Here is a 56,452-nt window from a genome sequence, read left to right as displayed (position 1 = left end):
CGTCGGCCGTCAGCAGCACGACGCACGAGAGCGGCGTGCCCCGCTCCTCGAGGAGCTCCGCCAGCGCGTCCACCTGGGCGAGCGTGCGCGGGTAGCCGTCGAGGATGAACCCGTCCCGGGCGTCCTCCTCGGCGATGCGCTCGGCGACCAGGGCGTTCGTCAGCTCGTCCGGCACGTACTCGCCGGCCTCCACGAGCGCCCGCAGACGCCGTCCGAGGTCGGTGCCGTCGGCGATGTGCGCGCGGAACAGATCGCCGGTGGAGATCGCCGGCACCCCCAGCTCGCGCGACAGCACGGCCGCCTGGGTGCCCTTGCCCACGCCGGGCGGGCCCATCATGATGACGCGCATCGCTCGTCCTCCTCGGTGTCGTCAGGCGATGCTAGCGGTGCGGAGCGGCGTGGCCGGTGCACACCGCGCCCGTAGGCTGGCGGGACGAGCCGAGGAGGAGCGATGCCCGCAGCACCCGGGGCCGAGCAGGCCGCCGCCGATCTGGCCGCGCTCCTGCGCCAGGTCTCCGCCGAGCTCGACGCCCGCGGCATCGCCGACCAGGCCGTCGCCGAGCTGCGGACGCCGCGCGCGATCCTCGGCTTCCGCCGCAAGCCGGTGATGGCGCCGGTGACCCGCGCGTGGCGCCTCGGCGTGGTGCTCCTCGGACGCGAGGGCGAGCTCCTCGCGACGGGCTCGGTCACGCGTGCCGTCGCTCCGCTGCACGCCAACAACCAGTCCGAGTCGCAGGAGGCGCGCCGCGAGATCCGGCGCGCCGCCTTCGACGGTCCGTTCCAGGAGGGCGAGATCGTCAACTACGGCTGGCGGCGCCTCGCACTGGACGCCGCAGCGCTCGAGTCGGGCCAGGAGCCGCTGGCACTGCGCGGCTCCGAGGTGCTCGTGCGCTGGGCGCCCGGTCTGGGCGAGCAGGGACTGATGCCGCTGCGCAGGTACCTGGCCGACCGCCTCGACCTCCTCGAGGCCGACTAGCGCCGGGTCACTCCTCCTCGGCCACCGGGTGGAACCACGGCGGGTAGACGGCGACGCGGGGAGAGGCGTCGATGCCCTCGAAGAGAGCCTTGACGCGGTTGCGGGCGGCGACCGACGCCACGCCGACCGTCGCGACGCCCTCGAGCGGGAAGCGCTCGGGCACGAGCGCCTCGGCGCTGCGCAGGGCCGGCTCGTCGACCAGGAGGCGCGCGAAGGTGCGCACGAGCGCGTCGCCCTCGGTGAAGCGCGTGAGGACGTGGGAGGCATCGCCGTCGCTCAGCACCGGGGCGGAGGCGAGCGAGCCCACCAGGACGACGTACTGCGAGGCGGTGGTCTCGTGGGCGCTCGGCGACCAGTGCGGAGCGACCCGCTCGCCGCGGAGGTCGGCCCAGAGGGCGGCGTCGGGGGAGAGGAAGAAGGGCACGAAGCCGGCAACGCTCACGCCGTCCTTCACCTGCACGGCACGGCGGTGCTCGCGGGTGGTCTCGGCGCTGACGTCGATCGCGGGGCGCTCCTGGAGCTGCTGGTCCGCCAGGATCGCGCCGGCGGCGACGATCGCCTCGAGGTTGTCGAGGTGGGTGACGTGGTAGATCCGCTGCGCGGCGATGTCGACCTTCGGCAGGGGCTTCTCGCGCGCCGTGCCGCGGGCGGCGGCGCGGGCGGTGGCCGCACGGGAGGTCCCGGGCACGCGCGCGGGGGCGCGGGTGGCACGGCCGACCTGCTCGGGGAGCTTCTTCGGGGTGCAGACGTCGCAGAGCGCGATGTCGAGGCCGTGGATGCATTCGGTGGGCACTCTGGATTCCTTCTGCGCGCGGGCTCGGGGTTCCGCCGCAGGGACGACGTTACGCGACCGGGGCCCCCGCGCGTCCCGGCGGCGGGGATCTGCGGAGCCGCGGCGTCCGCCCGGGCATCCTCTGGGAGGCGCCGGAGCACCGCTCCCCGCCGCGTAGCGTGAGCGGGATGAAGCGCGTGCCGCCCGCCGAGGGCCAGGAATCCGTCTGGGACTACCCGCGACCCCCGAGGGTCGAGACCACCACCGAGCACGTGGTCGTGCGGCTGGGCGGCGTCGTCGTCGCCGAGTCCCGCGACGCTCTCCGCGTCCTCGAGACGAGCCACCCTCCCGTCTACTACCTCCCCGTGTCCTCGTTCGCGCCCGGGGCGCTCGAGCCCGCGCCCGGCCGCAGCATCTGCGAGTTCAAGGGCGCGGCCTCCTACCTCACCGTGCGCGGGGGAGGAGGAGCGGTCGCGGAGGCGGCGGGCTGGACGTACCCCGAGCCGATGGCCGGCTTCGAGGCCCTCGTCGACACCGTCGCCCTCTACCCCGGCCGGATGGACTCCTGCACGGTCGACGGCGAGACGGTCCAGCCGCAGCCGGGCGACTTCTACGGCGGCTGGATCACCTCGCGTGTGGTCGGTCCGTTCAAGGGCTCGCCGGGCACGATGTTCTGGTGAATCAGACAGGGGAGGGCGGACCGAGCGGGTCCTGGACGAGGACCGCTCGTGCGGCGTCGATCCCCGAGGCCTCCAGCGTCCATTCCGGCCGCACCAAAGTCTCCGGCGTGACGCGGAACCGCAGCTCCTCGACCGGCGCACCGTCCGGACCGACGATCCGGTGCGTCCCGTTCGGCCGGTAGCCGAGGGCCTCCGAGACGCGGATCGAGCGGGTGTTCCAGGCGAGAGCGGCGCTCTCGGCGACCTCGGCTCCGAGGTGGTCGAAGGCGAGGAGGAGGACGGCGGCGCGCATCTCCTGCCCGAGGCCGCGGCCCTGCGCCGAGCGGGTGAGCCACGAGCCCGAGGTCAGGGTGCGGGTGGCGGCGAAGGACTCGGCGACCACGTCCTGGCAGCCGACGACCCGGCCGTCCTCGACCACGGCGAACGCGACGCGCCACGACTCCCGCGTCGTCTGCGCGCGCTGCGACCAGTGGAAGCGGGCGAGCTCGCCGGGCAGGCGCTCCGCCGGCGCCTCGGCCCAGGGGGAGGGGAACGGCGAGCGGCCGATCTCGTGCACGCCCGCGAGGGCTGCCTCGGCGAGAGGGCCGAGGTCGGCGTCGCGGACCGGATGCAGCTCGAGCCGCGGCGTGCGCAGCTCCAGCGAGAACAGGGGCCAGGGGTCGGTGCTCATCCGACGACGCTATCGAGCGGAGGCGCGCACCGCGCGACCAGGCGGGTACCGGTGGTGGGACTCGAACCCACAAGCCCTCTCGGACAGAGCATTTTGAGTGCCCCGCGTCTGCCATTCCGCCACACCGGCTCATCACCAGCCCGTCGAGAATACCGTAGGCTCATCGGCGTGACTGACCAGGAACCCTCGTCGACCGCACCCCGTCGGGTCGTCGTCGCCGAAGACGAATCCCTCATCCGCCTCGACATCGTGGAGATCCTCCGCGACAACGGCTTCGAGGTCGTCGGCGAGGCCGGCGACGGAGAGACCGCTGTGGCCCTCGCCACCGAGCTGCGCCCCGATCTCGTCATCATGGACGTCAAGATGCCCCAGCTCGACGGCATCTCGGCGGCCGAGCGCCTCTCGAAGGCGCACATCGCGCCCGTCGTCCTGCTCACCGCCTTCAGCCAGAAGGAGCTCGTCGAGCGCGCCAGCGAGGCCGGAGCGCTCGCCTACGTCGTGAAGCCCTTCACGCCCAACGACCTGCTGCCCGCGATCGAGATCGCCCTCTCGCGGTACGCCCAGATCCTCACCCTCGAGGCCGAGGTCGCCGACATGGTCGAGCGCTTCGAGACCCGCAAGCTCGTCGACCGCGCCAAGGGCCTGCTCAACGAGAAGATGGGGCTCACCGAGCCCGAGGCGTTCCGCTGGATCCAGAAGGCCTCCATGGACCGCCGGCTCACCATGCACGACGTCGCGCAGGCGATCATCGAGCAGCTGAGCACGAAGAAGGCGTAGCGCGAGGCCGGGCCCGAGGGCCCACGGCCTCAGGGCCAGAGGCGGGTGCGCTCCCACGGGGAGCCGCCCGCCTCCGTCGTTCCCGGGCGGTACTCGAGACGGGTGTGATCCTGCTCCGGCGCGGTCGAGCCCTGCCAGAACTCGATGCGCTCGGGCACGACGCGGTAGACGGCCCACTCGCGGTCGAGCGTCGCGGGCGAGCAGCCCACGGCGACGCTCGTCTGGAGCGTGACGAGGCCGAAGTCCTGCGCGCTGCGCATCGGCTCGCTCTGGCGTCCGACGAGCAGGGCGGTGCGAGCGGCCTCGGAGCGGCGGCGGAAGTCGTCGGCCGACTCCTGCGCGGAGGCGCGCTCGACCCGGCCCTCGACCCGGACCTGACGGCCCTGGACCGGCCAGAAGAAGGTCAGCGCGGCGTGCGGGTTCTCCTCCATCGCGCGTCCCTTGGGGCTGGTGGCATGGGTGGAGAACGCCCAGCCCGCCTCGTCGATCTCGCGCAGCACGAGCACGCGCGCCGAGACGGTGCCGTCGTCGGAGGCGGTGGAGAGCGTGGCGCCGTGGGGGAGGAGCTGGCCCGCGTCCTTCGCCTCCTCGAGCCACTGCGCGAACAGCTCGAGAGGATCGGCCGGAGCCGCCTCCGCATCGAACGAGGACAGCTCGGAGGGCATGGACGGGAGGCTCTTGAGGAGATGGCGAAGGCTCATCCGCTCAGTGTCGCCCTTCGGGCACCACCGGGCACAGTCGCGCGCCGTCGCTTGACAGTGCCGCTCGCCGCGGTGCCGGGTCCCCGAGCGGCGCGGCCGACCGGTCGATCCCCCGTCGCTCGCAGGCACGGGCGGTCCCGACGGCGGTCGCGGTCCTGGGCGTGGTCGTCGCCCTCCGCTCCCGCGAGGGGGACCCGTCCGCTCCCGTCAGCGGGCGTCGCGCATGATGTTGGTGATCCGCACGGTGGAGAGGCGGCGCCCCTCCTGGTCGCGCACGACGATCTCGTGGGTGGTGAGGGTGGAGCCCAGGTGGATCGCGTCGCAGGTGGCGATCACGAAGCCCGAGTGGACCGACCGGCTGTGGCTCGCGTTCAGCTCGATGCCCATCGCCAGGCGGCCCGCGCCGGCGTGCACGTTCGCCGCGATCGAGCCCATCGACTCGGCGAGCACGACGTGTGCGCCGCCGTGCAGGATGCCGACCGGCTGCCGGTTGCCCTCGACGGGCATCGAGGCCACCGAGTGCTGCGGGGTGAGCTCGTGCCAGAGGATCCCCATCCGCTCGGCGAGCTCGCCCATGCCGCGGCCGATCCCGGCGACCAGGTCGAGCGCGGGCGGGCGGATCCAGGCGGTCGTGGTGGGGGTCGGCTCGGTCACGTCGCTCCTCGCGCTGGAGCCTCGGAGCGGCCCTGACCGGCGGGCGCGAGCGGGCCGATCCGGTGTCGGAGGCGCTGTGTAGTCTGGCCCTGTGTCAGATCCGGAACAGCCTACCCTCCTGCTCGTCGACGGCCATTCCCTGGCGTTCCGGGCGTTCTACGCGCTCCCGGTCGACAGCTTCCAGACCCGCGAGGGCCAGCACACGAACGCCATCCACGGCTTCCTCTCGATGCTGATCCTGCTGCTGAAGAACGAGAAGCCGACCCACCTCGGCGTCGCGTTCGACATCTCCCGCTACTCGTTCCGCACCCGCGAGTACCCGGAGTACAAGGGCACCCGCGGCGAGACGCCGCCCGAGTTCAAGGGCCAGGTCCCCCTCCTCGAGGAGGCGCTGCACGCCATGAACATCCGGACCGTGTCGAAGGAGGACTTCGAGGCCGACGACATCCTCGCGACGCTCGCGCGCCAGGGGGCCGAGGCCGGCTTCCGCGTGCTGGTCGTCTCGGGCGACCGCGACACCATCCAGCTGGTGACCCCGGACGTGACCCTGCTCTACCCCTCCACCCAGGGCGTCTCGCAGCTCACCCGCTACGACCGCGACAAGGTGTTCGAGAAGTACGGCGTCGAGCCGCACCAGTACCCCGAGATCGCCGCCCTCGTCGGCGAGACCAGTGACAACCTGCCCGGCGTCGACAAGGTCGGCCCCAAGACGGCCGCGAAGTGGGTCAACCAGTACGGCACGGTCGCCGACATCATCGCCCACGCCGACGAGATCAAGGGCGTGGTCGGCGAGAAGCTGCGCGAGCAGAAGGAGAACGCGCTCCGCAACCGCCGCCTCAACCGGCTGGTGACGGACGTCGAGCTCCCCCTCGGGCCGCACGATCTGATGCGCCGTCCGATCGATCCCGACGCGGTCCGCGAGATCTTCAGCCGCCTCGAGTTCAAGACCCTGCAGGAGCGGGTCCTCACGATCGCCGCGGAGGAGGGCGTCGACGGCGCTGCCGCGGCCCTGGCGGGCGACGTGGTCACGACCTCCGCACCCGCCGTCCGCACCCTGGTCGACGAGGAGCTCGCGCACTGGCTCGACCGCGTGTCGGCGAAGGGCACCGCGCCCGTCGCCGTGCAGGTCCTGCTCGGAGCCGGCGGGCTCGAGGGTGTGGGCCTCGCGGTCGAGAAGGAGACGGCGTTCGTCCCGTGGGCCGCCGAGCGGCCCGACTACACCGCGCTCGAGCAGTGGCTGGCCGGGCCCGCCCCCAAGTACTTCGCCGACGCGAAGCCCCAGATCAAGGCGCTGCGGAGGGCCGGACTCCCCGTCGCGGGGCTCGCGTTCGACACCCGCGTCGCCTCCTGGCTGGTGCAGCCCACCGGGCACCCGGCCACGCTCGCGGCGCAGGTCGCGCAGCACCTCGACGAGACCATGGCGCAGGGCGACCCGAACCAGCTGGTCCCCACCGTCGAGCCGATGGGGCCTGCCACCGAGGCCTGGTACGCGTACCGGCTCGTCGCTCCGCTGCGCGAGCGGCTGGGCGAGGGGATGCTCTCGGTGCTCGTCGACATCGAGCTGCCGATCGTCCAGGTCCTCGCGACGATGGAGCTCACCGGCGTCGCGATCGACGCCGACGTGCTGGCGCGCCTCCGCGCCGAGCTGACCGTCTCGGCCGCCGACCTCGCGAGCCGCGCGTTCGCCGAGATCGGCCACGAGATGAACCTCGGCTCGCCCAAGCAGCTGCAGCAGGTCCTCTTCGAGGAGCTCGACATGCCGCGCACCCGGGCCACGAAGACGGGCTACACCACCGACGCCTCCGCCCTCGCAGACCTGCAGGAGTCCCACCCGCACCCGTTCCTCGGGCTGCTCCTCGAGCACCGCGACGCGACCAAGCTCAAGCAGATCATCGAGACGCTCGAGAAGTCGGTCACCGCCGACGGCCGGATCCACACCAGCTACGACCAGACCGGCACGGCCACCGGCCGGATCTCCTCCAACGACCCGAACCTGCAGAACATCCCCGTCCGCAGCGAGGTGGGCCGCCGCATCCGCACCGCCTTCGTCCACGGAGCGGACGCGAGCACCCTCCTCACCGCCGACTACTCGCAGATCGAGATGCGGATCATGGCGCACCTCTCCGGGGACGCCGGGCTGATCGAGGCCTTCCACTCCGGCGAGGACCTGCACCGCTTCGTCGGATCGCGGATCTTCGGCGTCGATCCGGGCGACGTCACCTCGGCCATGCGCAACAAGGTCAAGGCGATGTCGTACGGTCTCGCCTACGGCCTGAGCGCCTTCGGCCTGTCGAAGCAGCTGCGCATCTCGAGCGCCGAGGCCAAGCAGCTGATGACCGACTACTTCGTCCGCTTCGGCGCGGTGCGCGACTACCTCCGCAGCGTCGTCGAGCAGGCCCGCGAGACCGGCTACACCGAGACGATCTTCGGACGCCGGCGTCCGTTCCCCGACCTGCAGAGCGCGAACCGCGTCCTCCGCGACAACGCCGAGAGGGCGGCACTCAACTCGCCGATCCAGGGCTCGGCCGCCGACATCATGAAGCGCGCGATGATCGGCGTGCAGGCCGACCTCGACGAGCAGGGGCTCGGCTCGCGGATGCTCCTCCAGGTGCACGACGAGCTGATCTTCGACGTCGCCCCCGGCGAGGAGGAGCCGCTCGAGGCGGTCGTACGCGGCCGGATGGCGGGTGCCGCCGACCTGAGCGTCCCGCTCGAGGTGCAGGTGGGCCACGGGTCCGACTGGGACGTCGCCGCGCACTGAGCCGGCCGCAGGGCCTGGCTAGGCTCGGAGGCATGAGCACCGACACCCCCCGCGAGCCCACCGCCGTCGACGCCGTCGCCGAGCGCTGGGTCGACACGCTCGTCGACCTCGACCCCACCCTCGGCACCTCGATCGGACGCAGCGGCGCGAACGGCCGTCTGGGCGACTACTCGCCGGCCGGTCTCGAGCAGGCCCGGGCGGCGACCGCCTCGGCCCTCGCCGAGCTCGAGGCCGCCGACCCCGTGGACGACGTCGACCGCGTCACGGCCGCCGACCTCGGCGCCGAGCTCCGGCTCTCCCTGGAGGGGCACGACGCCGGTCTGCCGCTGCGGGACCTCAACGTGATCGCGTCTCCGGCGCAGGAGCTGCGCGACGTCTTCGACCTGATGCCGACGGACGAGGTCGCCGACTGGGAGGCGGTCGCCGAGCGGCTGCTGGCCGTGCCGGCCGCCCTCGAGGGCTACGCGGAGACCCTGCGCGAGGGGATCCGCACCGGCGTGGTCCCCGCCCGCCGCCAGGTCGAGCTCGTCGCCGAGCAGGCGCGGAAGATCGCCGCTCCCCGCGGGTTCTTCGCCGAGCTGGCCGCGGAGGCCGCTCCCGCCGCCGGATCCCTGCCCGCGTCGCTCGCTCAGCGACTGGAGGACGGCGCCCGCCGTTCCTCGGCCGCCTACGGGTCGCTCGCGCAGTTCCTCCGGGGCGAGCTCGCCCCCGCCGCGACCGAGCAGGACGCCGTCGGCCGGGAGCTGTACGCGCTGCACTCCCGCCGCTTCCTCGGCGCTGTCGTCGACCTCGACGAGACCTACGAGTGGGGGATCGAGGAGCTGGCCCGCATGACGTCCGAGCAGGAGGCGATCGCGCGCGAGATCCTGCCCGGCGCCTCCGTCGCCGAGGCGATCGCCCACCTCGAGGCGGACCCGGCCCGCACTCTGCACGGCGTCGACGCTCTGCAGGCCTGGATGCAGGAGACCAGCGACCGCTCCGTCCGCGAGCTCGCCGGCACCGCCTTCGACATCCCGGAGGAGGTGCGCCGCCTCGAGTGCAGGATCGCGCCGACCCAGGAGGGCGGCATCTACTACACCGGTCCGAGCGACGACTTCTCGCGCCCGGGGCGGATGTGGTGGTCGGTCCCGGCCGGAGTCACCGAGTTCGCCACCTGGCGGGAGCTGACCACGGTCTACCACGAGGGCGTCCCGGGCCACCACCTGCAGATCGGCCAGGCCGTCCACAACCGCGCCCGCCTCAACACCTGGCGCCGTCAGCTCGCCGGGACCTCCGGCCACGCCGAGGGCTGGGCGCTCTACGCGGAGCGGCTGATGGAGCGCTTCGGCTACCTCGACGACCCGGCCGACCGCCTGGGCATGCTCGACGGCCAGCGGATGCGCGCGGCGCGCGTCGTGCTGGACATCGGCGTGCACCTCCAGAAGCCGATGCCGGGCTCCGACACCGTCTGGACCGCCGACTCGGCCCTCGACTTCATGCGGGCCAACGTGAACATGGACGACGCGTTCGTGCGCTTCGAGGTGAACCGGTACCTCGGCTGGCCGGGGCAGGCTCCGTCCTACAAGATCGGGCAGCGGATCTGGGAGCAGCTGCGCGACGAGGCGGAGGCGCGCGAGGGCGCCGCGTTCTCGCTCGCGGCCTTCCACCGGAGGGCGCTCGACCTCGGCGGCGTCGGTCTCGACACCCTCCGCTCCTCCCTCGCCGGCTGACTCCGGAACCCGCGCCTGGACGGGCGCGGCGAGATTGCCGTGCGCCTCCCGGGGCGTCTAAGCTGGGGTGTCACATCTGTGGCGCCGCCGTGCCCGCGGCGCGCGAGGAAGGCCGGTCCTCCGGCCGGCCGAGCGCGGCTCCCGGGCCGGAGGCACATCCCTCACCACCGCAGTGGTCACCACTCCGCCGAGCCGCGAGGCCCGCAGGCGGCCGCCGCCCGAGACCCATCCATCCTGGAGCATCCCTTAATGACAACCGCAACGACCGACAAGGCAACCAAGCAGGTCGCGATCAACGACATCGGGTCTGCTGAAGACTTTCTTGCCGCGGTCGAAAAGACTCTGAAGTTCTTCAACGACGGAGACCTCATCGAAGGCACCGTCGTGAAGATCGACCGCGACGAGGTCCTCCTCGACGTCGGCTACAAGACCGAGGGCGTCATCCCCTCGCGCGAGCTCTCCATCAAGCACGACGTCGACCCCTCCGAGGTCGTCAACGTGGGCGACAGCGTCGAGGCCCTCGTCCTCCAGAAGGAGGACAAGGAGGGTCGCCTGATCCTGTCCAAGAAGCGTGCGCAGTACGAGCGCGCGTGGGGCGACGTCGAGAAGATCAAGGAGTCGGACGGCGTCGTCACCGGCTCGGTCATCGAGGTCGTCAAGGGCGGTCTCATCGTCGACATCGGCCTCCGCGGCTTCCTCCCGGCCTCGCTCATCGAGCTGCGCCGCGTCCGCGACCTCACGCCGTACCTCGGCCAGGAGATCGAGGCGAAGATCCTCGAGCTCGACAAGAACCGCAACAACGTGGTCCTGTCGCGTCGCGCGCTCCTCGAGCAGACCCAGTCCGAGAGCCGCACCACATTCCTGAACAACCTGCACAAGGGTCAGGTCCGCAAGGGCGTCGTGTCGTCGATCGTCAACTTCGGTGCGTTCGTCGACCTCGGCGGCGTCGACGGTCTCGTCCACGTCTCCGAGCTCTCCTGGAAGCACATCGAGCACGCCTCCGAGGTCGTCGAGGTGGGCCAGGAGGTCACCGTCGAGATCCTCGAGGTCGACCTCGACCGCGAGCGCGTGTCGCTCTCGCTCAAGGCGACCCAGGAGGACCCGTGGCAGGTCTTCGCCCGCACCCACGCGATCGGACAGGTCGCGCCGGGCAAGGTCACGAAGCTGGTCCCGTTCGGTGCCTTCGTCCGCGTCGCGGACGGCATCGAGGGCCTCGTCCACATCTCCGAGCTGTCGGGCAAGCACGTCGAGCTCGCCGAGCAGGTCGTGTCGGTCGGCGAAGAGGTGTTCGTCAAGGTCATCGACATCGACCTCGACCGTCGCCGCATCTCCCTCTCGCTCAAGCAGGCGAACGAGAACGTCGACCCCGAGGGCACCGAGTTCGACCCGGCGCTCTACGGCATGGCCACGGAGTACGACGACCAGGGGAACTACAAGTACCCCGAGGGCTTCGACCCCGAGACCAACGAGTGGCGCGAGGGCTTCGAGTCGCAGCGCGAGGCCTGGGAGCAGGAGTACGCCGCTGCTCAGGCGCGCTGGGAGGCCCACAAGGCCCAGGTGGCCAAGTCGCAGGAGGAGGCGGCCACCGTCTCCGAGGGCGTCTCGGTCGGCGCCGGCTTCACCAGCGAGTCGACCACCGGCGGCACCCTCGCCGACGACGAGTCGCTCGCCGCGCTCCGCGAGAAGCTGTCCTCGAACAACTGATCGCGAGCACATCGCATCGAACGGCCGGTCCCCTCGGGGGCCGGCCGTTCGGCGTTCCGGGCGACGGCGCTGGGTAGGGTGGCCGGGTGCATCTCGTCGCCCTCACCGGAGGCATCGCCTCGGGCAAGTCCACCGTCGCCCGCCGTCTCGCCGAGCACGGAGCGGTGGTGGTCGACGCCGACGTCCTCGCGCGCGAGGTCGTCGAGCCGGGGGAGCCGGCGCTGGCGGCGATCGCCGAGCGCTTCGGCCCGTCCGTGATCCGCGCGGACGGCGCGCTGGACCGCCCGGCGCTCGGCGCGATCGTCTTCTCGGACGCGGCGGCCCGCGCCGACCTCAATGCGATCACCCATCCGGCGGTGACGCTCCGCTCGCAGCGGCTGTTCGCGGAGGCCGCCGAGGCGGACCCGGCCGCGGTGGTCGTCTACGACGTCCCCCTCCTCGCCGAGGGCCGTGGAGCGGGGGAGTTCGACGAGGTGGTCGTCGTGCACGCGCCGCAGCACCTCCGCATCGAACGTCTCGTCGCCCTCCGGGGACTGACCGAGGAGGAGGCTCGTGCGCGGGTCTCGTCGCAGGCGAGCGACGAGGAGCGCCTCGCCCTCGCCGACGTCGTGATCGACTCCTCCGGCACGCTGGAGGAGACGCTCGCTCGGACCGACGCGCTGTGGGAGCGTCTCGCCCGCTGACGGTCCGTCCCGGACACCCGCCCTCGTGGCCGAGCGGCCCGGTCGGGGAGCGCACCCCCGTTCGCCGCCAGCGCACGCGCCGTCCGGTGTCGGTGGTCGCGGCTACGCTTCGAACCATGGAGCCAACCCGTGCCGTGCACCCGTTCGAGGTCATCAGCGAGTACAAGCCGAGCGGTGACCAGCCCGGCGCGATCGCCGATCTGAGCGCCCGCATCAACGCCGGCGAGACCGATGTCGTCCTGCTGGGCGCCACCGGAACCGGCAAGTCCGCGACCACGGCCTGGCTCGTCGAGGCCGTGCAGCGCCCCACGCTCGTGCTCGCGCACAACAAGACCCTCGCCGCGCAGCTCGCCAACGAGTTCCGCGAGCTGTTCCCCAACAACGCCGTCGAGTACTTCGTCTCGTACTACGACTACTACCAGCCCGAGGCCTACGTCCCGCAGACGGACACCTTCATCGAGAAGGACAGCTCGGTCAACGCCGAGGTCGAGCGGCTGCGCCACTCCACCACGAACTCGCTCCTGAGCCGCCGCGACGTGATCGTGGTGTCGACCGTCTCGTGCATCTACGGCCTCGGCCAGCCCGAGCAGTACCTCGAGGCGATGGTGGCGCTCCAGGTCGGCCAGCGGGTCGACCGGGACCGCCTCATCCGCAAGTTCGTGTCCATGCAGTACGCGCGCAACGACGTCGACTTCGCCCGCGGCACCTTCCGGGTGCGGGGCGACACGATCGAGATCATCCCGATGTACGAGGAGCTCGCGATCCGGATCGAGATGTTCGGCGACGAGATCGAGGCGCTCTACACGCTCCACCCGCTCACCGGCGACATCGTCCGGAAGCTCGACTCCGTGTCGGTCTTCCCCGGCTCGCACTACGTCGCCAGCCAGGACGTCATGCACCGTGCGATCGACACCATCCAGCAGGAGCTCGAGGTGCGCCTGGCCGACCTCGAGAAGCAGAACAAGCTCCTCGAGGCGCAGCGCCTGCGGATGCGCACGACCTTCGATCTCGAGATGATGCAGCAGATCGGATTCTGCTCCGGCATCGAGAACTACTCCCGCCACATCGACGGCCGCGAGTCGGGCGAGGCCCCGCACTGCCTGCTCGACTACTTCCCGGACGACTTCCTCGTCGTGATCGACGAGTCGCACGTGACGGTGCCGCAGATCGGTGCGATGTACGAGGGCGACGCGTCCCGCAAGCGCACGCTGGTCGAGCACGGCTTCCGCCTGCCCTCGGCGATGGACAACCGGCCCCTGAAGTGGGAGGAGTTCAAGTCTCGCGTCGGTCAGACCGTCTACCTCTCGGCGACCCCGGGCCGCTACGAGATGGGCATCGCCGACGGCATCGTCGAGCAGATCATCCGCCCGACCGGCCTGATCGACCCCGAGATCGTCGTCAAGCCGACGAAGGGCCAGATCGACGACCTGCTCGAGGAGATCAAGCGCCGCACCGAGCGCGACGAGCGCGTGCTCGTCACGACGCTGACGAAGCGCATGGCCGAGGAGCTCACCGACTTCCTCACGGAGGCGGGCGTCCGCGTCCGCTACCTGCACTCCGATGTCGACACCCTGCGCCGCGTCGAGCTCCTCTCGGAGCTGCGGGCGGGCGTCTACGACGTCCTGGTCGGCATCAACCTGCTGCGCGAGGGGCTCGACCTGCCCGAGGTCTCGCTCGTGGCGATCCTCGACGCCGACAAGGAGGGCTTCCTCCGCTCGTCCACGTCGCTCATCCAGACGATCGGCCGTGCGGCGCGCAACGTCTCGGGCGAGGTCCACATGTACGCCGACAAGGTGACGGACTCGATGCGGCTCGCGATCGACGAGACCGACCGCCGACGCGAGAAGCAGGTCGCCTACAACCTCGACCACGGCATCGACCCGACGCCGCTGCGGAAGAAGATCGCCGACATCACCGACGCCCTCGCCCGCGAGGGGGCCGACACCGCCAAGCTGCTCGCCGGGCGCGACGCCAAGAAGAAGAGCCCGACGCCGAACCTGCGCCGTCAGGGTCTCGCCGCGAACGGCGGCAACGACCTCGAGGCGATCATCTCCGACCTCAACGGGCAGATGCTCCAGGCGGCGGGCGAGCTCAAGTTCGAGCTCGCGGCCCGGCTGCGGGACGAGGTCCAGGAGCTCAAGCGCGAGCTCCGCCAGATGGAGAAGGCCGGGCACCTGTCCTGATCGGAGGCGCTGATCCGCAAGGGGAGGGGCCCGCGGATCAGCGCCCAGCGAACGCCACGGGCGATGTCGGTGGCTCCGCATACACTTTCGGAGTGTCGATCCTGAACGCCGTTACGGACCCCTCCTCCACCCCCTCTCCCTCCTTCCACCGCTTCGTCTCCTCGCTCGACGAGTCGTCCTCGAAGCTGGTGGTGAGCGGCGCGCGGGTGCACAACCTGCAGAACGTCGACCTCGAGATCCCGCGCGACTCGATGGTGGTGTTCACCGGTCTCTCGGGCTCGGGAAAGTCCTCCCTGGCCTTCGACACGATCTTCGCGGAGGGCCAGCGGCGCTACGTCGAGTCCCTCTCCGCGTACGCCCGCCAGTTCCTCGGGCAGGTGGACCGGCCGGACGTCGACTTCATCGAGGGCCTCAGCCCCGCGGTCTCGATCGACCAGAAGTCGACGAACCGCAACCCGCGCTCCACCGTCGGCACGATCACCGAGATCTTCGACTACATGCGTCTGCTGTGGGCGCGCATCGGCGTCCCGCACTGCCCCATCTGCAGCGAGCGGATCTCCGCGCAGACCGTGCAGCAGATCGCCGACCAGCTGATGGAGCTCGAGACCGGTACCCGCTACCAGATCCTCAGCCCCGTCGTCTCGCAGAAGAAGGGCGAGTTCGTCGACCTCTTCAAGGAGCTGACCGCGGGCGGCTACTCCCGCGCCATGGTGGACGGGAAGCTCGTCCAGCTGAGCGAGCCGCCGGTGCTCAAGAAGCAGTACAAGCACGACATCTCCGTCGTGGTCGACCGGCTCGTGGCCGGCCCCGACATCCTCGGGCGCCTCACCGACTCGCTCGAGACGGCCCTGCGGCTCACCGACGGCATCGTGCAGATCAACTACGTCGACGGCGAGGGCGACGGCGCCTGGACCACCTACTCCGAGAAGCTGTCCTGCCCCAACAACCACCCGATCTCGCTGACCGAGATCGAGCCGCGGACCTTCTCCTTCAACGCGCCCTTCGGCGCCTGCCCGGAGTGCTCGGGCCTCGGCACGCGCATGTCGGTCGACGACGAGCTGCTGCTCGGCGACCCCGACCTGAGCATCGCCGAGGGCGTCATCATCCCCTGGACCACCCAGGGCAAGGGCCTGTTCCAGTACTACGAAAAGCTGCTCGACGGCCTCTCCCGCGACCTCGGCTTCACGCTCACCACCCCGTGGAAGCGCCTCAGCACCGAGGTGCAGCAGGCCGTCCTCCACGGCGACAACTTCGAGGTCAAGGTCAAGTGGAAGAACCGCTACGGCCGCGAGATGAGCTACACCTCGGGCTTCGAGGGCGTCGTGCCCTACATCGAGCGCCAGTTCGTCCAGGCCGAGACCGACGTCCAGCGCACCCGCTGGTCCGAGTTCCTTCGCGAGGTGCCCTGCCCCGTGTGCAAGGGCTCCCGCCTGAAGCCCGAGGTGCTCGCCGTGCTCGTGCACGGGGCGAGCATCGCGGACGTGGCCGACCTCAGCCTCGGCGACGCCCAGGACTTCATGAGCCGGCTCGAGCTGACCGACCGCGAGGCGCACATCGCCGCGCAGGTGCTGCGCGAGATCCGCGCGCGCATCGACTTCCTCATCGAGGTCGGGCTCAACTACCTCAACCTCTCGCGCGCCGCCGCCTCCCTGTCGGGCGGCGAGGCGCAGCGCATCCGCCTGGCGACCCAGATCGGCTCCGGGCTGACCGGCGTGCTCTACGTGCTCGACGAGCCGAGCATCGGCCTGCACCAGCGCGACAACCGCCGCCTGATCGACACCCTCATCAAGCTGCGCGACCTGGGCAACACGCTGATCGTGGTCGAGCACGACGAGGACACCATCCGCACCGCCGACTGGATCGTCGACATCGGCCCGGGCGCCGGGGTCAACGGCGGCAAGGTCGTGCACTCCGGCTCCTACGAGTCGCTGCTCGAGAACACCCACTCGCTCACCGGCGACTACGTCTCGGGCCGCAAGGCGATCGAGGTCCCGAAGAAGCGGCGGAAGATCGACCGCAAGCGGATGATCAAGGTCGTCGGGGCGAACGCCAACAACCTCCGCAAGGTCGACGCGGAGTTCCCGCTCGGCACGTTCGTCGCGGTCACCGGGGTCTCCGGCTCCGGCAAGAGCACCCTCGTGAACGACATCCTCTACCGCGTGCTCGCCAACCAGCTCAACGGCGCCCGCAAGGTGCCGGGCAAGCACACGCGCGTCACCGGCCTCGAGAACCTCGACAAGGTCGTGCACGTCGACCAGAATCCGATCGGCCGCACGCCGCGCTCGAACCCCGCCACCTACACGGGCGTGTTCGACCGCATCCGCAACCTCTTCGCCGAGACCACCGAGGCGAAGGCGCGGGGGTACCTGCCCGGCCGCTTCAGCTTCAACGTCAAGGGCGGCCGCTGCGAGGCCTGCTCGGGCGACGGCACCATCAAGATCGAGATGAACTTCCTGCCCGACGTCTACGTGGCGTGCGAGGTCTGCGGGGGAGCGCGCTACAACCGCGACACCCTGACCGTGCACTACAAGGGCAAGAACATCGCCGAGGTGCTCGACATGCCGATCGCCGAGGCGGCCGACTTCTTCGAGCCCATCACGGCGATCCACCGCTTCCTCCGCACGCTGGTGGAGGTGGGCCTCGGCTACGTCCGCCTCGGCCAGAGCGCGACCACGCTCTCCGGCGGCGAGGCGCAGCGCGTCAAGCTGGCCACCGAGCTCCAGCGCCGCTCCAACGGCCGCAGCGTCTACGTGCTCGACGAGCCGACGACGGGCCTGCACTTCGAGGACGTCCGCAAGCTCCTCCTCGTCCTCAACGGCCTGGTCGACAAGGGCAACACGGTGATCACCATCGAGCACAACCTCGACGTCATCAAGTCCGCCGACTGGCTGATCGACATGGGTCCCGAGGGCGGCGCCGGCGGCGGACAGGTGGTCGCGGTGGGCACCCCCGAGCACGTGGCGAAGGTCGAGGGCAGCCACACCGGCATGTTCCTCGCCGAGATCCTCGGCTGACGCGAGCGAGAGGCATGGCGCAGACAGTCGACTTCCGGCCGAAGCCGGGTGAGATCCCGACCCTCCCGGGCGTGTACCGCTTCACGGACGCCCGGGGGCGGGTGCTCTACGTGGGCAAGGCCAAGAACCTCCGCGCGCGGCTGAGCAACTACTTCGCCCCGCTGCCGAGCCTGCACGAGCGCACCCGGCGGATGGTCACCTCGGCCTCCGGCGTCGAGTGGACCGTCGTCGGCACCGACGTCGAGGCCCTGCAGCTCGAGTTCACCTGGATCAACGAGTTCGATCCCCCCTTCAACGTCAAGTTCCGCGACGACAAGTCCTACCCCTACATGGCGGTGACGCTCGGCGACGAGGCCCCGCGGGTGATGGTCACGCGGAACGCCAAGATCAGGAAGGCCCGCTACTTCGGGCCCTACCCGAAGATCTGGGCGATCCACGAGACGATCGACCTGATGATCAAGGCGTTCCCGATCAGGACCTGCAACGACTCCAACTACAAGCGCGCCATGCAGAGCGGCAAGCCCTGCTTCGCGTCGCAGATCGGCCGCTGCGGCGGGCCCTGCTCCCACCGCGTCACCTTCGCCGAGCACCGCGAGATGGTCGACCGCTTCGTCGCCTTCATGGGCAGCCACGACCGCCGGATGATCGGCGAGCTCGAGAAGGAGATGCGCGAGGCCGCCGCCGCGATGGAGTACGAGCGCGCGGGGAAGCTGCGCGATCAGGCCGCCGCTCTCGACGCGGTCCTCGCCAAGAGCGCGGTCGTGCTCAAGGACAATGTGGACGTCGACCTCTACGCGATCGTCCACGACGAGCTCGCCGCCTCCGTGCAGCAGTTCCGGGTCCGCGGCGGGCGCATCCGCGGCGAGCGGGGCTGGGTCGTCGACAAGGAGCTCGACATGAGCACGGCGGAGCTCGTCGACACGGCCCTCCAGGCCGCCTACGAGACCGGCGACGTCCCGCCCCGGGAGGTCGTCGTGCCGGAGCTGCCCGAGGACACCGAGGCGCTCGAGGAGTGGCTGAGCGGACTGCGTGGCACGAACGTGCGCCTCCGAGCGGCCCAGCGCGGAGACAAGGCCGCCCTCCTCGAGACGGCGACGCAGAACGCGAAGCACTCGCTGATGCTCTACAAGACCCGCCGCTCCGCCGACTTCACCGCTCGGACGCAGGCTCTGGAGGACATCCGCGACGCCCTCGGCATGAGCGAGGCGCCGCTCCGGATGGAGTGCTACGACGTCTCCCACCTCAGCGGCACCAACATCGTCGCCTCGATGGTGGTCTTCGAGGACGGGCTCGCGCGGAAGGACCAGTACCGGCGGTTCTCCATCGCGGAGTCGACGGACGACACCGAGTCGCTGCACCAGGTGCTCACCCGCCGCCTCGCCTATCTCCGCGAGCCGGTCGAGCCCGCGGCGGTCGACCCCGAGACCGGCGAGGCCAAGCGGCGCAAGTTCTCGTACCCCCCGCAACTGCTGATCGTCGACGGCGGCCAGCCGCAGGTCGCGGCGGCGCAGCGCGCGCTCGACGAGTCCGGGGTGACCGGCATCACCCTCTGCGGGATCGCCAAGCGCCTCGAGGAGATCTGGCTGCCGGACTCCGACTTCCCCGTCATCCTGCCGCGCAACAGCGATGCGCTCTTCCTCTTCCAGCGCATCCGCGACGAGGCGCACCGCTTCGCGATCACCCACCAGAGGACGCGTCGCAAGCGCGACATCTCGTCGCAGCTGGCCGAGGTGCCCGGGCTCGGAGGCACGCGAGTTCGCGACCTGCTGAAGCACTTCGGATCCGTCGCCCGGCTCCGCGAGGCGGGCGAGGCCGAGATCGCCGAGGTCAAGGGCATCGGCCCGACGCTGGCGGGCGCGATCCACGCGCACCTGCATCCGGACGGGTCCGCCGTCGGGGGCACGCCCTAGGCTGGAGGCCCGCGCTCCGGGGGAGAGCGGCCGGTGCCCGGCACCGAGGACACGAGCAGACACGAGCACGGAGAGCGCATGAGCACGGAGAGCGAGCAGCAGGACGTGCTGATCGTCACGGGGATGTCCGGAGCGGGCCGGTCCACGGCCGCGAACGCGCTGGAGGACCTCGGCTGGTACGTCGTCGACAACCTGCCGCCGCAGATGCTGCGCCCGCTGGTCGACCTGGCGCAGCGTGCAGGGGACACGCTGCCGAAGATCGCGGCTGTCGTCGACGTCCGCGGACGCGACTTCTTCGAGGACCTCGGCGACATCGTCCGCGAGCTGCGCGCCGGGGTCGACCTCCGCGTGGTGTTCCTCGAGGCCACCGACGCCGCGCTCGTCCGCCGCTTCGAGCAGGTGCGCCGTCCGCACCCGCTGCAGGGCCGGGGGACCCTCCTCGACGGCATCTCCGCCGAGCGGACGCGCCTCGCTCAGCTGCGGGAGTCGGCCGACATCGTCATCGACACCTCGGACCTCAACATCCACCAGCTGGCCACCAGCATCACCGAGCGCTTCGCCGAGGCCGGCCGCGCGGGCCTCCAGGTCACGGTGATGAGCTTCGGCTTCAAGTACGGGCTGCCGACGGACGCCGACATGGTGGCCGACGCGCGGTTCCTGCCGAACCCGTACTGGATCCCTGAGCTGCGTCCGCACACGGGTCTCGACGAAGAGGTGAGAGACTACGTGCTGGCCCAGCAGGGCGCCGAGGAGTTCATCGACTCCTACTCCCGGGCCCTGCGCCCCGTGCTCGACGGCTACCAGCGCGAGAACAAGCGCCACGCGACCATCGCGATCGGCTGCACGGGAGGCAAGCACCGCTCCGTCGCGGTCGCGGGCCGTGTCGCGGCCCGTCTGGCCGAGCTGCCGGGCGTCGCCGTCAACGTGGCGCACCGCGACCTCGGCCGAGAATGATCCCCGCGCGCTCAGCCGCGCACCCGACGTAAGGAAGACTCCGTGGCCCTCACCGCAGACGTCAAGGGCGAACTGGTCGCGATCGTCTCGCGCAAGAACACCGTCCGTGCCGCCGAACTGGCGACCATCCTCCGCTTCTCCGGAGGACTGCACATCATCTCCAACCGCCTCGCGGTCGAGGTCGAGCTCGACTCCGCCCCGCTCGCGACCCGCGTGCGCCGCGACCTCGCCGAGCTGTACGGCGTCCGCAGCGAGGGCAGCATCGTCTCGGCCGGCGGATCCCGGAGGACCACGAGCTGGCTGGTGCGCGTCGTCGAGGGCGGGGACACCCTCGCCCGGCAGACCGGCCTCCTCGACCAGCGGGGCCGGCCCGTCCGCGGCCTGCCCAACCGCCTCACGACCGGCTCCCGCGAGGAGCTCGCCGCCCTGTGGCGCGGCGCCTTCCTCGCCCAGGGCTCGCTGACCGACCCGGGCCGCTCCGCGGCGCTCGAGATCATCTGCCCCGGCAACGAGGCGGCCATGGCGATCGTCGGAGCCGCCGGACGCCTGGGAGTCCAGGCCAAGTCCCGCGAGGTGCGCGGCGTCCACCGGGTCGTCATCCGCGACGGCGAGAGCATCAGCGCGATGCTCACCCTGATGGGCGCGACCGCGACCGTCGCGAGCTGGGAGGAGCTGCGCCAGCGCCGCGAGGTGCGGGCGACCGCGAACCGCCTCGTCAACTTCGACGACGCGAACCTCCGCCGCTCCGCCCAGGCCGCCGTCGCGGCGTGCGCCCGCGTCGAGCGCGCGATGGAGATCCTGGGCGACGACATCCCCGAGCACCTCCGCTACGCCGGGCGCCTGCGCCTCGCGCACCGCGACGCGAGCCTCGACGAGCTCGGCCACCACGCCGATCCGCCGATGACGAAGGACGCCGTCGCCGGCCGCATCCGCCGCCTCCTCGCGATGGCCGACAAGCGCGCGTCCGACCTCGACATCCCGGGCACCGACGCGAACCTCCCGGCAGAGCTGCAGGACCTGTAGGCCCGGCCGCACGGCGCGCCCCGCCCGGCGAACGCTGAGTGTCTCCTGGTCGAACAACGCAAGCCCTCCGAACGCGGAGGGGCCCCCTCGCTAGACTGATCGGGTCGCTCAGGACACTCCCGGCCCTCCTCCTCCGCCTCGCGGAGGACGCCGAGACGCCGGCGGGTCGCACGGGAGCGACGACCACGAACAGGAGATCGCACATGGCTGACTACACGCTCGCCGAACTGCCCTACGACTACTCGGCCCTCGAGCCGAACATCAGTGGGCGGATCATGGAGCTCCACCACGACAAGCACCACGCGACGTACGTGGCCGGGGCGAACACCGCCCTCGCCTCGCTGCAGGAGGCTCGCGACAGCGAGAACCTCGCGAACGTGAACAAGCTCCAGAAGGACCTCGCCTTCAACCTCGCCGGTCACGTGAACCACACCGTGTTCTGGAACAACCTCTCGCCGGACGGCGGCGACAAGCCCGTCGGCGAGCTCGCCGCGGCCATCGACGACAACTTCGGGTCGTTCGACAAGTTCCGCGCCCACTTCACCGCCTCGGCCCTCGGCATCCAGGGCTCCGGCTGGTCGATCCTCGCCTGGGACTCGCTCGGCGAGAAGCTCATCATCGAGCAGCTCTACGACCACCAGGGCAACCTCGCCGCGGCGACCGTCCCGGTCCTCCTCCTCGACATGTGGGAGCACGCCTTCTACCTCGACTACGTCAACGTGAAGGCCGACTACGTCAAGGCGTTCTGGAACATCGTGAACTGGGCCGACGTCTCCGCGCGCTTCGAGAAGGCCCGCGAGAAGACTTCGGGCCTGCTGCTACTGTCGTAGCGATCTCGGCGTCCCGGGCCCCGCGTCCGGGACGCCCTGTCGCCGGCTTCCACCCCTCCACTGCACCGTCGAGGTGCCTTTCCTCACCAGGAGATATCTGTGTCCGTCAAGATCGGCATCAACGGCTTCGGCCGTATCGGCCGTAACTTCTTCCGTGCAGCCCTCGCCAAGGGCAGCGACCTCGAGATCGTCGCGGTCAACGACCTCACCGACAACAAGGCCCTCGCGCACCTCCTGAAGTACGACTCCATCACGGGCCGCCTCGACGCGACCGTCGAGCTCGACGGCGACCGCATCGTCGTCAACGGCAAGCCGATCATCGTCCTCGAGGAGCGCGACCCCGCGAACCTCCCCTGGGGCGAGCTGGGAGTCGACGTCGTCATCGAGTCGACCGGCCGCTTCACCAAGTCGGAGGACGCGCGCAAGCACATCACCGCGGGTGCCAAGAAGGTCATCGTCTCCGCTCCCGCCACCGGCAGCGACGTCGCGACCCTGGTCCTCGGCGTGAACGAGAACACCTACAACCCCGCGACGCACGACATCATCTCGAACGCGTCCTGCACCACGAACTGCCTCGCGCCGCTCGCCAAGGTGCTGCTCGACAACTTCGGCATCGAGCGCGGCCTGATGACCACGGTCCACGCGTACACCGCCGACCAGAACCTCCAGGACGGCCCGCACAGCGACCTGCGTCGCGCCCGCGCCGCCGCCGTCAACATCATCCCGACCTCGACCGGTGCCGCCAAGGCGCTCGGCCTGGTCATCCCGGAGCTCGTCGGCAAGCTCGACGGCTACGCCCTCCGCGTCCCGGTCCCGACCGGCTCGATCACCGACCTCACCGTCGAGCTGACCAAGCCCGCCACCGTCGAGGAGATCAACGCGGCGTACAAGGCGGCCTCCGAGGGAGACCTCAAGGGCATCCTCAAGTACACCGAGGACCCGATCGTCTCGAGCGACATCGTGACCGACCCGCACTCGTCGATCTTCGACGCGGGCCTCACGAAGGTCATCGGCAGCCAGGTCAAGGTCGCCTCCTGGTACGACAACGAGTGGGGCTACTCCAACCGCCTCGTCGACGTCACCGAGTTCGTCGCCGGCAAGCTCTAAGGGCTGCGCGCAGTGACGCTCCGCACTCTGGACTCACTGGGCTCCCTCGCAGGCAAGCGCGTCGTCGTCCGCTGCGATCTGAATGTCCCCCTGAAGGACGGAACGATCACGGACGACGGCCGCGTGCGCGCGTCGGTGCCCACGCTCCAGCGTCTGGTCTCCGAGGGCGCCCGAGTCGTGGTCGTGAGCCACCTCGGGCGCCCCGAGGGGAAGCCCGAGGCGAAGTACAGCCTCGCTCCCGTCGCCGCCCGCCTCGGCGAGCTGCTCGACGCTCCGGTGGCCTTCGCCGAGGACACCGTCGGGGAGGCGGCCTCGGCCGCCGTCGACGCCCTCGAGGACGGCCAGGTCGTCGTCCTCGAGAACCTCCGGTTCAACGCCGGCGAGACGAGCAAGGACGAGGCCGAGCGCCGCACCTTCGCCGAGAAGCTGGCCGCCTACGGTGACGCCTTCGTCTCCGACGGGTTCGGCGTCGTGCACCGCAAGCAGGCGAGCGTCTACGAGCTCGCCGAGCTTCTCCCCAGCGCCGCCGGCACGCTGATCGCGGCCGAGCTCGAGGTGCTGGAGCGGCTCACCGAGAAGCCCGAGCGCCCCTACGCGGTCGTCCTCGGCGGCTCGAAGGTCTCGGACAAGCTCGGCGTGATCGAGCACCTGCTGCCGAAGGTCGACTCGATCCTCATCGGCGGCGGAATGCTCTTCACCTTCCTCAAGGCCCAGGGCCACGAGGTCGGCGCCAGCCTGCTGGAGGCCGACCAGGTCGACACCGTGCTCGGCTACCTCGCGAAGGCGAAGGAGCTGGGTGTGGAGATCGTCCTGCCGACGGACGTCGTCGTGGCGTCGGAGTTCGGCCCCGACGCCGAGCACCAGGTCGCCTCGGCCGACGCGATCGAGGGCACGCCCTTCGGTGAGAAGGGCCTCGGCCTGGACATCGGACCGGACACCGCCGCGCACTTCGCCGAGATCATCGCGGCGTCCAGGACGGTGTTCTGGAACGGCCCCATGGGCGTCTTCGAGCTCGAGCCGTTCGCGGCGGGCACCAAGACCGTCGCGCAGGCGCTCACCGAGGTCGACGGTCTCAGCGTCGTCGGCGGAGGCGACTCCGCCGCGGCCGTCCGCGCCCTCGGGTTCCGCGACGACCAGTTCGGCCACATCTCGACGGGAGGCGGAGCGAGCCTCGAATTCCTCGAGGGCAAGCGCCTCCCCGGACTGGAGGTCCTCGGATGGTAGACACCACCGCCCGCACCCCGCTCATCGCCGGCAACTGGAAGATGAACCTGGACCACCTCCAGGCCATCGCCTTCGTGCAGAAGCTGGCGTGGAGCCTCAAGGACGCCGATCACGACTTCGACGGCGTCGAGGTCGCGGTGTTCCCGCCCTTCACGGACCTCCGGCCCGTGCAGATCCTCGTCGACTCGGACAAGCTGCCGCTCAAGTACGGCGCGCAGGACGTCTCGAAGTTCGACAGCGGCGCCTACACCGGTGAGATCTCGGGTCAGTTCCTGAAGCAGCTCGACTGCGACTACGTGATCGTCGGCCACTCGGAGCGTCGCACGCTCCACGGCGAGACGGACGCGGACATCGCCGCCAAGTCGGCTGCGGCCCTCCAGCACGGCGTCGCTCCGATCATCTGCGTCGGCGAGACCGCGGAGGACCTCGAGAAGCACGGCCCGTCGGCCGTGCCGGTCGCCCAGTTGAAGGAGGCCCTCACCGGCCTGCCCGCGGACGCCGACCTCGTCGTCGCCTACGAGCCGGTATGGGCCATCGGCTCCGGACAGGCCGCGACGCCCGAGCAGGCCCAGCAGGTCTGCAAGGCGCTCCGCGGAGTCGTCGCCGACGTCCTCGGCGCCGACACCGCCGCGAAGACCCGCATCCTCTACGGCGGCTCCGTGAAGTCCGGCAACATCGCCGGCTTCATGCGCGAGCCCGACGTCGACGGAGCACTCGTCGGAGGCGCCAGCCTCCAGGTCGACGAGTTCGCGGCGATCGCACGATTCCGGAACCACGTCGGGGTCTGAGCTGCTGCGACGAGAGGGCGGGCCCATCGGGCCCGCCCTCTCGTCGTCCACGCCGCTCCCTGCGCGGCGTGGCGCGGTCGGCTTCGCGACGGGGCGCGGTTCCGGGAGCGGGATGCGTCCGGCTACGTCGATCCGCTGGAACGCGGATCACCGGTTCGCCTCGGAAGATCCCACACCGGCTTCGCGCGTTGGCCGGTGCGGGGCTGTCGGCTCGTTGCGGGGTGTCGTCCGAGAGCGCGGCGCGTTCGGCTCGATCGATCCGAAAGTGCGTGGATCACAGGCTCGCGGTCCGGCGACTGGAGAGGTTGTCGAGGGCACCGCGACGAGGCCACCCGCTGCGCCCCTCGACGGACACTCGTATACATCGCCCCGAACACGGGACGACGCATTCCTCGCGGATTCGCAGGCGCCGTTATACTCGTCGGGGCGCGCAACGCGCCAGAACTTCGAAAGGTACCGCGTGGACATCCTCCAGGTCGTGCTCCAGGTCATCCTGGGCATCACGAGCCTCCTGCTCACCATGCTGATCCTGCTCCACAAGGGGCGCGGCGGCGGTCTGTCCGACATGTTCGGGGGCGGAGTCACCTCCAACCTCGGCGCGTCGGGCGTCGCTGAGCGCAACCTGAACCGCATCACCGTGATCCTGGGCGTCGTCTGGCTGGCCTGCATCGTGGTGCTCGGACTCATCACCAAGTTCACCACCGGAGCATAGGGGTACTCGCAATGGCATCAGGCGGCAGTGCAATCCGCGGTTCGCGCGTCGGCGCAGGACCCATGGGCGAGCAGGACCGGGGCTTCCACGCGGAGCGCGTCGCGGTCTCCTACTGGGACGCTCTCGGCAATGAGACGGTGCGCCACTTCTCGGCGGCCCTCCCCGAGGACGAGATCCCCGAGGTGATCGACTCCCCGCAGTCCGGTCTCCCCGCGGGCCGCGACCGGGCGAACCCGCCCCAGGTCGCGAAGACCGAGCCCTACAAGACGCACCTCGCCTACGTGAAGGAGCGCCGCACCGAGGCCGAGGCGGCTCAGCTCCTCGAGGAGGCGCTGCAGCAGCTGCGCGCCCGACGAGGCACCGCGACCCCGTCCTGATCCTCACCGGACGACGAACGACGGAAGGCCCGCCCCCTCGGGGGCGGGCCTTCCGTCGTTTCCGGACCGTGCTCAGTAGCTCGGAGCGATGAGCGACTCGGGGACCTCGGCCGCTGCCTCCTGGTCGACGAAGAACACCGTGCGCTTGCGACCGAACGCGCCCGACGCGGGCACCTCGTTCGTGCTGGCACCCGCGAGCGCGAGACCCAGGGCCGAGGCCTTGTCGGCGCCGGCGAGCACCATCCAGATGCGGTCCGACTGGTTGATCAGCGGCAGCGTGAGGGTGATACGCTCGGGCGGCGGCTTCGGAGAGTTGCGGACGACGAGGACGCCGGGCGTCGTGGAGCGGATCGCGGAGCGCTCGGGGAACAGCGACGCGATGTGCCCGTCCGGCCCGACGCCGAGGAAGGTGATGTCGAAGCGCGGGTAGTCGCGCCCCTCGGAGGCGTGCTCGCGCAGCTCCGCGTCGTAGGCAGCGGCGGCGCCGTCGAGGTCCAGGCCCTCGTCCGAGGCCGGGTAGGAGTGCACGTTCGCCGCCGGCACATCGAGGACGCTGAAGAGGTCCCCGGCCTGGACGTCGTTGCGGTCCTCGTGGCCGCGGGGCACCCAGCGCTCGTCGCCCCACCAGAAGTGCACGCGCGACCAGTCCACGTTGCCGGCGGCGGAGGAGGAGCCGATCTCCTTGAGCGTGGCGGCTCCCATCGTCCCTCCGGTGAGCACGACGTTCGCCGAACCCAGGTCGTCGAGGACGTCGATCGTCTTGGTGAGGAACCGGGCGGCGACCGAGCCGGCGAGGGTCTGCTTGTCGCGGTGGACCAGCACGCGGCGTTCGGTGGTCATCTCAGGGGACTCCTTCGGGTTCGGGTGCCGATCGGCGGGGTTCGGCTCCGTGTCGGGAAGCTCTGAGGTGCGGGCGCCCTGGACGGGCGCCCACACCTCAGGAGGCGCTGCGGGCCTCGGCCTTCTCAGTGAGCATGTCGACCCCGCGCGAGATCACTTCACCGTACAGGTCATCCGGGTCGAGTCGGCGCAGCTCCTCCGCCAGGCAGTCCCGGAGGCTGCGGCGGGGGAGCGAGATGTCGTGGACCGGCTGATCGGGCTGAGTGAGCGTCGCGACGTTGGGCACCGAGCGCTCGAGCTCGATCACTCCGGAGTCGCGGATGAGCCGCACGCCGTGGATCCCGCTGGACCCGGTGGCGCTGATCGTGAGCTCGTGGTCGACGGGGATGTCGAGCTCGAGCTGCAGCCAGGCGGCGAGCAGGATCGTCGAGGGCGAGTCGGCCGCGCCTGAGACCTCGACGGCCGTGATCGGCTCGTAGGGCGGCTGGTCGAGCACGGCGGCGAGCTGCGCGCGCCAGAGGGTGAGGCGGGTCCAGGCGAAGTCGGTGTCGCCGGGGGCGTAGGTGGAGGCGAGGTGGTGCAGCGCCTCCGCCGGGTTCGACTGGGCCGACGCGTCGGTGATCCGCCGGGTGGCGATCCGGCCGATCGGGGACGCGGAGGCGTTGTCCGGAGCGCTGTTCGGCCACCAGGCCACGACGGGGGCGTCGGGGAGGAGGAGGCCCGTGACCAGGCTCTCCTCGTCCTCGGCCGCGTCCCCGTAGGGACGGAGCACGACGACCTCGCTCGCGCCGGCGTCGCCTCCGACCCGGATCTGCGCGTCGACCCGCGCCGTCGCGTCGACCGGGACCGTGGTGGTGCCGTCGTCCTTCGAGACCACGATGACGCGCATCGGGTGCTCTCGGGACGCGTCGTTCGCGGCTTCGATGGCCTCCTCCTCGTGACCCCGGGAGGTCGCGATGATGAGGGTGAGGACGCGGCCGAGGGCGACGGCGCCGCCCTCCTCGCGGATCTTGACGAGGGTCTTCGAGACCTCGCTCGTCGTGGTGTCGGGCAGATCGACGATCATGGACGCCTCCAGGTGCGGCCGTCGCGGGCGAGGAGCTCGTCGGCGGAATCGGGGCCCCATGTTCCGGGGCGGTACTGCTCGGGCTGGCCCTGCGTGGCCCAGAACTCCTCGATCGGGTCGAGGATCTTCCAGGACAGCTCGACCTCCTCGTGCCGGGGGAAGAGCGGCGGCTCGCCCAGGAGGACGTCGAGGATGAGGCGCTCGTAGGCCTCGGGACTCGCCTCGGTGAACGCGTGGCCGTAGCCGAAGTCCATCGTCACGTCGCGCACCTGCATGCCGGCGCCGGGCACCTTCGAGCCGAATCGCATGGTGACGCCCTCGTCGGGCTGGACGCGGATGACGAGCGCGTTCTGGCCCAGCGACGTGGTCTGGCTCTCGGCGAAGAGCTGCTGCGGTGCCCGCTTGAACACGACCGCGATCTCGGTGACGCGGCGGCCGAGGCGCTTGCCGGCCCGCAGGTAGAACGGCACGCCGGCCCAGCGTCGGGTGCCGATGTCCAGGCGCATGGCGGCGTAGGTCTCGGTGGTCGAGGTGGGGCTCATGCCGTCCTCCTCGAGGAAGCCGAGCACCTTCTCGCCGCCCTGCCAGCCGCCGGCGTACTGCCCGCGGGCGGTCGCGGTGGAGAGGTCGGCGGGGAGGCGGACGGCCGCGAGGACCTTCTCCTTCTCCGCACGGAGGTCGGCCGCGTCGAACGAGATCGGCTCCTCCATGGCGGTCAGGGCGAGCAGCTGCAGCAGGTGGTTCTGGATGACGTCGCGCGCCGCTCCGATGCCGTCGTAGTAGCCCGCGCGCCCGCCCACGCCGATGTCCTCGGCCATGGTGATCTGCACGTGGTCGACGTAGTTCGAGTTCCAGAGCGGCTCGTACATCATGTTGGCGAAGCGGAGGGCCAGGATGTTCTGGACCGTCTCCTTGCCGAGGTAGTGGTCGATCCGGAAGACGGAGTCGGGCGGGAAGACCGACTCGACGACGTCGTTCAGCTCGCGGGCCGTCTTCAGGTCGCTGCCGAACGGCTTCTCGATGACGACGCGGCGCCACTGGCCGTCCTTCTGCTCGGCGAGGCCGGAGCTGCGCAGCTGCTCGGTGACCTGCGGGAAGGACTTCGGGGGGATCGAGAGGTAGAAGGCGAAGTTGCCGTTCGTGCCGCGCTCGCGGTCGAGGTCGTCGACGGTCGTCTTCAGGCGGGCGAACGCCTCGGGGTCGTCGAACTCGCCCTGCACGAACCGGATGCCCTGCGCGAGCTGCGCCCAGACCTCCTCGTGGAACTCGGTGCGGGCGTGCTTCTTCACGGAGTCGTGGACGACCTGCTCGAAGTCCTGGTCGTCCCAGTCGCGCCGGGCGAATCCGACGAGGGCGAAGCCGGGGGGCAGGAGGCCGCGGTTGGCGAGATCGTAGACCGCGGGCATGAGCTTCTTGCGGGAGAGGTCGCCGGTCACGCCGAAGATGACGAGGCCGCTGGGCCCGGCGATCCGGTTCAACCGGCGGTCGAAGCTCAACCTCAGCGGGTTGAACTCGGGGGTGATGTCCACAGACATGTGCAGTGTCCTTCTGTGTGCCGGTGGGACCGGCGCACTGCTATCGGTGAGGGAGGGGGAGGAGCGGGCGGGCCCGGCTGCTGCCCCGGGAAGTGGTCGCGGGACGACCGCGGGCACGCCGCCGCGCGCTCGAGAGCGCAACGGCGGCGTGCCCGTCGGATCAGGTGTTGAGGGCCTCGAAGAGCGCCTCGAGGTCGGCCTCGGGGTCGGTCAGCGTAAGGGTCAGCACCGGCCGGCCGTGCTCGGCGAGCACGCTCGCGTCGCCGGCGGCCTGCGCCAGGATGAGCTGGCCGAAGGTGAACGGGCTGTCCGGGATCTCGAGGTCCACGTCGGAGCGCTCGGTGATCTGGAGGAACACGCCGGTCGGGGCCCCGCCCTTGTGGTACTGCCCGGTCGAGTGCAGGAAGCGCGGGCCCCACCCGAAGGTGACGGGGCGCTGGGCCTGCGCGGCGAGGAGGTCGCGCACGCCCTCGAGCTGCGGGAGCGCGAGGCGGTCGACGTACGCCTGGATCGAGACGTAGCCGCCGTCGCCCAGCTGGGCGAGGAGGCGGTCGACAGCGGCGGCGACGGTCGAGACGCCCTCGGTGACGCTGCTGCTGCCGGTGACCTCGATGCCCGCGTCGGTGAACGCGGGCGCCTCGGGCTCGGGGCGCTTCTCGAGCAGGGCCCGGGTCGCGACCTTCGCCGACTCGACGTCGGGCTGGTCGAACGGGTTGATGCCCATAAGGCGACCCGCGACGGCGACGGCGTACTCCCACGTCAGCATCTGAGCGCCGAGCGAGCCGGAGAGGAGGATCTCGCCCTCGTGGCGGTCGCGCGGGAACAGGTGCAGCGCCGTGGCGTCCTCGACCAGGCGGACGACCTGCACGTCGGGCAGGTCCTCCGAGAGCTCGGGGGCCAGCGTGCCGAGGACGACGGGGAGGATGCCCGTGCAGTCCTTGCCGGTGGACTCGGCGATGAGCTGCTCCGCCCAGTCGGCGAAGCCGACGATGTCGGTCCCGTCGGCGACGATCGCGAGCTTGTCGCGGCGCGGGCTGGTCGCGGCGATCGCCGCTCCGAGGATCAGGCCCGGGTTCTCGGGGGAGTCCACGGCGAGCCCGAGGGAGGCCTCGGCCGCCTCGTCGAGGAGGGCCTCGATGTCGGCGCCGGCGAGCCCGGACGGCACGAGGCCGAACGCGGAGAGCGCCGAGAAGCGCCCGCCGATGTTCGGGTCGGCGTTGAACACGCGGTAGCCGGCCTCGCGGGAGGAGGTGTCGAGGGGCGAGCCCGGGTCGGTCACGATGACGATGCGGTCGAGCGGATCGATGCCCGCCTCCGTGAACGCCTTCTCGTAGGCCTTCTTCTGGCTCGCGGTCTCGACGGTCGAGCCGGACTTCGAGGAGATGACGACCGCGGTCGACGCGAGCCGGTCGTTCAGGGCGGCGAGCACCTGGCCGGGCGCCGTCGAGTCGAGCACGGTGAGCTCGACGCCGGCGGTGCGGGTGATGACCTCGGGCGCGAGGGAGGAGCCGCCCATGCCGCCGAGGACGATGTGGTCGACGCCCTTGGCCTGGAACTCCTCGCGCAGGGCGAGGATCTGGGGGATCAGGGGGCGGGAGACGGTGGTCGACTCGGTCCACCCGAGGCGCTTGGCCGCCTCCTCCTCCGCCGCGGCGCCCCACAGGGTGGGGACCTGGGCGGTGATGCCGGACGCGACCTCGTCGGCGACGAGCTCCGGGACGACGCGGTCGACGGCCTTCTCGGCGTCTCCGCTGACGTGGATCTGGATGGCCATGATCAGGCCTGCGCCTTCGCGCCCTCGAGCGCCGCGGTGACGGTGTCGAGCAGCTCGTTCCAGGAGACGATGAACTTCTCCACGCCCTCCTTCTCGAGCAGCTCGGTGACGTCGGCGTACGAGACGCCCTGCGCCGCGACGGCGTCGAGGACGGCGTTCGCGTCGGCGTACGAGCCGGTGACGGTGTCGCCGGTGATGACGCCGTGGTCGAAGGTCGCCTCGAGGGTCTTCTCGGGCATCGTGTTGACCACGCCGGCCGCGACGAGCTCGGTCACGTAGAGGGTGTCGGGGAGGTCGGTCGACTTGACGCCGGTCGAGGCCCAGAGGGGGCGCTGGCGGTTGGCGCCGGACTCCTGGAGCAGCAGGGCGCGCTCGGTGGCGAACGCCTCGACGAAGACCTCGTAGGCCAGCTGCGCGTTGGCGACGCCGGACTTGCTCTTGAGGGCGCGGGCCTCGTCGGTGCCGACGGCCTCGAGGCGCTTGTCGATCTCGGTGTCGACGCGCGAGACGAAGAACGAGGCGACGGAGTGGATGGTCGACAGGTCGATGCCGGCGTCCTTGGCCTTCTCGAGGCCGGCCAGGTACGCGTTGATGACGGCGCGGTAGCGGGCGAGCGAGAAGATCAGGGTGACGTTCACCGAGATGCCGGAGCCGATGACCTCCGTGATGGCCTCGAGGCCCTCGACGGTCGCGGGGATCTTGATCATCGCGTTGGGGCGGTCGACCTTGGCCCAGAGGGCCTTGGCCTGCTCGATGGTGCCCTGGGCGTCGTGCGCCAGGCCGGGCTCGACCTCGATCGACACGCGGCCGTCGTAGCCGTTGGTCGCGTCGTAGATCGGGCGGAAGATGTCGGACGCCGCGGCGACGTCGTCGGTGGTGATCTCGAAGACGGCGTCGGTCACCGAGGTGCCGGCGGAGGCGAGCTCGCGCACCTGGGCGTCGTAGGACTCGCCGTTGGTCAGGGCCGCGGCGAAGATCGTGGGGTTCGTGGTGACTCCGACGACGTTCTTCTCCTCGATGAGCTTCTGCAGCCCTCCGGTGGAGATGCGCGAGCGGGAGAGGTCGTCGAGCCAGATGCTGACGCCGGCGGCGGAGAGCTCTGCGGTGGGGGTGTTCTCGGTCATGTCTCTTCTTCTTCTGCGTAGGTGGTGCGTGGTGTGAGGGGGAGCCGCTGCTCCGACGGCGAAGGCCGCGTCCGTGGTGGACGCGGCCTTCGGGTCAGGAGGCTGCGAGCGACTCCTTGGCGGCGGACAGTGCCGCCTCGGTGGTGATCCCGAACTCGCGGAACAGGGTCTTGTAGTCGGCCGAGGCGCCGAAGTGCTCGATCGAGACGGAGCGGCCGGCGTCGCCGACGTACTTCTGCCAGCCCAGGCTCAGGCCGGCCTCGATCGAGACGCGCGCCTTCACCGAGGAGGGCAGGACCTTCTCGCGGTACTCGGCGTCCTGCTCCTCGAACCACTCGAGGGACGGAGCCGAGACGACGCGGGCGTTGACGCCCTCGCTCCTCAGGGCCTCGCGCGCCTCGACGGCGATCTGGACCTCGGAGCCGGTCGCGATGAAGATCACGTCCGGGGTGCCGCCCGGCGCCTCGGCCAGGATGTAGGCACCACGGGCGACGTTCGCGGCGGAGGCGAAGGTCTCGCCCTCCGCGTCGCCCTCGCCGCGCTCGAACACCGGGATGTTCTGACGGGTGAGCGCGAGGCCGGCGGGGCCCTCGCGGCGCTCGAGGATGGTCTTCCAGGCGTAGGCGACCTCGTTCGCGTCGCCGGGGCGGACGATGTCCAGGCCCGGGATCGCGCGGAGGGTCGACAGCTGCTCGACCGGCTGGTGCGTCGGGCCGTCCTCGCCGAGCGCCACGGAGTCGTGGGTCCAGACGTAGATGGCCGGCGCCTTCATGAGCGCGGCGAGACGGACCGCCGGGCGCATGTAGTCGGAGAAGATCAGGAAGGTGCCGCCGAAGGGGCGGGTGTTGCCGTGCAGGACGATCCCGTTGAGGATCGCGCCCATGGCGTGCTCGCGGATGCCGAAGTGCAGCACGCGGCCGCCCTTCTTCCCGGTCCACTCGTGGGTCGAGAACTCCGTCGGGACGAAGGAGCCGGCTCCCTCGATCGTCGTGTTGTTCGACTCGGCGAGGTCGGCGGAGCCGCCCCACAGCTCGGGGATCACGCCGGCGAGGGCGTTGATGACCTTGCCGGACGCGGCGCGGGTCGAGACCTCCTTGCCGGGCTCGAAGACGGGGAGCGCCTCCTGGACGCCCTCGGGCAGCTCGCCCGAGAGGACCCGGTCGAGCAGCTCCTTCTTCTCGGGGTTCGCGGACGCCCAGGCGGCGAGCTGCTCGTCCCACTCGGCGTGCTGGGCCTGGCCGCGCTCGACGGCCTTGCGGGTGTGCTCGATGACCTCGTCGGCGACGTCGAAGGTCTTCTCGGGGTCGAAGCCGAGCACCTCCTTGAGTCCGCGGAGCTCGTCGGCGCCCAGGGCGGAGCCGTGGATCTTGCCGGTGTTCTGCTTCTTCGGCGACGGCCAGCCGATGATGGTGCGCAGGATGATGAGCGACGGCTTGTCGGTCTCGCCCTTCGCGGCCTCGATCGCGGCGTGCAGCTCGGCGACGTCCTCGTGGTACTCGCCGGTCTTCTTCCAGTCGACGACCTGGACCTGCCAGTCGTAGGCCTCGTAGCGCGCCTTGACGTCCTCGGTGAAGGCGATGTTGGTGTCGTCCTCGATCGAGATCTGGTTGGAGTCGTAGATGACGACCAGGTTGCCGAGCTTCTGGTGGCCGGCCAGGGAGGAGGCCTCGCTGGTGACGCCCTCCTGCAGGTCGCCGTCGCCGGCGATCACGTAGACGAAGTGGTCGAACGGGGAGGTGCCCGCGGCGGCCTCCGGGTCGAACAGGTCGCGCTCGAAGCGCGAGGCGTAGGCGAAGCCCACGGCGGAGGCGAGGCCCTGGCCGAGCGGTCCGGTGGTGATCTCGACGCCGTCGGTGTGGCCGTACTCCGGGTGGCCCGGGGTCTTCGAGCCCCAGGTGCGCAGCGCCTTGAGGTCGTCGAGCTCGAGTCCGTAGCCGCCCAGGTAGAACTGGACGTACTGCGTCAGCGAGGAGTGGCCGACCGACAGGATGAACCGGTCGCGGCCGATCCAGGTCGCATCGGACGGATCGCGGCGCATGACCTTCTGGAACAGGAGGTAGGCGGCGGGCGCGAGGCTCATGGCGGTTCCGGGATGGCCGTTGCCGACCTTCTCGACCGCATCCGCGGCGAGAACCCTCGCCGTGTCGACTGCCTTCTCGTCAATGGATTCCCATTGCAGTTCTGACACTTGGTACTGACCCTTCTCGAGACGTGGGGCAGACGGGGACCGTCCGCCCTCTCGCATGGTGGAGCACGCCGCATGACGACTTCGACACGATGCTCCGGCGACGACCCTCTCGGCCCCGTGCCGACGATCGTCGGGCGGGCTCGGGTGCGTGCCGGGCGCTCTGGCGAGCAGTCCCGAGTATACGGAGGGGGGTGCGCCGCCGACCGGGGGTTGCGTGGTCGCATATGTCTGCGTCCGATTGGACAAGCGTGCACGCCGGGCCCGGCTCCCGGACGGGCGCATTACACTCGTTCGGGATCATCGAATCGTTAGAGGAGCAATGGACGCAGTCGTGGAGACCACCGCCGTCGAGCGGGACGGGGCGTCGCCGACGACCCTCTCGCGCAAGGTGAAGGCCTTCGTCGCTCTGACGAAGCCGCGCGTGATCGAGCTGCTCCTCGTGGTGACCGCTCCGACGATGATCCTGGCGCAGGGCGGGATCCCCAATCTGCTGCTGGTCCTCAACGTCCTGATCGGCGGCGCCCTGAGCGCCGGGTCCGCGGGCGCGTTCAACTGCTACTTCGACCGCGACATCGACCGGATCATGAACCGGACGAAGAACCGGCCGCTCGTGACCGGGGAGATCTCGGACCGGTCCGCGCTCGTCTTCGCGACCACGATCGGCGTCCTGTCGATCGTCTGGCTCGGCCTCACGGCCAACTGGCTCTCCGCGGGCCTCTCGCTCGCCGCGATCCTGATCTACGTCGTGTTCTACACGCTCTTCCTCAAGCGCCGGACGCCGCAGAACATCGTGTGGGGCGGCATCGCGGGCTGCATGCCGGTGCTGATCGGCTGGGCGGCGGTCACCGGCTCGCTCGACTGGGCCCCCGTCATCCTCTTCTCCGTCATCTTCCTCTGGACGCCGCCGCACTACTGGCCGCTGTCGATGAAGTACCGGGACGACTACCAGGCCGCCGGCGTGCCGATGCTGGCCGTCGTGCGCGGACGCACGATCGTCGGGCTCCAGGTCATCCTCTACGCCTGGGCCACCGTCGCCTGCTCGCTCCTGCTGATCCCCGTCGCCGGCATGGGGGTGCTCTACACGGTGGTCGCGCTCGGCAGCGGAGTCTGGTTCATCGCCGAGACGCACCGCCTCTACAGCCTCGCGATCCGTCACGAGCACGTCTCGCCGATGCGGGTGTTCCACGGGTCCATCGGATACCTCACCCTGCTCTTCCTCGCCGTCGGCATCGACCCGCTGCTCCCCTTCTGATGGTGACGCCGTTCTCCTTGCTCGCCGAGCGGGTGACCCTGGGTCCGCGCGCACTGCGCTGGGGGACCACCGCGGCGCTCGTCGCGAGCATCCTGATCATCTTCTTCGGGGGCGTCGTCCGGCTGACCGGCTCTGGCCTCGGCTGCCCCACCTGGCCGGCGTGCGAGCCGGGCTCGCTCACCTCGACCCCCGAGCTCGGGATCCACGGCTTCATCGAGTTCACGAACCGCGCGTTCACCGGCGTCCTCGTGGTCGCGGTGGGCTGGGCGATCACGGCCGCGCGCCTGCAGAAGCCGCGCGACCGCACCATGACCCGGCTCGCCTGGTCGCAGTTCTGGCTCGTCGTCGCGAACGCCCTCGCGGGCGGCGCGACCGTCCACTCGGGCCTCAACCCGTACATCGTGGCCGGGCACTTCGTTCTCGCCATCGCCCTCCTCACCACCACCGCACTGACGTGGCACCGCGCCCACCGCTCGCAGTCCGTGGCCTTCGAGCCGGACCGCGCGACGCGGGCGCTCAGCATCGGGCTCGTCGGCCTGACGCTCCTCGTGATCCTCGTGGGGACCCTCGTGACGGGAACCGGCCCGCACGCCGGCGACTCCGCGGAGGTGCCCCGCATGCAGTTCCACTGGGAGAGCGTGACCGTCGTGCACGGCGTGCTCGGCACAGCGGTGCTCGTCGTGGGCGCCGCGCTGCTCCTGCGCCTGTCGCGGGCGGCGGGCTCGGAGCTCGCCCGGCGGCGCGTGATCGCCTTCCTCGTGGTCGTCGTGCTGCAGGCGCTGGTCGGGGTCGTGCAGTCGCTCACCGCGCTGCCCGAGACGCTCGTCGCGGTGCACCTCCTCGGCTCGGCGCTCATCTGGGTCGGCGCGGTCCGCGTGCTGCTCGACGTGAACCCGAGGCTGTTCACCGTGCGCGCCCAGCGCCGGGACGCCGCCCAGGAGCTCCAACCCGCCGCCTGACCGCGGGCTCCGGCTCGGCGGAGAGCAGGTGCCGCCGGAGGCGCAGGAGCACGCGGGGGAGCGTCCGCAGCGGGAGGTCGGCCGCGATCGCGCGGGCGAGAGGGCCGAACGCCCGCGCGGGTCCGGTCGGCAGGCCGGCGCCCACCAGTGCGGTCACGAGTCGTGCGGGGATCGGGGTCGATGCGTCGTTCGTCATGGCGGAACCGAATCACGGACCACCGACACCGGTATGGCCATGCGCGTCTGGATGCGCGTCACCGGTGCCCGGCCGACACCCAGGTGCGGAGGTTCCCCTGAACGGCGGACGCCGGTAGAATGAGAAGCTGGTCACGGTTCGACGCACCCTGCGCACGTGATCCGCACACGGCCCGATGGAGCGCCGACGCACACCTCCGGAATCCAGGGACGCACATCATCCGCTCCGCGCATCAGATCGATCGCGCGACCGGCCGGAGAGCACCCGCGGGCCACCCCCGGGGGAATGACTCCGGGACCCGACCGGTTAGCAGTGGGTAGGAAACGAGGTACACATGTCAGACATCCTGATCGACCGCCCCGAGCTCGAGAGCCTGGGCGTCTACGAGTTCGGCTGGTCCGACTCGGACTCCGCCGGAGCCTCCGCACGACGCGGCATCTCGCCCGAGGTCGTCTCCGACATCTCCGCGCTCAAGAACGAGCCCGCCTGGATGCGCGACCGCCGCATGAAGGCCCTGAAGCTCTTCGAGCGCAAGCCCATGCCGACGTGGGGCGCCGACCTGTCGGACATCGACTTCGACAACATCAAGTACTTCGTCCGCTCCACCGAGAAGCAGGCGCAGACCTGGGACGACCTCCCGGACGACATCAAGAACACGTACGAGAAGCTCGGCATCCCGGAGGCGGAGCGCCAGCGCCTCGTCGGCGGTGTCGCGGCCCAGTACGAGTCCGAGGTCGTCTACCACCAGATCCGCGAGGACCTGGAGGAGCAGGGCGTCATCTTCATGGACACCGACACGGCGCTGCGCGAGCACCCCGAGATCTTCGAGGAGTACTTCGGCACCGTCATCCCCGCGGGCGACAACAAGTTCGCGGCGCTGAACACCGCGGTCTGGTCCGGCGGCTCCTTCGTGTACGTCCCCAAGGGCGTCCACGTCGACATCCCGCTGCAGGCCTACTTCCGGATCAACACCGAGAACATGGGCCAGTTCGAGCGGACCCTGATCATCGCGGACGAGGACAGCTACGTCCACTACATCGAGGGCTGCACGGCTCCGATCTACAAGTCGGACTCGCTGCACTCGGCCGTGGTCGAGATCATCGTGAAGAAGAACGCCCGCGTGCGCTACACGACGATCCAGAACTGGTCGAACAACGTCTACAACCTCGTCACCAAGCGCGCGATCGCGCACGAGGGCGCGACGATGGAGTGGATCGACGGCAACATCGGCTCCAAGGTCACGATGAAGTACCCGTCGATCTTCCTGGTCGGCGAGCACGCCAAGGGCGAGACCCTCTCCGTCGCGTTCGCGGGCCCGGGCCAGCACCAGGACGCCGGCGCGAAGATGGTCCACATGGCGCCGTACACGCAGTCGTCGATCGTCTCGAAGTCGATCGCCCGCGGCGGCGGTCGCGCCGGATACCGAGGCGAGGTCCGGGTGGACGCGAACGCGCACCACTCGGCGAACACCGTGCGCTGTGACGCGCTCCTGGTCGACACCATCTCGCGCTCCGACACCTACCCGGCGATCGACATCCGCGTCGACGACGTTCAGCTCGGCCACGAGGCGACGGTGTCGAAGGTCAGCGAGGAGCAGCTCTTCTACCTGATGTCGCGCGGCCTGCCGGAGGACGAGGCGATGGCCATGATCGTCCGCGGCTTCATCGAGCCGATCGCGCGCGAGCTGCCCATGGAGTACGCCCTCGAGCTGAACAAGCTCATCGAGATGGGGATGGAGGGCAGCGTCGGTTGACGCCCGCCTCCCCCCTCGAAGGGGCGCCCGGACGGGGCACCCCGCACCCATCGAAAGGAACCACCGCCAGATGACGGTCCCCACGAGCGCCGCGACCCCCGAGATCGACGGCGCGGCCGCCGCTGAGCGCCTGGGCATCAGCGCCCACTCCGACGGGGCGTTCACGCCCGTGCAGACGCGCTCCGAGCGCTTCGCGTCGGCCGACGTCGAGGCCTTCGAGGCCGTCACCGGCCGCGAGATCGCCTGGAAGCTGACGCCCGTCGCCCGCCTCGGCGATCTGATCGACGGCGCGCTCGACGGCTCGCCCGCCCCCCTCGAGCACGCGGCGGTGGACGGTGTCGACGTCTCGTGGGTCGGCCGCGACGACCAGCGGATCGGCACCGCCGGCCTCCCCGAGGACCGCGCCGCCGCGAACGCCTGGTCGAGCTTCGAGAAGGCCCTCGCCGTCCGCGTGACGGGAGAGGACGAGAAGGTCGCCACCCTCGTCCGCTCGGGCCTCGGCTCCGCACCCCGCGCCGCGCACACGATCATCGAGGCGGCGCCCTACGCCCGCGCCGTCGTCGTGCTGCAGAACGAGGGGGAGGCCTCCCTCGCGGAGAACGTGGAGATCCTCGTCGGCGAGGGCGCGCAGCTCACCGTCGTCACCGTGCAGGAGTGGGCGGACGACGCCCGGCACCTGGCCAACCACTTCGTGCGGGTCGGACGCGACGCGAAGGTGAAGCACATCGTGGTCACCCTCGGCGGCTCCATCGTCCGGGTGAACCCCTCGGCGCACCTCGTCGAGCGCGGAGCGGACGGCGAGCTCTTCGGCCTGTACTTCGCCGACGGCGGCCAGCACCTCGAGCAGCAGGTGTACGTCGACCACGACGCCCCCGACACCCGCAGCCGCGTGACCTACAAGGGCGCGCTGCAGGGCGAGGGCGCGCGCACCGTCTGGATCGGCGACGTCCTGATCCGCAACAGCGCCACCGGCACCGACAGCTACGAGCAGAACCGCAACCTCGTCCTCTCGGACGGCACGCGCGCCGACTCCATCCCGAACCTCGAGATCGAGACCGGTGACATCGCCGGAGCGGGGCACGCCTCGGCGACCGGCCGCTTCGACGACGAGCAGCTCTTCTACCTGCAGTCCCGCGGCATCCGTGAGGACGAGGCGCGACGCCTGGTCGTGCGCGGGTTCCTCAGCGAGATCGTGCAGCAGATCAAGGTCGCCGAGCTCGAGGACCGCCTGCAGCTCGCGATCGAGGCGGAGCTCGCCGGCAGCGCCGGCCAGACCGGCTCCTCCCGCGGAGCGGCGGTCCCCGCATGAGCAACGCCGCGATGATCTGCTCGGTCTCCGAGCTGATCCCCAACCAGGCCATGCGGGTCGAGGTCGACGGAGTCGCGATCGCGGTCGTGCAGGACTCCGCCGGCGAGATCCACGCCATCGGCGACACCTGCACCCACGGCGAGATCTCGCTCTCCGAGGGCTTCGTCGAGGGCGACAGCCTCGAGTGCTGGGCGCACGGCTCCCAGTTCTCCCTCCGCACCGGCACCCCCCTGAACCTCCCGGCCTACGAGCCGGTCCCCGTCTTCGTCGTCGAGATCATCGACGGCGACGTCTACATCGACCCGACCGTCACGAAGGAAGTCTGAATGTCCGTTCTCCAGATCAGCGATCTCCACGTCAGTGTCGAGACCGAGCAGGGGACCAAGCAGATCCTCCGCGGTGTCGATCTCACCATCAACCAGGGTGAGATCCACGCGATCATGGGCCCCAACGGGTCCGGCAAGTCCACCCTCGCGTACACGATCGCGGGACACCCGAAGTACCACGTCGACGGCGGCTCGATCACCCTCGACGGCGTCGAGGTCCTCGACATGTCCGTCGACGAGCGCGCCCGCGCGGGCCTCTTCCTCGCCATGCAGTACCCGGTCGAGATCCCCGGTGTGACCAACACCAACTTCCTCCGCACCGCCAAGACCGCGATCGCCGGCGAGGCGCCCGCGATCCGCACGTGGACGAAGGACGTCAAGTCGGCGATGGCGAACCTCCGCATGGACTCGTCCTTCGCGGCGCGCAACGTCAACGAGGGCTTCTCGGGAGGTGAGAAGAAGCGCAACGAGATCCTCCAGCTCGAGCTGCTCGCCCCGCAGTTCGCCGTCCTCGACGAGACCGACTCCGGCCTGGACGTCGACGCGCTCAAGATCGTGTCGGAGGGCGTCAACCGCGCCCACCAGAGCACCGGTCTCGGCGTGCTGCTGATCACGCACTACACGCGGATCCTGCGCTACATCCAGCCCGACTTCGTCCACGTCTTCGTCGCCGGCCGCGTCGCCGAGCAGGGCGGCAAGGAGCTCGCCACCCGGCTCGAGGACGAGGGCTACGACCGCTTCCTGACCTCGGCGACGGTCTGATCATGGCGGTCACCACTCTCGAGCCGAAGCTCTTCGACCAGGTCGAGGAGGCCCTCAAGGACGTGATGGATCCCGAGCTCGGGGTCAACGTGGTCGACCTGGGACTCATCTACGATCTGGGCTGGGACGACGAGAACGACGCCCTCGTCATCCACATGACCCTCACCTCGGCGGGCTGCCCGCTGACCGACGTGCTCGAGGAGCAGACCGCCGAGTCGCTCGACGGCATCGTCGAGGCGTTCCGGATCAACTGGGTCTGGATGCCGCCGTGGGGTCCCGACCGGATCACCGAGGACGGGCGCGACATGATGCGCGCACTCGGCTTCTCGATCTAGCCGCTGCACACCGACGCCGAAGGGCCGGGAGGAGTCGTCCTCCCGGCCCTTCGGCGTTCCTGTCGTCTTCAGCCTGTCGCAGTCCGTCGTGGAGTCGGAACGGCCGCGCGGGACGGCTCCGGAGTCCGGGGCCGTCGTCGCCCCCGCCGGTCGAGTCGGTGGAGGTGCCCACCGAGGTCGAGCAGGAGGACCGGGCGGCTCGACCTCTGCCGGACGCCCGAAGGGCCGGGAGGAATCGTCCTCCCGGCCCTTCGGCGTCCGTGCGACCGCTCAGCGCGAGCGGCGCGAGAGCATCGCCCAGGTGGTGGGGAGCAGCGCGGCGGCGACCAGCGCCTTGAGCGCGTCGCCGACCAGGAAGGGCACGAGTCCCGCGGAGAGGACGGAGCCGAGGTCGGCGGGCAGCCCCAGCGAGGCGAGGGCGGCGGCCAGCCAGGGCAGGCCGACGAGGTAGATGGTGGCGGTGCCGGCGAGGAAGGTCACCAGCGTGCCGAGGACGCGACGGTCCCACTGCCGCTGGGCGAGCCACCCGGTGACGATCGACGCGAGGACGAAGCCGACGATGTAGCCGCCGGTGGGACCCGCGAGGACCGCCCAGCCGTGCGAGCCCTCGGTGAAGACCGGGGCGCCGAGAGCGCCGACGAGCGCGTACACGAGCATGGAGAGCGCGCCGCGGAGTGCGCCGAGCGTCGTGCCGACCAGGAGGACCGCGAAGGTCTGGCCCGTGAAGGGGACCGGCCACATCGGGATGAACAGCTGCGCCATCGCTGCGGTGAGACCTGCACCCGCGAGCACCAGCAGGGCGTCGGTCGCGACGGAGCGGGTGACGAGCCGGTCGGCGAGGACCGGGCGCGGGAGGGCGGAAGAGGAAGGGGACATGGGTGATCTCCGAGAGTCCTGGTCGCCCGAGAGCGAGGAGCGAGCGCGTCCGCGGTGAGCGGACGTGGATCCGCCCCGCGGCTCAGGAAATATACTAGGGGGCTGCCGCATCGCGGCCCCTTGCCCCACTCCTCCCGAACCGAACGCCATTTCTTGGCGGGAACGGACAGCACTGTGCTCAGCGTGCACGACCTCGAACTCCGAGTCGGCGCCCGACTCCTGATGGAGAACGTCTCCTTCCGGGTGGGCGACGGCGACAAGGTCGGCCTCGTCGGCCGCAACGGGGCGGGGAAGACGACGCTGACCAAGGTCCTCGCGGGCGACCTCATCGCCTCGAAGGGCACGGTCGACCGCGGCGGCGAGATCGGCTACCTCCCTCAGGACCCGCGCTCCGGCGACCCGGAGGAGCTCGCGCGCACCCGCATCCTCGACGCCCGCGGGCTGGGGCAGCTGGTGCTCGGCATGCAGGAGGCGACGGTCGCGATGTCGAGCAGCGACACCTCCGTGAGCGAGGCCGGCATGAAGAAGTACGGCAACCTCACGGATCGCTTCCTCTCCCTGGGCGGATACGCGGCTGAGGCGGAGGCCGCGTCGATCGCGAGCAACCTCAACCTCCCCGACCGGATCCTCGACCAGCCGCTCAAGACGCTCTCCGGTGGCCAGCGGCGCCGCATCGAGCTCGCGCGCATCCTCTTCTCCGACGCGAGCACGCTGATCCTCGACGAGCCGACGAACCACCTCGACGCCGACTCCGTCGTCTGGCTCCGCGAGTTCCTCAAGAACTACCGCGGCGGCTTCATCGTGATCAGCCACGACATCGAGCTGGTCGGCGAGACCGTGAACCGCGTCTTCTACCTCGACGCCAACCGCCAGGTCATCGACGTCTACAACATGAACTGGAAGAACTACCAGCGCCAGCGCGCCGCCGACGAGGAGCGCCGCAAGAAGGAGCGGGTCAACGTCGAGAAGAAGGCCGGCGCCCTCCAGCTGCAGGCCGCGAAGTTCGGCGCGAAGGCCTCGAAGGCCGCAGCGGCGCACCAGATGGTCGCGCGTGCCGAGCGCATGCTCAGCGGGCTCGAGGAGGTCCGCGCGGTCGACCGCGTCGCGAAGCTCCGGTTCCCGACCCCGTCCGCCTGCGGTCGCACCCCTCTGCAGGCTCAGAACCTGTCGAAGAGCTACGGCTCGCTCGAGATCTTCACCGCCGTCGACCTCGCGATCGACCGCGGCTCCAAGGTCGTCATCCTGGGGCTCAACGGAGCGGGCAAGACGACGCTCCTGCGCATCCTGGGCGGTGTCGACCAGCCCGACACCGGAGTGATCGAGGCCGGGCACGGCCTCCGGATCGGCTACTACGCGCAGGAGCACGAGACGATCGACGTCAAGCGCTCGGTGCTCGAGAACATGGTCTCCTCCAGCCCGAACCTCACCGAGACCGAGGCCCGCCGGGTCCTGGGCTCGTTCCTGTTCACCGGCGACGACTCGCACAAGCCGGCCGGGGTCCTCTCCGGCGGGGAGAAGACCCGTCTCGCCCTGGCGATGATCGTGGTCTCGGGCGCGAACGTGCTCCTGCTCGACGAGCCCACCAACAACCTCGACCCCGCGAGCCGCGAGGAGATCCTCGACGCGCTCGCGCACTACGAGGGCGCGGTCGTCCTGGTCAGCCACGACGAGGGAGCCGTCGAGGCGCTGAACCCCGAGCGCGTCCTGATCATGCCGGAGGGCACCGAGGACCACTGGGCGGCCGACTACCTCGACCTGATCACGCTCGCCTAGCGGGCGTCGAGCAGCTCGTCCTCGACCTCGGAGTCGCTGCGGCCGCGGCGTCGGCGGCGCTCCTCGCGCCGCTCCTCGGCCGCGACGACCTCGGGGTCGTCGGCGTTGCGGATGCGGTACTCGTGGCGGATCGCCCAGCCGAGCCCGCCGAAGCCCATGACGGCGAACAGCACCCACTGGATGGCGTAGCTGATGTGCAGGCCCTCGTCGGCGACCGGCTTGATCGCGGCCAGCGGGGGAGCGTCGACCGGCGCCGGCGCCTCGGCGACCAGCAGGCCGTACGCCGAGGTCCGCAGGGGCTCGTCCAGCTGCGTCGACAGGTCGTCGAGCTGGATCGTGGCGATCTGGCCGGCCGGTGCGGAGCGTCCGTCGATCCGTCCCTCCGCGGGCTTCAGGCGGGCGACGACGGTCACCTCCCCCTCGGGCGGCGCGGGGATCGCGTCGGGGGAGTCCTGGGTCGAGCCGACGGGGACCCAGCCGCGGTCGACGACGAACACGCTGCCGTCGTCGAGCCGCAGCGGCGTCAGGATCTCGAAGCCGGGGTTGCCGTTGTAGGGCCGGTTGCGGACGAGGGTCTGCCCCTGCGTCTCGTAGACGCCGGTGACCTCGACCGGGCGGTACTCGAGCGCGTCGTCCCACGTGGAGTCGGCGGGGAGCAGCCCGTCGAGCGCCACCGGGTCGGCGGTCCAGTTCGCGGTGACCAGCCGGTTGGTCGAGGCGGCCTGGTCGAGCCGCGCGACCTGCCAGCGCGAGAGCAGCACGCAGGCGACGGCGAAGACGATCGCGAGAGCGAGGTAGCCGAACCAGCGTCGCGAGAAGACGAAGCGCCAGGAGGGACGGGGCGCGTCGCCGCTCATCGTTCCGCTCCGCGATCGACCGTGTAGAGCGGCTTCACCTCGAGCGGGAAGTCGCGGGCGAGGAGGAACTCGCGCAGGAACTCCAGGTGCTCGCCGCAGGCCAGCCAGGTCTTCCGACGGTCCTCCGCGTGGATCCTCGGGTTCCGCCACTCGATCGCGAACGTCGCCGTCCGCGGGCAGCCCGCTCGGGAGCAGGCGTGCGCGTCGGGGACCCGGCCGAGCGGGATCACGTCCGGTCTCCCCGCGGGTCGCCGCCCTCGGGGCCGGTCGGCGCCTCGGAGTCGGGGGCGGGGGGCGGCGGGACCGGCCGGGAGAGGACGATCGCACCCGGCCGCTCGACGTTGCCGCGCTCGCCCGCACTGCCGACGTTGGCCAGCACGACGGCGAAGTAGGGCAGGACCACGGCGCCGATGGCGAAGAACAGCAGCCACCAGCCGTGGGCGAAGAGCAGGCAGATGACGCAGAGCATCCTGATGCCCATGGCGACCGAGTACTTGATCGCGCGGGAGCGCCGCTCGGCGCTCGGCGACGGCGGTAGGGAGGTGAGTGTCTCGCGTGGTTTCACAGCCCTGCAAGCCTACGTCGCGGCGGGCGGGTGCAGGCCGGGAGGGCCTCATCCCGGAATCTGTTGCGCGACGCGCCTCTAGGATGTACGGGTCGCCCGGCGCCGCACGAGCGCCGGCAGGAGGGACACCATGACCACGCCGCGCACCGTCCTCGTCACCGGGGGCAACCGGGGGATCGGCTTCGCCATCGCCCAGGAGTTCGTGGCCGCCGGTCACCGGGTCGCCGTGACCGCGCGCTCGGGATCCGGTCCGGAGGGCTCTCTCACCGTCGTCGCGGACGTGACCGACGCCGCCTCCGTCGACGCCGCGTTCACGCAGGTCGAGGCGGAGCTGGGCCCGGTCGAGATCCTGGTGGCGAACGCGGGCATCACCCGCGACACCCTGCTGCTGCGCATGACGGAGGAGGACTTCACGTCCGTCGTCGACACGAACCTCACCGGGGCGTTCCGCGTCGTCAAGCGCGCATCGAAGGGGATGCTCAAGCAGCGCTTCGGTCGCGTCGTCCTCATCTCCAGCGTGGTCGGCCTCTACGGGTCGCCGGGCCAGATCAACTACTCCTCGTCGAAGGCCGCCCTCGTGGGCTTCGCCCGCTCGCTGACCCGCGAGCTCGGCGCCCGCAACATCACCGCCAACGTCGTCGCTCCCGGCTTCATCGAGACCGACATGACCGCGGAGCTCTCGCCGGAGCAGCAGGCGGAGTACCGGAAGAGCATCCCGCTCGCCCGCTACGGCACCGCTGCCGAGGTCGCGAAGGTCACGCGCTGGCTGGCCGGCGACGAGGCCGCGTACATCTCGGGTGCCGTGATCCCGGTCGACGGCGGCCTCGGGATGGGCCACTGACCGATAAGCCCTGGGCTTATATCCGACGGATATAAGCTCTAGGCTTATGCGATGACCTCCTCCGATGTCGTCGCCGTGCTCCTGGACCTGGTGACCTCCCGCTCCCTCGTCGACCGCGCGGGTGCTCAGCGCGAGATCGAGCGGGGCTTCGCCGAGGTGGAGGCCGCGGTCCCGGCGATCCAGCCCCTGCACCCGACGGTCGGCGACGAGTTCCAGGCGATCTACCCCTCCGTCCACGCCGCACTCCGGGCGACGCTGCAGGCGCGCCTCTCGCTCCCGGCCGGCGTCGACTGCCGCGCGGGCATCGGCCTGGGCGAGGTGCGGGTGGTCGGGTCGGGGATCGCGGGGGACCTCGAGGACGGGTCCGGCTGGTGGCGCGCGCGCGAGGCCATCGATCGCGCCCACGCGCTCGAGGACGGTGCCGTGCCCACGGCCCGCGGATGGTTCGTCGCCGGGGACGCCGACGGGGACTCCGGCGAGGCGGCCGTCAACGCCTACCTCCTCTCCCGCGACGCGCTGGTCGGAGCGCTCAGCGCGCGCGATCGCCGACTCGTGCTGGGGAGCCTGCGCGGAGCGTCGCAGAAGGAGCTGGGCGAGCAGGAGTCGATCTCGCAGCCCGCCGTCTCGCAGGCGCTGCGGCGCGCGGGAGCGGGCGCGCTCCTCGCCGGCGCGCGCCTGCTGGAGGAGACGTGCTGACGGTGCTGCTGCTCGCCGTGATCGGCCTCGGCGACCTCGCGCGCACGCACCTCCGCCGCCGTGCGGCCCTCCTCGCGATCCCCGTGCTCGCCGCCGCAGCCGTGACCGCAGCGCTCCTCGTCGGAGTCCCGCCGCTCGGTGCGGCGATCGTCGTCGTCCTGGCCGGAGCCTGGCTGCTGACGACCACGACCGTCGAGAACGCGCGGCCGCCAGGGGGTCTGCGTCCGGCCGTCGCCCTCGTCGCGGCGGTCCTGGTGCTGACTGCTGTCGACCGCGCAGTCGGCGTCCCGACGGGGCCGCTCGCGCCGACCACCGTCGCGAGCACGCTCCCTCCGATCGAGCAGCTCGCTCTGGCGGTCGGAGCCGGGCTCTTCCTGCTGGAGAGCGGCAACGTGATCGTGCGGGCGGCGCTGTTCCGCGAGCTCCCGCAGGCCGAGCCCGCGCCGCGTCCGCGCTGGAGCGAGCGGTTCGCGCGGCGGGAGCCGGCCGACGCCCGCCTGCCGGACCTCCAGGGCGGGCGCACGATCGGACCGCTGGAGCGGCTGCTGATCGCCGGTCTCACGCTCGCCGGAGCGATCGGCCTCGCCGGTGCTGTGCTCGCGGCCAAGGGGATCGTGCGCTTCCCCGAGATCTCCCGCGACGGCGGCAGCGGCGAGAAGGCGGAGTACTTCCTGGTGGGCTCGCTCGTCAGCTGGGCGCTGGCGCTCGGCTGCGCCGGACTCGTCGCGATCGCGGGCCGCTGACCTTCCTGAGGCCGGGGGAGGCGGGCCTCAGCCGCGGAGGCCGAGGACAGGCAGCAGCTGCGACAGGTCGAGGCCGCCGACGACGAGGTCGGCGCGCTCGCGCACCAGGGGCTTGGCGTTGAAGGCGACCGCGAGGGAGGCGACCGCCATCATCTCCAGGTCGTTCGCACCATCGCCGACGGCGATCGTGCGCTGCGGCGGGACGCCCGAGACCGCCGCCCACTCGCGGAGCGCCTCCGCCTTGGCCGCGGCGTCGATGACCGCCCCGTCGACCGCTCCGGTCAGCAGGCCGCCCCCGCAGCAGAGGCGGTTGGCCCGGACGAAGTCGAGGCCGAGCGCACCGGCGACCGGGTCGAGGACCTCGTGGAACCCTCCGGACACCACACCGATGCGGCCGCCGGCGGCGTGGACGCCGGCCACGAGCTCGGCGGCGCCGGGTGTGACGCGGACGCCCGAGCTCACACCGGGGAGCACCGACTCCGGGACCCCGGCGAGAGTGGCGACCCGCTCGCGGAGGCTCTCGCCGAAGTCGAGCTCGCCGCGCATCGCCCGCTCCGTGACGGCGGCGACGCGCTCCTCGGAGCCGGCGTGCACCGCGAGGAGCTCGATCACCTCGTCCTGGAGGAGGGTGGAGTCCGCGTCGAGGACGACGAGGAAGCGGGCAGGCGTCGCAGGACGCTCACTCATGGGCCGGTCCGATCGGTCGGGTGGGCGCGCCGGGGCGCAGAGCTCGACCCGCGGGGGTGCTACGGGTGGACGACGACGCCCTTGCCGACGACGGTGATGCCCGACTCGGTGACGGTGAACCCGCGCTCGCGATCGCGGTCGTGGTCCACGCCGACTCGAGCACCGGGCTCGACGACGACGTCCTTGTCGAGGATAGCGCGGACGACCAGCGCGTCCGGGCCGATGCGGACCTTGTCGAAGACCACCGAGTCGGTGACCGTCGCGTTCGACTCGATGACCGTCCAGGGCCCGACGACGCTGCGCTCGATGTGCGCGCCCGAGATCACGGTACCGAGCGAGACGACCGAGTCGACCGTCGATCCCATGTTGCCCTTGCCGTCGCGGACGATCTTGGCCGGAGGGGAGTTCAGCTGCGACGAGAAGATCGGCCACTGCTGGTTGTAGAGGTTGAAGACCGGCAGCGCCGAGATGAGGTCCTGGTGGGCCTCGAAGAAGGAGTCGATGGTGCCGACGTCCCGCCAGTAGTAGCGGTCGCGGTCGGTCGAGCCGGGGACGTCGTTGAGCTTGAGGTCGTAGACGCCGGCCTCGCCGCGCGCGACGAAGTCCGGGATGATGTCGCCGCCCATGTCGTGGTCCGACGTGGAGGACTCGCCGTCGCGGATGACCGCGTCGATCAGGGCGTCCGCGTCGAAGACGTAGTTGCCCATGGAGGCGAGGACCTCGTGCGGGGAGTCGGCCAGGCCGACGGCGTCCTTGGGCTTCTCGAGGAACTCGGAGATCATCGTCGGGACGATGCCGTCGCCCGCCTCGTCACCGGCGAGCTGGATGACGCCGAACTGGTCCGCGAGCTCGATCGGCTGGCGGATGGCCGCGACGGTCGCCTTCGCACCGGACGCGATGTGCGCGTCGATCATCTGCGAGAAGTCCATCCGGTAGACGTGGTCGGCGCCGACCACGACGACGATGTCGGGCTTCTCGTCGCGGATCAGGTTGAGGCTCTGCAGGATCGCGTCGGCCGAGCCGCTGAACCAGCGCTTGCCCAGGCGCTGCTGCGCGGGGACCGAGGCGACGTAGGAGTTCAGGAGCCCGGAGAGGCGCCAGGTCTGCGAGACGTGGCGGTCGAGCGAGTGCGACTTGTACTGCGTCAGCACGACGATCTGGGTGAGACCGGAGTTGATCAGGTTGGACAGCGCGAAGTCGATCAGCCGGTACTGCCCGCCGAACGGCACCGCGGGCTTGGCCCGGTCCGCCGTGAGGGGCATGAGGCGCTTTCCCTCGCCGCCGGCGAGGACGATGCCGAAGATCTTCTTTGACTGCATGGCACCACAGTAGGGGCTCGGGCTTCCCCGTGGACCCCGGCTGTCGCCGGGGGAGCGCCCTGTACTACGGTTCGGGGGTGCGAGTCGATCTGCTGACCAAGGAATACCCGCCCGAGGTGTACGGGGGAGCCGGTGTCCACGTGGCCGAGCTCACCAAGGCGCTGCGCAGCGACCTGGAGGTCGTGGTGCGCTGCTTCGGCGCGCCGCGCGAGGAGGAGGGCACGTTCGCGTACTCCGTCCCCGCGGAGCTCGCCGAGGCGAACGGCGCGCTGCAGACCCTCGGGGTCGACCTGCAGATCGCGCAGGACGCGGCGGGGGCCGACCTGGTCCACTCCCACACCTGGTACGCCAACGCCGCGGGGCGTCTCGCCCAGCTCCTGCACGGCATCCCGCACGTGGTCTCGGCGCACAGCCTCGAGCCGCTGCGTCCGTGGAAGGCCGAGCAGCTCGGCGGCGGCTACCGCGTCTCGAGCTGGATCGAGCGGGAGGCGTACGAGAACGCCGACGCCGTGATCGCGGTGTCCGGCGGCATGCGCGAGGACATCCTCCGCTCCTACCCGGCCCTGGACCCGGCGAAGGTCCACGTGGTCTACAACGGCATCGACCTCGACGCCTGGCACCCGGTCGAGGACGAGGCCGTCCTCGCCGAGCTGGGCATCGACCCCTCGCGCCCCTCCGTGGTCTTCGTCGGCCGCATCACCCGGCAGAAGGGCCTGCCCTACCTGCTCCGCGCCGCCGCGACCCTGCCTCCCGAGGTGCAGCTCGTGCTCTGCGCGGGCGCCCCCGACACCCCCGAGATCATGGCCGAGGTCACCTCCCTCGTCCGCAGCCTCCAGGAGGAGCGCACCGGCGTCGTCTGGATCGACCGGCACCTGCCGCGCCACCAGCTCTCCGCGGTCCTGACGAACGCGACCACGTTCGTCTGCCCCTCGATCTACGAGCCCCTCGGCATCGTCAACCTCGAGGCGATGGCCTGCGGTGCGGCGGTCGTCGGGACGGCGACCGGCGGCATCCCGGAGGTCGTCGACGACGGCGTGACCGGCCGTCTCGTCCCGATCGAGCAGGTCACCGACGGCACCGGCACCCCCGTGGACCCGGAGCGCTACGTCGCCGACCTGGCCGCCGCCCTCGCCGAGGTCGTCGCCGACCCGGAGACGGCGAAGCGGATGGGCGCCGCGGGCCGCGAGCGCGCGCAGAGCCACTTCAGCTGGACGCAGATCGCGCAAGACACCCGGGCGATCTACGACTCGCTCGTCTGAGCCTCCCGGCCGCCTCCTTTAGAATGGCTCCCATGCCCAGCGTTGTCTCGTTCGTCGATGTGTCCTTCGTCCGGAACGGCAAGCGGATCCTCGACCACGTGTCGTGGGACGTGGCCGAGGCCGAGCGCTGGGTGATCCTCGGCCCCAACGGGGCGGGCAAGACCTCGATCCTGCAGATCGCCGCCGCGCAGAACTACCCCTCGACCGGTGCCGCACACCTGCTCGAGGAGACCCTCGGCCGGGTCGACGTGTTCGAGCTGCGCCCGCGCATCGGCTACGCCTCGACCGCGATGGCGCGCCGCCTCCCGGCCGGCGAGAGCGTGCTCGACGTCGTGATGACCGCCGCCTACGCCGTCACCGGCCGCTGGAACGAGGGCTACGACGCGATCGACGAGCGCCGCGCCCGCCGCGTGCTGTCCGAGTGGAAGCTCGAGCACCTCGCCGAGCGCACCTTCGGGACGCTCTCGGACGGCGAGCAGAAGCGCGTCCAGATCGCCCGCGCGATCATGACCGACCCCGAGCTGCTCCTGCTCGACGAGCCGGCCGCGAGCCTCGACCTCGGCGCCCGCGAGGAGCTCGTCCAGCTGCTGGGCGGCTTCGCGAAGGACCCGGCGTCGCCCGCGATCGTGATGGTGACCCACCACGTCGAGGAGATCCCCGACGGCTTCACCCACGCCCTGCTCCTCCGCGACGGAGCGGTGGTGGCGGCGGGCCCGCTGGCCGAGTCCCTGACCGAGGCGACGCTCGCCGAGACCTTCGGGCTCGACATCGCTCTCACCCGCGAGAACGGGCGCTTCTCGGCCCGCGCCCGCGGCTGACCCCGGCTCCGGGGTCCGGGCGCGGCGCGACTTCTGCGCGCGCTGCCGGTCTGGTATTCTCGGTAGCTGGTTCGGGCCCGTTCGCGGTGCGCCCGCCCTCATCCACCCGTTCCCGTCGACGACAGGTGCGGTTCAGGACCATCGACGACAGGACACGACCATGAAGACCGACATCCACCCCGAGTACTCCGCGATCGTCTTCCGCGACCTCGCGTCCGGTGAGACCTTCCTCACCCGCTCGACCGCGAAGAGCAGCAAGACGATCGAGCTCGACGGCGTGACCTACCCCGTCATCGACGTCGAGATCTCCTCCGCCTCGCACCCGTTCTACACGGGCAAGCAGCGCATCATGGACTCGGCCGGCCGCGTCGAGAAGTTCAACAGCCGCTACAAGAACTTCGGCAAGTAGCACTCCTCGAAGGGCCCTCGACCTCACGGTCGGGGGCCCTTCGTCGTTCCCGCGGGGCGGTCCTCAGTAGCGGTAGAAGCCCTCTCCGGTGGCCGTTCCGAGGCGGCCGCGATCGACGTACTCCGTCTTCAGGTGGGCGGCGAACGCCTGGGAGGCCTCGTCCGGGGCCGCGGCGGCGATGTTGTAGGCGGTCCGCAGACCGACGACGTCGAAGATCTGGAAGGGTCCGAGAGGGGCGCCGGTGCCGATCCTCCAGGTCTTGTCGATGGTCTCGTGGTCGGCGTAGCCGCCCATGAGCAGACCCGACGCGGCGTTGAGGAGCGGCACCAGCAGCGAGTTCAGGACGTAGCCGGCCTTCTCCTTCTGCAGCCTGATGGGCTCGAGGCCGCTGGAGACGGCGAACTCCACGACGGCGTCGACCACGGCGGGGTCCGTGTCCGCCGTCCCCATGATCTCGGCCGTGTTCTGCGCCCAGACGTGGTTGGCGTAGTGCAGCGCGAGGAACCGGTCGGGTCGGCCGGTCGAGGCCTTCAGGTCGCTGGGGAGCAGCGTGGACGAGTTGGTCGCGAAGACCGTGCGCTCGGGAGCGAGCGCACCCAGGCGGCCGTACAGCTCCTGCTTCAGGCCCAGGTCCTCGGGGACGGCCTCGATCACGAGGTCGGCGTCGGCGACAGCCTCCGCGAGGTCGGAGGTGAGGCGGAGGGAGTCGAGCGCCTCCTGCGGTCCGCCGGCGACGCCGCCGGGCACCGACTCGTAGACGCCCGCGAGACCGCGGAGCCGCTCGCGCGCCGACTCGAGGACGTCGTCGGAGAGGTCGTAGACGGTGACGGCGAAGCCGTGGAAGGCCGACTGGAAGGCGATCTGGGAGCCGAGCACTCCGCTGCCGAGGACGGTGACCGTGCGGATGGTGGGCATGACTTCTCCTTGCGAGAGGGGGAGGGGGAACACGTGCTCACCCGATCCCACAGCGCCGCGGTCCGCGGAGCGAGGGCTTGCGCCGACGAGCGGTCCGTGGCCGTCGGGGAGCCGGCGCGGTAGCGTCCCGGCATGGTGTCCTTCGCCGACAAGCCGATCCTGCCGTTCACGACTCCCGAGGAGTGGGACGCCTACCTCCGCGGCGAGCCCGACCCGGACGGAGTCCGCCTGAAGCTGCGCAAGAAGGCCGCCGTCGATCCGGGGATCACCTACGCCGAGGCGCTCGACATCGCGCTCTGCCACGGCTGGATCGACGGTCAGGCGGGAGCCTTCGACGAGCAGTTCAAGCTCCAGGCCTTCACCCCGCGGCGTCGCGCGAGCCCGTGGTCCAAGGTCAACCGCGATCACGTCGCACGGCTGCTGGCGGAGGGCCGGATGCTGCCGGGCGGGCTGGCCGAGGTCGAGCGGGCACGCGCCGACGGGCGCTGGGACGCGGCCTACCGGCAGCGCGATGCGGAGGTGCCGGACGACTTCCAGCGGGCGCTCGACGCGGATCCGCAGGCCCTGGCCTTCTTCGCGACCGTCGGCGGGCAGAAGCGCTTCGCGTTCCTCTTCCGCCTCTCGCAGCTGAAGCGGGCGGCGACGCGGGAGCGGCGGATCGCGGAGTACGTGGCGCTCCTGCGCGAGGGGCGCACGCTGACCTGAGGGGTCAGTGGCGGACCGGCCAGCCCCCGTCGGCGACGAAGGACTCGTCGCGGACGCGGCGCATGTACTCCTGGAAGGACTCGGCCTGGGTGCGGCACCAGTCGACCTGGAGCGCGTGCAGGGCCTCCGCGCCGACTCCGAGCTCGTCGGCGAAGGCGCGGCCCAGCGCCTGGGCGACCCGACCCGCCGCGATCGCGTCCGCGCCCGCGTCGTGCGCCTCGGTGAGGGCGACGCCGTAGTGCTCGGCGGCGAGGGTCAGGGTGCGCTTGCCCTTGCGGTAGCGGTCCACCGCCTTGTCGATCACGAGCGGATCGACGACGGGGCTCGGGTCGAGCAGCACGGGCACGCCCCAGCGGCGCGCCTCGTGGGCGAGGAGCGAGAGGTCGTAGGGGGCGTTGTAGACGACGACCGGGATGCCGCGGGCGAGGAGCGAGCGCAGCGCCTCGGAGATCTCGGCCACGACCTCGCCGGCGGGGCGGCCGTGCGCGCGGGCGTGCTCGGTGCTGATCCCGTGGACGGCGGAGGCGCCGGCCGGGATCTCGACCCCCGGATCGGCGAGCCAGGTCGTGCCCTCGACCGGCTCGCCCGCCGCGTCGATCACGCCGACGTGCGCGGTGACGATGCGGCTCGTGCGGACGTCGATGCCGGTGGTCTCGAGGTCGAACACGGCCAGCAGATCGAACCACCGCGCCCCTTCGGAGGGGACGAGCTCCTGCTCGGCGTCGTCGAACAGCATCGGCTCGGTCTGCGTCTCGGTCGTTCCGGTGGTGCTCACGCCGACAGCCTAAAGGGGGCCTCCGACATCGGCCGGAGGCCCCTCGGCGTGCTGCCGGGTCAGCGGGCCTCGTGCGCCTTGGCGACGTGGAGCCAGAAGAAGCCCTGCGTGCCGAGTGTCATCGTCAGCGTGCCGTCGTCCGAGAATCCGGGGAAGCGGCCGCCGCCGAACAGGTCGCTGAGCGTCGATCCGGGGTTCTCCGGGTCCGTGATCGTGACCGAGACCGGGTTGTGGTTGAAGCTGAAGACGCAGAGCACCTCCTCGGGCTGGTCGCCCATCTCGGAGCCCGAGCCGGCGTAGTCCCGCACGAAGGCGAGCACCGACTCGTGGTCCGTCTCGAGGACGCGCATCGACCCCAGGCCGAACGCCGGGTGGCCGCGGCGCACGTGCAGGACGTTCCGCATCCAGTGCAGCAGGGAGCGGGACTGCGCCAGCTGCGCCTCCACGTTGACCTGGTTGTAGTGGTAGACGAGCGACTGGACGATCGGCTGCACGAGCTTGCCGGGGTCGGCGGCCGAGAAGCCGGCGTTGCGGTCGGGCGTCCACTGCATCGGCGTGCGCGACGCATCGCGGTCGTTGAGCCAGATGTTGTCGCCCATGCCGATCTCGTCGCCGTAGTACAGGAACGGGCTGCCGGCGAGGGAGAAGAGCAGGGCGTTGATCAGCTCGAGCTCGGCGCGCGAGTTGTCCAGAAGCGGCGCGAGCCTGCGGCGGATGCCGATGTTGGAGCGCATCCGCGGGTCGTAGGCGTACCAGCCGTACATGGCCTGGCGGTACTCCTCGGACACCATCTCGAGCGTGAGCTCGTCGTGGTTGCGGAGGAACACGCCCCAGGCGGCGCCGCTGGGGATGTCGAACGTCTCGGAGAGCACCTTCTTCAGCTCGTTCGCCGTCTGCGCGCGGAGGGAGTAGAAGATGCGCGGCATGACCGGGAAGTCGAACGCCATGTGGCACTCGGGCTCCTCCTCCGTGCCGAAGAACGCGGCGACCTCTCGCGGCCACTGGTTCGCCTCGGCGATCAGGATGCGGCCGGGGTAGTCGCGGTCGACCATGGTGCGGAGGTTCTTGATGAACTCGTGGGTGGGCGGCTCGCCCTCTCCGTTGCCCTCGTCGGACTCGTAGAGGTAGGGGATCGCGTCGAGCCGGATGCCGTCGACGCCGAGGTCGAGCCAGAACTTGACCACGTCGTGGATCGCCTCGTGCACGGCGGGGTTCTCGAAGTTGAGGTCCGGCTGGTGCGAGAAGAAGCGGTGGAAGTAGAACTGGCGGCGCTCGGCGTCGAAGGCCCAGTTCGAGTCCTCGGTGTCGACGAAGATGATGCGGATGTCCGGCCACTTGTCGTCGGTGTCGTTCCAGACGTAGAAGTCGCCGTAGGGGCCCTCGGGGTCGGACCGGGACTGCTGGAACCACTCGTGCTGGTCGCTGGTGTGGTTGAGCGGGAAGTCCATCACGATGCGCATGTTGCGCTCGTGGGCCTTCCGCACGAGGTCGCGGAAGTCCTCCATCGTGCCGAACTCGGGGAGGATCGCCTTGAAGTCGGAGACGTCGTAGCCGCCGTCGCGCAGAGGCGACATGTAGAACGGCGG

Annotated in this window: 53 protein-coding genes and 1 tRNA gene (2 of these 54 only partly in view); 33 read left to right on the top strand and 21 right to left on the bottom strand. The window is 70.9% G+C overall.

The genetic code is table 11. The features are described from left to right. A protein-coding gene (locus C5B93_RS07255; protein ID WP_104292120.1) for an adenylate kinase crosses the window boundary here: on the bottom strand, window positions 1-349 show its 5' portion. Its footprint begins 218 nt before the window's first position; 349 of the gene's 567 nt are visible here — the first part of the coding sequence; the start codon lies at window positions 347-349; the stop codon falls past the left edge of the window. A 102-nt stretch (window positions 350-451) separates the two neighbouring features. On the opposite strand from C5B93_RS07255, the gene C5B93_RS07250 reads away from it, so the two are divergent. Continuing rightward, on the top strand, window positions 452-976 hold the full coding sequence (locus C5B93_RS07250) for a hypothetical protein (RefSeq protein ID WP_104292119.1): 525 nt from the start codon (window positions 452-454) through the stop codon (window positions 974-976). A 7-nt stretch (window positions 977-983) separates the two neighbouring features. Here the strand turns inward: C5B93_RS07250 and C5B93_RS07245 are convergent, their stop codons facing one another. After that, complete coding sequence (locus tag C5B93_RS07245) at window positions 984-1,769, bottom strand: DarT ssDNA thymidine ADP-ribosyltransferase family protein (protein WP_104221883.1); 786 nt, start codon at window positions 1,767-1,769, stop codon at window positions 984-986. A 167-nt stretch (window positions 1,770-1,936) separates the two neighbouring features. Between C5B93_RS07245 and C5B93_RS07240 the strand changes: the two genes are divergently transcribed. Next, the gene (locus C5B93_RS07240; RefSeq protein ID WP_104225302.1) at window positions 1,937-2,428 is read left to right on the top strand and encodes a DUF427 domain-containing protein; all 492 of its coding nucleotides are present in this window, start codon (window positions 1,937-1,939) and stop codon (window positions 2,426-2,428) included. Between the two features lies 1 nt (window position 2,429). On the opposite strand, the gene C5B93_RS07235 is transcribed toward C5B93_RS07240, so the two are convergent. Together C5B93_RS07235 and C5B93_RS07230 are read right to left on the bottom strand one after the other, a co-directional pair. Next, window positions 2,430-3,098: a GNAT family N-acetyltransferase gene (locus C5B93_RS07235; RefSeq protein ID WP_104292118.1), complete on the bottom strand. Its 669-nt coding sequence runs from the start codon at window positions 3,096-3,098 to the stop codon at window positions 2,430-2,432. 46 nt (window positions 3,099-3,144) lie between these two features. After that, window positions 3,145-3,227: transfer RNA gene (locus C5B93_RS07230), tRNA-Leu, on the bottom strand. Window positions 3,228-3,266: 39 nt separating this feature from the next. Here C5B93_RS07230 and C5B93_RS07225 point away from each other — a divergent pair. Next, window positions 3,267-3,875: an ANTAR domain-containing response regulator gene (locus C5B93_RS07225; protein ID WP_104221889.1), complete on the top strand. Its 609-nt coding sequence runs from the start codon at window positions 3,267-3,269 to the stop codon at window positions 3,873-3,875. 29 nt (window positions 3,876-3,904) lie between these two features. On the opposite strand, the gene C5B93_RS07220 is transcribed toward C5B93_RS07225, so the two are convergent. Both C5B93_RS07220 and C5B93_RS07215 read right to left on the bottom strand, forming a co-directional pair. Continuing rightward, window positions 3,905-4,576 carry a pyridoxal 5'-phosphate synthase gene (locus tag C5B93_RS07220; RefSeq protein WP_104292117.1) on the bottom strand — a complete coding sequence of 224 codons (672 nt, stop codon included), beginning with the start codon at window positions 4,574-4,576 and terminating at the stop codon, window positions 3,905-3,907. Between the two features lie 207 nt (window positions 4,577-4,783). Beyond that, window positions 4,784-5,230 (bottom strand): PaaI family thioesterase, encoded by a 447-nt coding sequence (locus C5B93_RS07215; protein WP_374953134.1) that lies wholly within the window; start codon window positions 5,228-5,230, stop codon window positions 4,784-4,786. A gap of 91 nt (window positions 5,231-5,321) precedes the next feature. Here C5B93_RS07215 and polA point away from each other — a divergent pair, with 91 nt between their 5' ends. From polA to C5B93_RS07140, 15 genes are all read left to right on the top strand, one after another. After that, entirely contained in the window at window positions 5,322-7,991 is a 2,670-nt protein-coding gene (polA, locus tag C5B93_RS07210) for a DNA polymerase I (protein WP_104292116.1), read from the top strand. Window positions 7,992-8,023: 32 nt separating this feature from the next. After that, window positions 8,024-9,700, top strand: a complete 1,677-nt coding sequence (locus tag C5B93_RS07205; RefSeq protein WP_104292115.1) for a DUF885 domain-containing protein — start codon at window positions 8,024-8,026, stop codon at window positions 9,698-9,700. Window positions 9,701-9,949: 249 nt separating this feature from the next. Beyond that, window positions 9,950-11,404 (top strand): 30S ribosomal protein S1, encoded by a 1,455-nt coding sequence (gene rpsA / locus C5B93_RS07200; protein WP_104221897.1) that lies wholly within the window; start codon window positions 9,950-9,952, stop codon window positions 11,402-11,404. A gap of 86 nt (window positions 11,405-11,490) precedes the next feature. After that, the gene (coaE, locus tag C5B93_RS07195) at window positions 11,491-12,087 is read left to right on the top strand and encodes a dephospho-CoA kinase (RefSeq protein WP_104221899.1); all 597 of its coding nucleotides are present in this window, start codon (window positions 11,491-11,493) and stop codon (window positions 12,085-12,087) included. Between the two features lie 116 nt (window positions 12,088-12,203). Further along, window positions 12,204-14,270 carry an excinuclease ABC subunit UvrB gene (uvrB, locus tag C5B93_RS07190; protein WP_104221901.1) on the top strand — a complete coding sequence of 689 codons (2,067 nt, stop codon included), beginning with the start codon at window positions 12,204-12,206 and terminating at the stop codon, window positions 14,268-14,270. 188 nt (window positions 14,271-14,458) lie between these two features. Further along, window positions 14,459-17,284 carry an excinuclease ABC subunit UvrA gene (gene uvrA, locus C5B93_RS07185; RefSeq protein ID WP_244229661.1) on the top strand — a complete coding sequence of 942 codons (2,826 nt, stop codon included), beginning with the start codon at window positions 14,459-14,461 and terminating at the stop codon, window positions 17,282-17,284. Between the two features lie 14 nt (window positions 17,285-17,298). Beyond that, on the top strand, window positions 17,299-19,194 hold the full coding sequence (gene uvrC / locus C5B93_RS07180; RefSeq protein ID WP_104268633.1) for an excinuclease ABC subunit UvrC: 1,896 nt from the start codon (window positions 17,299-17,301) through the stop codon (window positions 19,192-19,194). A gap of 78 nt (window positions 19,195-19,272) precedes the next feature. After that, window positions 19,273-20,148 carry an RNase adapter RapZ gene (gene rapZ, locus C5B93_RS07175; protein ID WP_097166020.1) on the top strand — a complete coding sequence of 292 codons (876 nt, stop codon included), beginning with the start codon at window positions 19,273-19,275 and terminating at the stop codon, window positions 20,146-20,148. A 42-nt stretch (window positions 20,149-20,190) separates the two neighbouring features. Continuing rightward, entirely contained in the window at window positions 20,191-21,171 is a 981-nt protein-coding gene (gene whiA, locus C5B93_RS07170; protein ID WP_104221905.1) for a DNA-binding protein WhiA, read from the top strand. A gap of 203 nt (window positions 21,172-21,374) precedes the next feature. Beyond that, window positions 21,375-22,001, top strand: a complete 627-nt coding sequence (locus tag C5B93_RS07165) for a superoxide dismutase (protein ID WP_104221907.1) — start codon at window positions 21,375-21,377, stop codon at window positions 21,999-22,001. 99 nt (window positions 22,002-22,100) lie between these two features. Next, entirely contained in the window at window positions 22,101-23,108 is a 1,008-nt protein-coding gene (gene gap, locus C5B93_RS07160) for a type I glyceraldehyde-3-phosphate dehydrogenase (protein ID WP_104292114.1), read from the top strand. 12 nt (window positions 23,109-23,120) lie between these two features. Further along, window positions 23,121-24,332 (top strand): phosphoglycerate kinase, encoded by a 1,212-nt coding sequence (locus C5B93_RS07155; protein WP_104257823.1) that lies wholly within the window; start codon window positions 23,121-23,123, stop codon window positions 24,330-24,332. Continuing rightward, the gene (gene tpiA / locus C5B93_RS07150; RefSeq protein WP_104292113.1) at window positions 24,326-25,120 is read left to right on the top strand and encodes a triose-phosphate isomerase; all 795 of its coding nucleotides are present in this window, start codon (window positions 24,326-24,328) and stop codon (window positions 25,118-25,120) included. Before C5B93_RS07155 ends, tpiA begins: the two co-directional genes overlap by 7 nt. A gap of 460 nt (window positions 25,121-25,580) precedes the next feature. Further along, window positions 25,581-25,832 carry a preprotein translocase subunit SecG gene (gene secG / locus C5B93_RS07145; RefSeq protein WP_104221915.1) on the top strand — a complete coding sequence of 84 codons (252 nt, stop codon included), beginning with the start codon at window positions 25,581-25,583 and terminating at the stop codon, window positions 25,830-25,832. An 11-nt stretch (window positions 25,833-25,843) separates the two neighbouring features. Continuing rightward, window positions 25,844-26,209 carry an RNA polymerase-binding protein RbpA gene (locus tag C5B93_RS07140; RefSeq protein WP_055791968.1) on the top strand — a complete coding sequence of 122 codons (366 nt, stop codon included), beginning with the start codon at window positions 25,844-25,846 and terminating at the stop codon, window positions 26,207-26,209. A gap of 72 nt (window positions 26,210-26,281) precedes the next feature. Here the strand turns inward: C5B93_RS07140 and pgl are convergent, their stop codons facing one another. From pgl to tkt, 6 genes are all read right to left on the bottom strand, one after another. After that, entirely contained in the window at window positions 26,282-27,049 is a 768-nt protein-coding gene (gene pgl / locus C5B93_RS07135) for a 6-phosphogluconolactonase (RefSeq protein ID WP_104292112.1), read from the bottom strand. A 97-nt stretch (window positions 27,050-27,146) separates the two neighbouring features. Then, entirely contained in the window at window positions 27,147-28,115 is a 969-nt protein-coding gene (locus C5B93_RS07130) for a glucose-6-phosphate dehydrogenase assembly protein OpcA (RefSeq protein WP_104221919.1), read from the bottom strand. Continuing rightward, window positions 28,112-29,650, bottom strand: a complete 1,539-nt coding sequence (gene zwf, locus C5B93_RS07125) for a glucose-6-phosphate dehydrogenase (RefSeq protein ID WP_104221920.1) — start codon at window positions 29,648-29,650, stop codon at window positions 28,112-28,114. The genes C5B93_RS07130 and zwf overlap by 4 nt, the downstream gene beginning before the upstream one ends. Window positions 29,651-29,810: 160 nt before the next feature. After that, window positions 29,811-31,424, bottom strand: a complete 1,614-nt coding sequence (locus tag C5B93_RS07120) for a glucose-6-phosphate isomerase (RefSeq protein ID WP_104292111.1) — start codon at window positions 31,422-31,424, stop codon at window positions 29,811-29,813. A 2-nt stretch (window positions 31,425-31,426) separates the two neighbouring features. After that, on the bottom strand, window positions 31,427-32,548 hold the full coding sequence (tal, locus tag C5B93_RS07115) for a transaldolase (protein ID WP_104221924.1): 1,122 nt from the start codon (window positions 32,546-32,548) through the stop codon (window positions 31,427-31,429). 94 nt (window positions 32,549-32,642) lie between these two features. Then, window positions 32,643-34,736 (bottom strand): transketolase, encoded by a 2,094-nt coding sequence (gene tkt / locus C5B93_RS07110; protein ID WP_104221926.1) that lies wholly within the window; start codon window positions 34,734-34,736, stop codon window positions 32,643-32,645. Between the two features lie 319 nt (window positions 34,737-35,055). On the opposite strand from tkt, the gene C5B93_RS07105 reads away from it, so the two are divergent. The 7 genes from C5B93_RS07105 (at window position 35,056) to C5B93_RS07075 (ending at window position 41,628) form a co-directional block, all read left to right on the top strand. Further along, a complete protein-coding gene (locus C5B93_RS07105; RefSeq protein WP_104232635.1) occupies window positions 35,056-35,988 on the top strand; it encodes a heme o synthase in 933 nt (310 codons plus the stop codon). Beyond that, window positions 35,988-36,947: a heme A synthase gene (locus C5B93_RS07100; RefSeq protein WP_104232634.1), complete on the top strand. Its 960-nt coding sequence runs from the start codon at window positions 35,988-35,990 to the stop codon at window positions 36,945-36,947. Before C5B93_RS07105 ends, C5B93_RS07100 begins: the two co-directional genes overlap by 1 nt. 530 nt (window positions 36,948-37,477) lie before the next feature. After that, window positions 37,478-38,896, top strand: coding sequence for a Fe-S cluster assembly protein SufB (gene sufB / locus C5B93_RS07095; protein ID WP_104221933.1), 1,419 nt, complete (start codon window positions 37,478-37,480; stop codon window positions 38,894-38,896). Between the two features lie 70 nt (window positions 38,897-38,966). Continuing rightward, window positions 38,967-40,205 (top strand): Fe-S cluster assembly protein SufD, encoded by a 1,239-nt coding sequence (gene sufD, locus C5B93_RS07090; RefSeq protein ID WP_104292110.1) that lies wholly within the window; start codon window positions 38,967-38,969, stop codon window positions 40,203-40,205. Beyond that, entirely contained in the window at window positions 40,202-40,531 is a 330-nt protein-coding gene (locus C5B93_RS07085; RefSeq protein WP_077222834.1) for a non-heme iron oxygenase ferredoxin subunit, read from the top strand. The genes sufD and C5B93_RS07085 overlap by 4 nt, the downstream gene beginning before the upstream one ends. Then, complete coding sequence (gene sufC / locus C5B93_RS07080) at window positions 40,532-41,293, top strand: Fe-S cluster assembly ATPase SufC (RefSeq protein ID WP_104221937.1); 762 nt, start codon at window positions 40,532-40,534, stop codon at window positions 41,291-41,293. A gap of 2 nt (window positions 41,294-41,295) precedes the next feature. Continuing rightward, the gene (locus tag C5B93_RS07075) at window positions 41,296-41,628 is read left to right on the top strand and encodes a metal-sulfur cluster assembly factor (protein ID WP_104221939.1); all 333 of its coding nucleotides are present in this window, start codon (window positions 41,296-41,298) and stop codon (window positions 41,626-41,628) included. Between the two features lie 270 nt (window positions 41,629-41,898). Here C5B93_RS07075 and C5B93_RS07070 read toward each other — a convergent pair whose 3' ends face one another. After that, the gene (locus tag C5B93_RS07070) at window positions 41,899-42,504 is read right to left on the bottom strand and encodes a biotin transporter BioY (protein ID WP_104232632.1); all 606 of its coding nucleotides are present in this window, start codon (window positions 42,502-42,504) and stop codon (window positions 41,899-41,901) included. Window positions 42,505-42,678: 174 nt separating this feature from the next. Between C5B93_RS07070 and C5B93_RS07065 the strand changes: the two genes are divergently transcribed. Further along, window positions 42,679-44,277: an ABC-F family ATP-binding cassette domain-containing protein gene (locus tag C5B93_RS07065; protein WP_104221943.1), complete on the top strand. Its 1,599-nt coding sequence runs from the start codon at window positions 42,679-42,681 to the stop codon at window positions 44,275-44,277. On the opposite strand, the gene C5B93_RS07060 is transcribed toward C5B93_RS07065, so the two are convergent. Genes C5B93_RS07060 through C5B93_RS07050 form a run of 3 tightly spaced genes read right to left on the bottom strand, consistent with a single transcriptional unit; the run spans window position 44,274 to window position 45,699 of the window. Then, window positions 44,274-45,134, bottom strand: a complete 861-nt coding sequence (locus C5B93_RS07060) for an SURF1 family protein (protein WP_104232631.1) — start codon at window positions 45,132-45,134, stop codon at window positions 44,274-44,276. The two genes, C5B93_RS07065 and C5B93_RS07060, sit on opposite strands and share 4 nt — an antisense overlap. Then, window positions 45,131-45,364: a hypothetical protein gene (locus C5B93_RS07055; RefSeq protein ID WP_104225286.1), complete on the bottom strand. Its 234-nt coding sequence runs from the start codon at window positions 45,362-45,364 to the stop codon at window positions 45,131-45,133. Before C5B93_RS07055 ends, C5B93_RS07060 begins: the two co-directional genes overlap by 4 nt. Then, on the bottom strand, window positions 45,361-45,699 hold the full coding sequence (locus tag C5B93_RS07050; RefSeq protein WP_104232630.1) for a DUF3099 domain-containing protein: 339 nt from the start codon (window positions 45,697-45,699) through the stop codon (window positions 45,361-45,363). The genes C5B93_RS07055 and C5B93_RS07050 overlap by 4 nt, the downstream gene beginning before the upstream one ends. A gap of 130 nt (window positions 45,700-45,829) precedes the next feature. Here C5B93_RS07050 and C5B93_RS07045 point away from each other — a divergent pair, with 130 nt between their 5' ends. The 3 genes from C5B93_RS07045 to C5B93_RS07035 are packed head-to-tail and all read left to right on the top strand — an operon-like array spanning window position 45,830 to window position 47,979. Next, a complete protein-coding gene (locus C5B93_RS07045; protein WP_104232629.1) occupies window positions 45,830-46,540 on the top strand; it encodes a beta-ketoacyl-ACP reductase in 711 nt (236 codons plus the stop codon). A 51-nt stretch (window positions 46,541-46,591) separates the two neighbouring features. Next, complete coding sequence (locus tag C5B93_RS07040; RefSeq protein ID WP_104221954.1) at window positions 46,592-47,236, top strand: SatD family protein; 645 nt, start codon at window positions 46,592-46,594, stop codon at window positions 47,234-47,236. Beyond that, window positions 47,230-47,979, top strand: coding sequence for a hypothetical protein (locus C5B93_RS07035; protein WP_104292109.1), 750 nt, complete (start codon window positions 47,230-47,232; stop codon window positions 47,977-47,979). Before C5B93_RS07040 ends, C5B93_RS07035 begins: the two co-directional genes overlap by 7 nt. A gap of 27 nt (window positions 47,980-48,006) precedes the next feature. Here the strand turns inward: C5B93_RS07035 and serB are convergent, their stop codons facing one another. Both serB and C5B93_RS07025 read right to left on the bottom strand, forming a co-directional pair. Next, window positions 48,007-48,666 carry a phosphoserine phosphatase SerB gene (gene serB, locus C5B93_RS07030; RefSeq protein ID WP_104225283.1) on the bottom strand — a complete coding sequence of 220 codons (660 nt, stop codon included), beginning with the start codon at window positions 48,664-48,666 and terminating at the stop codon, window positions 48,007-48,009. 59 nt (window positions 48,667-48,725) lie between these two features. Next, window positions 48,726-49,985, bottom strand: a complete 1,260-nt coding sequence (locus C5B93_RS07025; protein WP_104257559.1) for a glucose-1-phosphate adenylyltransferase — start codon at window positions 49,983-49,985, stop codon at window positions 48,726-48,728. 77 nt (window positions 49,986-50,062) lie between these two features. On the opposite strand from C5B93_RS07025, the gene glgA reads away from it, so the two are divergent. The 3 genes from glgA to C5B93_RS07010 all read left to right on the top strand — a co-directional run bounded on the left by glgA (window position 50,063) and on the right by C5B93_RS07010 (window position 52,471). Then, window positions 50,063-51,244, top strand: coding sequence for a glycogen synthase (gene glgA / locus C5B93_RS07020; protein WP_104292108.1), 1,182 nt, complete (start codon window positions 50,063-50,065; stop codon window positions 51,242-51,244). A gap of 32 nt (window positions 51,245-51,276) precedes the next feature. Continuing rightward, a complete protein-coding gene (locus C5B93_RS07015) occupies window positions 51,277-52,062 on the top strand; it encodes an ABC transporter ATP-binding protein (protein ID WP_104292107.1) in 786 nt (261 codons plus the stop codon). A gap of 160 nt (window positions 52,063-52,222) precedes the next feature. Then, window positions 52,223-52,471 carry a type B 50S ribosomal protein L31 gene (locus tag C5B93_RS07010; protein WP_068253003.1) on the top strand — a complete coding sequence of 83 codons (249 nt, stop codon included), beginning with the start codon at window positions 52,223-52,225 and terminating at the stop codon, window positions 52,469-52,471. Window positions 52,472-52,534: 63 nt separating this feature from the next. Here the strand turns inward: C5B93_RS07010 and C5B93_RS07005 are convergent, their stop codons facing one another. Further along, entirely contained in the window at window positions 52,535-53,386 is an 852-nt protein-coding gene (locus tag C5B93_RS07005) for a 3-hydroxyacyl-CoA dehydrogenase (protein ID WP_104292106.1), read from the bottom strand. A gap of 132 nt (window positions 53,387-53,518) precedes the next feature. Here C5B93_RS07005 and C5B93_RS07000 point away from each other — a divergent pair, with 132 nt between their 5' ends. Further along, on the top strand, window positions 53,519-54,091 hold the full coding sequence (locus tag C5B93_RS07000) for a YdeI family protein (RefSeq protein ID WP_104232624.1): 573 nt from the start codon (window positions 53,519-53,521) through the stop codon (window positions 54,089-54,091). A 4-nt stretch (window positions 54,092-54,095) separates the two neighbouring features. On the opposite strand, the gene C5B93_RS06995 is transcribed toward C5B93_RS07000, so the two are convergent. Both C5B93_RS06995 and treS read right to left on the bottom strand, forming a co-directional pair. Continuing rightward, on the bottom strand, window positions 54,096-54,827 hold the full coding sequence (locus C5B93_RS06995) for a 3'-5' exonuclease (protein WP_104292137.1): 732 nt from the start codon (window positions 54,825-54,827) through the stop codon (window positions 54,096-54,098). 98 nt (window positions 54,828-54,925) lie between these two features. Beyond that, window positions 54,926-56,452, bottom strand: partial view of a maltose alpha-D-glucosyltransferase gene (gene treS / locus C5B93_RS06990; RefSeq protein WP_104221970.1) — the 3' portion only. 189 nt of this gene lie beyond the right edge of the window; the window shows 1,527 of its 1,716 coding nt (coding positions 190-1,716); its start codon lies beyond the right edge, outside the window — the gene reads right to left on this strand; the stop codon is at window positions 54,926-54,928.

Origin of the sequence: Rathayibacter sp. AY1A2, from assembly GCF_002930935.1 — a bacterium.
GTDB lineage: Bacteria > Actinomycetota > Actinomycetes > Actinomycetales > Microbacteriaceae > Rathayibacter.
Note: the sequence above shows the minus strand (reverse complement) of the source record. Positions and strands in the feature narration are given on the sequence as shown.

Bases quoted from the DNA above. Each gene is read 5' to 3' on its own strand.
- C5B93_RS07250 (WP_104292119.1), top strand. From the start codon at position 452: ATGCCCGCAGCACCCGGGGCCGAGCAGGCCGCCGCCGATCTGGCCGCG.
- C5B93_RS07240 (WP_104225302.1), top strand. From the start codon at position 1,937: ATGAAGCGCGTGCCGCCCGCCGAGGGCCAGGAATCCGTCTGGGACTAC.
- C5B93_RS07235 (WP_104292118.1), bottom strand. From the start codon at position 3,098: ATGAGCACCGACCCCTGGCCCCTGTTCTCGCTGGAGCTGCGCACGCCG.
- C5B93_RS07220 (WP_104292117.1), bottom strand. From the start codon at position 4,576: ATGAGCCTTCGCCATCTCCTCAAGAGCCTCCCGTCCATGCCCTCCGAG.
- C5B93_RS07205 (WP_104292115.1), top strand. From the start codon at position 8,024: ATGAGCACCGACACCCCCCGCGAGCCCACCGCCGTCGACGCCGTCGCC.
- rpsA (WP_104221897.1), top strand. From the start codon at position 9,950: ATGACAACCGCAACGACCGACAAGGCAACCAAGCAGGTCGCGATCAAC.
- uvrB (WP_104221901.1), top strand. From the start codon at position 12,204: ATGGAGCCAACCCGTGCCGTGCACCCGTTCGAGGTCATCAGCGAGTAC.
- uvrC (WP_104268633.1), top strand. From the start codon at position 17,299: ATGGCGCAGACAGTCGACTTCCGGCCGAAGCCGGGTGAGATCCCGACC.
- rapZ (WP_097166020.1), top strand. From the start codon at position 19,273: ATGAGCACGGAGAGCGAGCAGCAGGACGTGCTGATCGTCACGGGGATG.
- C5B93_RS07165 (WP_104221907.1), top strand. From the start codon at position 21,375: ATGGCTGACTACACGCTCGCCGAACTGCCCTACGACTACTCGGCCCTC.
- tpiA (WP_104292113.1), top strand. From the start codon at position 24,326: ATGGTAGACACCACCGCCCGCACCCCGCTCATCGCCGGCAACTGGAAG.
- C5B93_RS07140 (WP_055791968.1), top strand. From the start codon at position 25,844: ATGGCATCAGGCGGCAGTGCAATCCGCGGTTCGCGCGTCGGCGCAGGA.
- pgl (WP_104292112.1), bottom strand. From the start codon at position 27,049: ATGACCACCGAACGCCGCGTGCTGGTCCACCGCGACAAGCAGACCCTC.
- C5B93_RS07130 (WP_104221919.1), bottom strand. From the start codon at position 28,115: ATGATCGTCGATCTGCCCGACACCACGACGAGCGAGGTCTCGAAGACC.
- zwf (WP_104221920.1), bottom strand. From the start codon at position 29,650: ATGTCTGTGGACATCACCCCCGAGTTCAACCCGCTGAGGTTGAGCTTC.
- C5B93_RS07120 (WP_104292111.1), bottom strand. From the start codon at position 31,424: ATGGCCATCCAGATCCACGTCAGCGGAGACGCCGAGAAGGCCGTCGAC.
- tal (WP_104221924.1), bottom strand. From the start codon at position 32,548: ATGACCGAGAACACCCCCACCGCAGAGCTCTCCGCCGCCGGCGTCAGC.
- C5B93_RS07105 (WP_104232635.1), top strand. From the start codon at position 35,056: ATGGACGCAGTCGTGGAGACCACCGCCGTCGAGCGGGACGGGGCGTCG.
- C5B93_RS07100 (WP_104232634.1), top strand. From the start codon at position 35,988: ATGGTGACGCCGTTCTCCTTGCTCGCCGAGCGGGTGACCCTGGGTCCG.
- sufB (WP_104221933.1), top strand. From the start codon at position 37,478: ATGTCAGACATCCTGATCGACCGCCCCGAGCTCGAGAGCCTGGGCGTC.
- sufD (WP_104292110.1), top strand. From the start codon at position 38,967: ATGACGGTCCCCACGAGCGCCGCGACCCCCGAGATCGACGGCGCGGCC.
- C5B93_RS07085 (WP_077222834.1), top strand. From the start codon at position 40,202: ATGAGCAACGCCGCGATGATCTGCTCGGTCTCCGAGCTGATCCCCAAC.
- sufC (WP_104221937.1), top strand. From the start codon at position 40,532: ATGTCCGTTCTCCAGATCAGCGATCTCCACGTCAGTGTCGAGACCGAG.
- C5B93_RS07075 (WP_104221939.1), top strand. From the start codon at position 41,296: ATGGCGGTCACCACTCTCGAGCCGAAGCTCTTCGACCAGGTCGAGGAG.
- C5B93_RS07070 (WP_104232632.1), bottom strand. From the start codon at position 42,504: ATGTCCCCTTCCTCTTCCGCCCTCCCGCGCCCGGTCCTCGCCGACCGG.
- C5B93_RS07060 (WP_104232631.1), bottom strand. From the start codon at position 45,134: ATGAGCGGCGACGCGCCCCGTCCCTCCTGGCGCTTCGTCTTCTCGCGA.
- C5B93_RS07045 (WP_104232629.1), top strand. From the start codon at position 45,830: ATGACCACGCCGCGCACCGTCCTCGTCACCGGGGGCAACCGGGGGATC.
- C5B93_RS07040 (WP_104221954.1), top strand. From the start codon at position 46,592: ATGACCTCCTCCGATGTCGTCGCCGTGCTCCTGGACCTGGTGACCTCC.
- serB (WP_104225283.1), bottom strand. From the start codon at position 48,666: ATGAGTGAGCGTCCTGCGACGCCTGCCCGCTTCCTCGTCGTCCTCGAC.
- C5B93_RS07025 (WP_104257559.1), bottom strand. From the start codon at position 49,985: ATGCAGTCAAAGAAGATCTTCGGCATCGTCCTCGCCGGCGGCGAGGGA.
- C5B93_RS07015 (WP_104292107.1), top strand. From the start codon at position 51,277: ATGCCCAGCGTTGTCTCGTTCGTCGATGTGTCCTTCGTCCGGAACGGC.
- C5B93_RS07010 (WP_068253003.1), top strand. From the start codon at position 52,223: ATGAAGACCGACATCCACCCCGAGTACTCCGCGATCGTCTTCCGCGAC.
- C5B93_RS07005 (WP_104292106.1), bottom strand. From the start codon at position 53,386: ATGCCCACCATCCGCACGGTCACCGTCCTCGGCAGCGGAGTGCTCGGC.
- C5B93_RS07000 (WP_104232624.1), top strand. From the start codon at position 53,519: ATGGTGTCCTTCGCCGACAAGCCGATCCTGCCGTTCACGACTCCCGAG.
- C5B93_RS06995 (WP_104292137.1), bottom strand. From the start codon at position 54,827: ATGCTGTTCGACGACGCCGAGCAGGAGCTCGTCCCCTCCGAAGGGGCG.